The 57,671-nt window shown below is 42.7% G+C and carries 51 protein-coding genes, 4 tRNA genes and 1 pseudogene (1 of these 56 running past the window's edge); 28 read left to right on the top strand and 28 right to left on the bottom strand.

All coding sequences use genetic code 11. From position 1 onward, the window contains the following. Together dacB and K5Q92_RS11965 are read right to left on the bottom strand one after the other, a co-directional pair. A protein-coding gene (gene dacB, locus K5Q92_RS11970) for a D-alanyl-D-alanine carboxypeptidase/D-alanyl-D-alanine-endopeptidase (protein ID WP_259649557.1) crosses the window boundary here: on the bottom strand, window positions 1-1,263 show its 5' portion. 177 nt of this gene lie to the left of the window's left edge; the window shows 1,263 of its 1,440 coding nt (coding positions 1-1,263); it begins with the start codon at window positions 1,261-1,263; its stop codon lies off the left edge, out of view. A gap of 38 nt (window positions 1,264-1,301) precedes the next feature. Then, window positions 1,302-1,478 carry a hypothetical protein gene (locus tag K5Q92_RS11965; RefSeq protein WP_220769225.1) on the bottom strand — a complete coding sequence of 59 codons (177 nt, stop codon included), beginning with the start codon at window positions 1,476-1,478 and terminating at the stop codon, window positions 1,302-1,304. A 255-nt stretch (window positions 1,479-1,733) separates the two neighbouring features. Here K5Q92_RS11965 and K5Q92_RS11960 point away from each other — a divergent pair, with 255 nt between their 5' ends. From K5Q92_RS11960 to K5Q92_RS11945, 4 genes are all read left to right on the top strand, one after another. Beyond that, entirely contained in the window at window positions 1,734-2,066 is a 333-nt protein-coding gene (locus tag K5Q92_RS11960) for a DUF1904 family protein (protein ID WP_220769224.1), read from the top strand. Window positions 2,067-2,076: 10 nt separating this feature from the next. Continuing rightward, on the top strand, window positions 2,077-3,390 hold the full coding sequence (gene pssA / locus K5Q92_RS11955) for a CDP-diacylglycerol--serine O-phosphatidyltransferase (protein WP_259649556.1): 1,314 nt from the start codon (window positions 2,077-2,079) through the stop codon (window positions 3,388-3,390). Between the two features lie 95 nt (window positions 3,391-3,485). Beyond that, window positions 3,486-4,247 carry a tRNA-uridine aminocarboxypropyltransferase gene (locus tag K5Q92_RS11950; protein WP_220769223.1) on the top strand — a complete coding sequence of 254 codons (762 nt, stop codon included), beginning with the start codon at window positions 3,486-3,488 and terminating at the stop codon, window positions 4,245-4,247. A 78-nt stretch (window positions 4,248-4,325) separates the two neighbouring features. Then, the gene (locus K5Q92_RS11945; protein WP_220769222.1) at window positions 4,326-4,667 is read left to right on the top strand and encodes a hypothetical protein; all 342 of its coding nucleotides are present in this window, start codon (window positions 4,326-4,328) and stop codon (window positions 4,665-4,667) included. Window positions 4,668-4,810: 143 nt separating this feature from the next. Here the strand turns inward: K5Q92_RS11945 and K5Q92_RS11940 are convergent, their stop codons facing one another. The 3 genes from K5Q92_RS11940 to K5Q92_RS11930 form a co-directional block, all read right to left on the bottom strand. Further along, window positions 4,811-5,407, bottom strand: coding sequence for a response regulator transcription factor (locus tag K5Q92_RS11940; protein ID WP_220769221.1), 597 nt, complete (start codon window positions 5,405-5,407; stop codon window positions 4,811-4,813). A 1-nt stretch (window position 5,408) separates the two neighbouring features. Further along, complete coding sequence (locus K5Q92_RS11935; protein WP_220769237.1) at window positions 5,409-7,190, bottom strand: PhnD/SsuA/transferrin family substrate-binding protein; 1,782 nt, start codon at window positions 7,188-7,190, stop codon at window positions 5,409-5,411. 212 nt (window positions 7,191-7,402) lie between these two features. Further along, complete coding sequence (locus K5Q92_RS11930; RefSeq protein ID WP_220769220.1) at window positions 7,403-8,626, bottom strand: FAD:protein FMN transferase; 1,224 nt, start codon at window positions 8,624-8,626, stop codon at window positions 7,403-7,405. A 193-nt stretch (window positions 8,627-8,819) separates the two neighbouring features. Between K5Q92_RS11930 and K5Q92_RS11925 the strand changes: the two genes are divergently transcribed. From K5Q92_RS11925 to K5Q92_RS11915, 3 genes are all read left to right on the top strand, one after another. Further along, window positions 8,820-10,163 (top strand): FMN-binding protein, encoded by a 1,344-nt coding sequence (locus K5Q92_RS11925; protein ID WP_220769219.1) that lies wholly within the window; start codon window positions 8,820-8,822, stop codon window positions 10,161-10,163. An 83-nt stretch (window positions 10,164-10,246) separates the two neighbouring features. After that, window positions 10,247-11,287, top strand: coding sequence for a porin (locus K5Q92_RS11920; protein WP_220769218.1), 1,041 nt, complete (start codon window positions 10,247-10,249; stop codon window positions 11,285-11,287). Window positions 11,288-11,683: 396 nt separating this feature from the next. Further along, entirely contained in the window at window positions 11,684-12,424 is a 741-nt protein-coding gene (locus K5Q92_RS11915) for an RluA family pseudouridine synthase (RefSeq protein WP_220769217.1), read from the top strand. Here K5Q92_RS11915 and K5Q92_RS11910 read toward each other — a convergent pair. Beyond that, complete coding sequence (locus K5Q92_RS11910) at window positions 12,421-13,533, bottom strand: site-specific integrase (protein WP_220769216.1); 1,113 nt, start codon at window positions 13,531-13,533, stop codon at window positions 12,421-12,423. The genes K5Q92_RS11915 and K5Q92_RS11910 overlap by 4 nt on opposite strands. Before the next feature lie 945 nt (window positions 13,534-14,478). On the opposite strand from K5Q92_RS11910, the gene K5Q92_RS11905 reads away from it, so the two are divergent. Continuing rightward, entirely contained in the window at window positions 14,479-14,985 is a 507-nt protein-coding gene (locus K5Q92_RS11905) for a hypothetical protein (RefSeq protein ID WP_220769215.1), read from the top strand. A gap of 136 nt (window positions 14,986-15,121) precedes the next feature. Here the strand turns inward: K5Q92_RS11905 and K5Q92_RS11900 are convergent, their stop codons facing one another. Then, a complete protein-coding gene (locus K5Q92_RS11900; RefSeq protein ID WP_220769214.1) occupies window positions 15,122-16,144 on the bottom strand; it encodes an oxidoreductase family protein in 1,023 nt (340 codons plus the stop codon). 147 nt (window positions 16,145-16,291) lie between these two features. Between K5Q92_RS11900 and K5Q92_RS11895 the strand changes: the two genes are divergently transcribed. The 8 genes and pseudogenes from K5Q92_RS11895 (at window position 16,292) to K5Q92_RS11865 (ending at window position 22,266) form a co-directional block, all read left to right on the top strand. Further along, window positions 16,292-16,681 (top strand): glycine zipper family protein, encoded by a 390-nt coding sequence (locus K5Q92_RS11895; RefSeq protein ID WP_220769213.1) that lies wholly within the window; start codon window positions 16,292-16,294, stop codon window positions 16,679-16,681. A 255-nt stretch (window positions 16,682-16,936) separates the two neighbouring features. After that, window positions 16,937-17,629 carry an SDR family oxidoreductase gene (locus K5Q92_RS11890; protein WP_220769212.1) on the top strand — a complete coding sequence of 231 codons (693 nt, stop codon included), beginning with the start codon at window positions 16,937-16,939 and terminating at the stop codon, window positions 17,627-17,629. 357 nt (window positions 17,630-17,986) lie between these two features. Then, window positions 17,987-18,394 (top strand): annotated as a pseudogene (locus tag K5Q92_RS24245) (ATP-dependent zinc protease); the annotation flags it as partial. Between the two features lie 84 nt (window positions 18,395-18,478). After that, window positions 18,479-19,363 (top strand): 30S ribosomal protein S6--L-glutamate ligase, encoded by an 885-nt coding sequence (gene rimK / locus K5Q92_RS24240; RefSeq protein ID WP_239891854.1) that lies wholly within the window; start codon window positions 18,479-18,481, stop codon window positions 19,361-19,363. 143 nt (window positions 19,364-19,506) lie between these two features. Further along, window positions 19,507-20,073 (top strand): GNAT family N-acetyltransferase, encoded by a 567-nt coding sequence (locus K5Q92_RS11880; protein ID WP_259649555.1) that lies wholly within the window; start codon window positions 19,507-19,509, stop codon window positions 20,071-20,073. A gap of 11 nt (window positions 20,074-20,084) precedes the next feature. Next, window positions 20,085-21,434, top strand: coding sequence for an FAD-binding oxidoreductase (locus K5Q92_RS11875; protein WP_220769210.1), 1,350 nt, complete (start codon window positions 20,085-20,087; stop codon window positions 21,432-21,434). A gap of 68 nt (window positions 21,435-21,502) precedes the next feature. Then, a complete protein-coding gene (locus K5Q92_RS11870; RefSeq protein WP_220769209.1) occupies window positions 21,503-21,778 on the top strand; it encodes a hypothetical protein in 276 nt (91 codons plus the stop codon). A gap of 164 nt (window positions 21,779-21,942) precedes the next feature. Continuing rightward, window positions 21,943-22,266, top strand: coding sequence for a hypothetical protein (locus tag K5Q92_RS11865; RefSeq protein WP_220769208.1), 324 nt, complete (start codon window positions 21,943-21,945; stop codon window positions 22,264-22,266). Between the two features lie 134 nt (window positions 22,267-22,400). On the opposite strand, the gene gap is transcribed toward K5Q92_RS11865, so the two are convergent. Beyond that, window positions 22,401-23,411, bottom strand: a complete 1,011-nt coding sequence (gene gap, locus K5Q92_RS11860; protein ID WP_220769207.1) for a type I glyceraldehyde-3-phosphate dehydrogenase — start codon at window positions 23,409-23,411, stop codon at window positions 22,401-22,403. Between the two features lie 220 nt (window positions 23,412-23,631). After that, on the bottom strand, window positions 23,632-24,483 hold the full coding sequence (locus K5Q92_RS11855) for a DUF2989 domain-containing protein (RefSeq protein WP_259649554.1): 852 nt from the start codon (window positions 24,481-24,483) through the stop codon (window positions 23,632-23,634). Window positions 24,484-24,688: 205 nt separating this feature from the next. On the opposite strand from K5Q92_RS11855, the gene K5Q92_RS11850 reads away from it, so the two are divergent. From K5Q92_RS11850 to K5Q92_RS11835, 4 genes are all read left to right on the top strand, one after another. Beyond that, window positions 24,689-26,125, top strand: a complete 1,437-nt coding sequence (locus K5Q92_RS11850; RefSeq protein ID WP_202722197.1) for a glyceraldehyde-3-phosphate dehydrogenase — start codon at window positions 24,689-24,691, stop codon at window positions 26,123-26,125. A gap of 362 nt (window positions 26,126-26,487) precedes the next feature. Further along, window positions 26,488-26,563, top strand: a tRNA-Gly gene (locus tag K5Q92_RS11845). A 13-nt stretch (window positions 26,564-26,576) separates the two neighbouring features. Beyond that, window positions 26,577-26,650: transfer RNA gene (locus K5Q92_RS11840), tRNA-Cys, on the top strand. Window positions 26,651-26,734: 84 nt separating this feature from the next. Continuing rightward, window positions 26,735-26,820: transfer RNA gene (locus K5Q92_RS11835), tRNA-Leu, on the top strand. Between the two features lie 764 nt (window positions 26,821-27,584). Here the strand turns inward: K5Q92_RS11835 and K5Q92_RS11830 are convergent. From K5Q92_RS11830 to punR, 6 genes are all read right to left on the bottom strand, one after another. Beyond that, on the bottom strand, window positions 27,585-27,914 hold the full coding sequence (locus tag K5Q92_RS11830) for a TusE/DsrC/DsvC family sulfur relay protein (RefSeq protein ID WP_220769206.1): 330 nt from the start codon (window positions 27,912-27,914) through the stop codon (window positions 27,585-27,587). A gap of 1 nt (window position 27,915) precedes the next feature. Continuing rightward, on the bottom strand, window positions 27,916-28,197 hold the full coding sequence (gene tusB / locus K5Q92_RS11825) for a sulfurtransferase complex subunit TusB (RefSeq protein WP_220769205.1): 282 nt from the start codon (window positions 28,195-28,197) through the stop codon (window positions 27,916-27,918). After that, on the bottom strand, window positions 28,197-28,553 hold the full coding sequence (gene tusC / locus K5Q92_RS11820; RefSeq protein ID WP_220769204.1) for a sulfurtransferase complex subunit TusC: 357 nt from the start codon (window positions 28,551-28,553) through the stop codon (window positions 28,197-28,199). Before tusC ends, tusB begins: the two co-directional genes overlap by 1 nt. 8 nt (window positions 28,554-28,561) lie before the next feature. After that, a complete protein-coding gene (gene tusD, locus K5Q92_RS11815; RefSeq protein ID WP_220769203.1) occupies window positions 28,562-28,951 on the bottom strand; it encodes a sulfurtransferase complex subunit TusD in 390 nt (129 codons plus the stop codon). A 57-nt stretch (window positions 28,952-29,008) separates the two neighbouring features. After that, window positions 29,009-29,662, bottom strand: a complete 654-nt coding sequence (locus K5Q92_RS11810; protein WP_220769234.1) for a Bax inhibitor-1/YccA family protein — start codon at window positions 29,660-29,662, stop codon at window positions 29,009-29,011. Between the two features lie 181 nt (window positions 29,663-29,843). Further along, a complete protein-coding gene (punR, locus tag K5Q92_RS11805) occupies window positions 29,844-30,746 on the bottom strand; it encodes a DNA-binding transcriptional activator PunR (RefSeq protein ID WP_220769202.1) in 903 nt (300 codons plus the stop codon). Window positions 30,747-30,864: 118 nt separating this feature from the next. Between punR and punC the strand changes: the two genes are divergently transcribed. Then, on the top strand, window positions 30,865-32,109 hold the full coding sequence (punC, locus tag K5Q92_RS11800; RefSeq protein WP_220769201.1) for a purine nucleoside transporter PunC: 1,245 nt from the start codon (window positions 30,865-30,867) through the stop codon (window positions 32,107-32,109). Window positions 32,110-32,198: 89 nt separating this feature from the next. Then, window positions 32,199-32,289: transfer RNA gene (locus K5Q92_RS11795), tRNA-Ser, on the top strand. A 114-nt stretch (window positions 32,290-32,403) separates the two neighbouring features. Here K5Q92_RS11795 and K5Q92_RS11790 read toward each other — a convergent pair. Then, window positions 32,404-33,288, bottom strand: coding sequence for a LysR family transcriptional regulator (locus tag K5Q92_RS11790; protein WP_259649552.1), 885 nt, complete (start codon window positions 33,286-33,288; stop codon window positions 32,404-32,406). Window positions 33,289-33,455: 167 nt separating this feature from the next. Between K5Q92_RS11790 and K5Q92_RS11785 the strand changes: the two genes are divergently transcribed. Beyond that, a complete protein-coding gene (locus tag K5Q92_RS11785; RefSeq protein ID WP_220769200.1) occupies window positions 33,456-34,355 on the top strand; it encodes an SDR family oxidoreductase in 900 nt (299 codons plus the stop codon). 260 nt (window positions 34,356-34,615) lie between these two features. Here K5Q92_RS11785 and K5Q92_RS11780 read toward each other — a convergent pair whose 3' ends face one another. Continuing rightward, a complete protein-coding gene (locus K5Q92_RS11780) occupies window positions 34,616-35,572 on the bottom strand; it encodes a LysR family transcriptional regulator (protein ID WP_220769199.1) in 957 nt (318 codons plus the stop codon). Between the two features lie 189 nt (window positions 35,573-35,761). Here K5Q92_RS11780 and K5Q92_RS11775 point away from each other — a divergent pair, with 189 nt between their 5' ends. Together K5Q92_RS11775 and K5Q92_RS11770 are read left to right on the top strand one after the other, a co-directional pair. Then, on the top strand, window positions 35,762-36,574 hold the full coding sequence (locus tag K5Q92_RS11775; protein ID WP_220769198.1) for an enoyl-CoA hydratase/isomerase family protein: 813 nt from the start codon (window positions 35,762-35,764) through the stop codon (window positions 36,572-36,574). Window positions 36,575-36,676: 102 nt separating this feature from the next. Then, window positions 36,677-37,558 carry a radical SAM protein gene (locus K5Q92_RS11770; RefSeq protein WP_220769197.1) on the top strand — a complete coding sequence of 294 codons (882 nt, stop codon included), beginning with the start codon at window positions 36,677-36,679 and terminating at the stop codon, window positions 37,556-37,558. 148 nt (window positions 37,559-37,706) lie between these two features. Here the strand turns inward: K5Q92_RS11770 and K5Q92_RS11765 are convergent, their stop codons facing one another. The 3 genes from K5Q92_RS11765 to K5Q92_RS11755 all read right to left on the bottom strand — a co-directional run bounded on the left by K5Q92_RS11765 (window position 37,707) and on the right by K5Q92_RS11755 (window position 42,908). Next, window positions 37,707-40,892 carry an efflux RND transporter permease subunit gene (locus K5Q92_RS11765; RefSeq protein ID WP_220769196.1) on the bottom strand — a complete coding sequence of 1,062 codons (3,186 nt, stop codon included), beginning with the start codon at window positions 40,890-40,892 and terminating at the stop codon, window positions 37,707-37,709. A 3-nt stretch (window positions 40,893-40,895) separates the two neighbouring features. Further along, window positions 40,896-42,086 carry an efflux RND transporter periplasmic adaptor subunit gene (locus K5Q92_RS11760; protein WP_220769195.1) on the bottom strand — a complete coding sequence of 397 codons (1,191 nt, stop codon included), beginning with the start codon at window positions 42,084-42,086 and terminating at the stop codon, window positions 40,896-40,898. Window positions 42,087-42,572: 486 nt separating this feature from the next. Beyond that, on the bottom strand, window positions 42,573-42,908 hold the full coding sequence (locus K5Q92_RS11755) for a PBPRA1643 family SWIM/SEC-C metal-binding motif protein (protein WP_220769194.1): 336 nt from the start codon (window positions 42,906-42,908) through the stop codon (window positions 42,573-42,575). Window positions 42,909-43,264: 356 nt separating this feature from the next. On the opposite strand from K5Q92_RS11755, the gene K5Q92_RS11750 reads away from it, so the two are divergent. Then, entirely contained in the window at window positions 43,265-44,185 is a 921-nt protein-coding gene (locus K5Q92_RS11750; protein ID WP_220769193.1) for a manganese-dependent inorganic pyrophosphatase, read from the top strand. 84 nt (window positions 44,186-44,269) lie between these two features. Here K5Q92_RS11750 and K5Q92_RS11745 read toward each other — a convergent pair whose 3' ends face one another. The 3 genes from K5Q92_RS11745 to K5Q92_RS11735 all read right to left on the bottom strand — a co-directional run bounded on the left by K5Q92_RS11745 (window position 44,270) and on the right by K5Q92_RS11735 (window position 50,119). After that, window positions 44,270-46,669, bottom strand: coding sequence for a Lon protease family protein (locus K5Q92_RS11745; protein ID WP_220769192.1), 2,400 nt, complete (start codon window positions 46,667-46,669; stop codon window positions 44,270-44,272). Between the two features lie 258 nt (window positions 46,670-46,927). Then, window positions 46,928-49,312, bottom strand: a complete 2,385-nt coding sequence (locus tag K5Q92_RS11740) for a peptidase U32 family protein (protein ID WP_220769191.1) — start codon at window positions 49,310-49,312, stop codon at window positions 46,928-46,930. A gap of 342 nt (window positions 49,313-49,654) precedes the next feature. After that, a complete protein-coding gene (locus K5Q92_RS11735; RefSeq protein ID WP_220769190.1) occupies window positions 49,655-50,119 on the bottom strand; it encodes a rhodanese-like domain-containing protein in 465 nt (154 codons plus the stop codon). 689 nt (window positions 50,120-50,808) lie between these two features. Between K5Q92_RS11735 and K5Q92_RS11730 the strand changes: the two genes are divergently transcribed. Then, window positions 50,809-51,837, top strand: coding sequence for a Preprotein translocase subunit SecY (locus K5Q92_RS11730; RefSeq protein WP_220769189.1), 1,029 nt, complete (start codon window positions 50,809-50,811; stop codon window positions 51,835-51,837). 158 nt (window positions 51,838-51,995) lie between these two features. After that, entirely contained in the window at window positions 51,996-52,634 is a 639-nt protein-coding gene (locus tag K5Q92_RS11725) for a protein-disulfide isomerase (protein WP_220769188.1), read from the top strand. Window positions 52,635-52,955: 321 nt separating this feature from the next. On the opposite strand, the gene cmoM is transcribed toward K5Q92_RS11725, so the two are convergent. The 5 genes from cmoM to K5Q92_RS11700 form a co-directional block, all read right to left on the bottom strand. After that, window positions 52,956-53,732 (bottom strand): tRNA uridine 5-oxyacetic acid(34) methyltransferase CmoM, encoded by a 777-nt coding sequence (gene cmoM, locus K5Q92_RS11720; RefSeq protein ID WP_259649551.1) that lies wholly within the window; start codon window positions 53,730-53,732, stop codon window positions 52,956-52,958. Window positions 53,733-53,914: 182 nt separating this feature from the next. After that, window positions 53,915-55,210, bottom strand: a complete 1,296-nt coding sequence (locus K5Q92_RS11715; RefSeq protein ID WP_220769187.1) for a cytosine deaminase — start codon at window positions 55,208-55,210, stop codon at window positions 53,915-53,917. A gap of 10 nt (window positions 55,211-55,220) precedes the next feature. Beyond that, a complete protein-coding gene (codB, locus tag K5Q92_RS11710; RefSeq protein WP_220769186.1) occupies window positions 55,221-56,486 on the bottom strand; it encodes a cytosine permease in 1,266 nt (421 codons plus the stop codon). A gap of 600 nt (window positions 56,487-57,086) precedes the next feature. Continuing rightward, window positions 57,087-57,380: an HU family DNA-binding protein gene (locus tag K5Q92_RS11705; RefSeq protein WP_220769185.1), complete on the bottom strand. Its 294-nt coding sequence runs from the start codon at window positions 57,378-57,380 to the stop codon at window positions 57,087-57,089. 2 nt (window positions 57,381-57,382) lie between these two features. Continuing rightward, window positions 57,383-57,671, bottom strand: a 289-nt coding sequence (locus K5Q92_RS11700) for an HU family DNA-binding protein (RefSeq protein ID WP_220769184.1), incomplete at its 5' end; no start/stop codon positions are given.

Here is a 57,671-nt window from a genome sequence, read left to right as displayed (position 1 = left end):
AGCGAGTACCGCGCCTTTAAGGGGAGGCGTAGTATAACCACTGCGATATTCTAAGGTACCGCTTTGGCCAGCAACAGGGAGTTGTTCGACTAAGAAGTTTAGCTCTTTATGTTGCTTGATAAGTAACAGCACTTGGGTTAATTGCTCGGCACTCAATAAGTTGTAACGCGACAGACCTGAACCATCGACGATATTTGCGCTTTCAAGCTCAACGCCAAGTTCCATTAAAATCTGCTTCATCGCAGCGCTGCCATTGATAAATGAACCTGGTACACCATAAATTTGTTGGCCTAGGCGCTTTAACAGGCTATCTGCAATTAAGTTATCAGATTTTAGTAACATAGTGTCAGTTAGATCTGAAAGCGGCTTAGACTTATGCTCAGCAAGCAGTAGTGTATTTGGGGGGCGCTTACTGGTTAATAGCACCTTACCTTTAATAGTTATCCCTAAATTTGCCAGCATATTGGTTACGCTGTTCTGGGCATAAAGGGCTGGATCAGAAATGGCGATTGCAAGCTTTAATGGTTTCTGTCCGGCGTGACACCCCGATAGTAAAAACTGGTTATTAGATTGGCGTTGTAGGCTTAATTCACAAAAAGGGATATCACCTGTCTTGTCGAATACGGCGGTATTGGTAATAACGACTGGTTCAAATTGGCTGAACGAGAGTTTGGACTTGTTGTTGGCTAGGGTCGGTGAAAGCTTAGCTTTAACGCAGTTTTGATTAAGAATATAGCGAGAAACTGGTGCGGCATAACAGATCCCTAAATCATCCCAGACCCAGCCAGGCGCTTGAAGTGTCTCTTGCTGATCGCCAACCAAGTAAACGTTACCATCGATATGCTCAAGACCTTGCTTTTGCAACTGCTTAAATAGTTGCCTAAGATCGCTCACCGTCAGCGTGGGATCTCCATCGAATCGAACAAATAGATCGCCCTCAATTCGCCTGTTTTGAATACCGACAAATGCATCGATTTGAGTGCTGAACTTAAAGTCTCTTCCTAGAGCTGTTGTCGCTGCTACGGCCGTCAATAGTTTCATTGTGCTGGCAGGGACGAATAATCGCTCAGCATCTTTACGGTATTCGTTATCAGTGGCCGACCTTGTTTGCCCCTCGCTCCCTAGCGCTCTAACCACAATGGCTGTCTGGGAAGTCTTAGGCTCGATGACTTTGACTATGTTGGCTAAGTAGTCATTAGACTGAGCCGAAGCCGAAAAGACCAGTAAACCAAGCGAGAGAGTGGTAATCAAACGTTTATGCAAAAGTGTGTCCTTATATCCTTGTGATAGTTAACGCCATATTAGTCTTTACCATTAGGCTCATCTTTTTCCATCAAGCGATATAGCCTTAATGTCACAAATAACACCAAGCCAAAAAACAGTGGTAACACCAGCATGCCTAACTGAGCTTTAAAGTGAAAAATACTCCACGCGCCTAGGAGCACAACCAATAGGGTAACTAGCGTCTTAATATTCATCAATATCATCCAAAACGTAAAAAATCCGCCTTATTTTACCAAAACTAGACCTCTTTTTCAGTGACAATAGCGACAAACAAAGGCGCCATTGTGTGGAAAATGAGTGATTGATTATCTTGGTATGAGTGATTAAATATTTGGCTAACAGGGCAAGAAGCCAGCTAAAACTGGCTCTAGAGACCGTTATTAACAGAAAAGCCTTGCTCAAAGTGACTTAAATCGGTAATTTCTATGCCCTTATCTAGGAGGATCTTTATGCCACATATAAGAGTTAGCGGGTTACCAGAAACGGCAGTTGCCACACTGAGTAACAGTTTACTTGAGGCATTAGCCGATATCTGTCAGGCAAAACCAGAGTCTTTCATCCTCGATTGGGTAAACAGCAATAGCTATCGTGATGGTGAACAGATCAAAGATATTGCTCAGGTCGAGGTGTTATGGTTTCCAAAAGATCCTGAAACACACCATCGTGCACAGCAGGCTATACGTGAAGCCTTATTAAAGGTTTATCCGGGGCTACAACATGTCATTGTCATGTTTAGGGAGCTTGAGCCCAGCACTTATTACAAAGATGGTCAGCACTATTAAGGAGAGAGCCTTGCTGAGTAAGCTAGGTGGCATACCGCTACAACCAGATTCGCTTTCTTGGCTATTAACGCCGAAAGCGTTAAAAGCTGAATTGTTATCTCGAATTGCAAGCGCAACGCATTCTATTTATATAGCAGCACTCTATTTAGAAGATGATGAAGCAGGTAGAGAGATTCTAGCTGCATTAATAGAGGCTAAAAACCAGAATCCACAGCTCGATGTTAAAGTCCTTGTGGATTTTCACCGTGCTCGTCGTGGTCTTATCGGCCATAAAGGCGACAGTGGTAATTACTTCATGTATCGCAAGGTTATCGAGGCTGCAGAGCATCCCATCGATATCTTAGGCGTGCCAGTTAAGTCCCGCGAATTTATGGGAGTGTTACACCTTAAGGGCTTCGTTATCGATGATAGCGTGATCTTTAGTGGTGCGAGCTTAAACAACATTTATTTGCACCAAGATGATAAGTATCGTTTCGACCGTTACCATGTGATTGAGTCAGCGGAGCTTGCTCAAAGCATGCGCGAAATGATCCAGCAGTATCTTGTGAATGACGTTGCCGTTACTTCGTTAACACAACCGAAAGAAACTGAACGTCTGCCGGCCAAAATTGAGATCACCGGCCTTAAACATCGTTTATCTAAGGCTGAGTATAAGTTTCAAGAGACTCGGATCGGTAATCGTGTCACTCCCTTAATGGGGCTTGGGCGTAAAAAGAATAAGTTAAACAAGGTGATCGTTGCTATGGTAGAGGAGTCACAAGACTCACTCTTTATCTGCACTCCCTATTTTAACCCGCCCTATATCTTGGTTCGAGCGTTAACTAAGCATCTTCGTAAGGGCAAGAAGATAGATATCGTTGTTGGCGATAAAACGTCAAACGACTTTTATATTCCACCAGAGGAAGAGTTTTCGACCATTGGCGCGCTCCCATACATGTATGAGCAATCGTTAAGAAAATTTGCTAAGCGTCAGCAGTGGGCGATTGAAAATGGTCAGTTAAATATTCACCTATGGAAAGATGGTCGCAATAGTTTCCATTTGAAGGGGATCAGTGCCGACAGTAATCGCCATTTGATCACAGGTAGTAACTTGAACCCTAGAGCCTGGGCACTGGATCTAGAAAACGGGTTATTGCTTCAAGATGAAAGCGAATGTTGGAAAGAGCAGTTTGAGCACGAGCAGGCGCATATTCTCGAGCACACCGAACGCTTGTATCATTATAGTCAGATCGAGACCTTACAAAACTATCCTGCGCCGGTGCGTAAGCTTATGAAGCGTATTAAGCGCTTGAAAGCAGACTTTCTGTTAAGACGTATACTTTAAGTCTGTCGATTGACTAACGATTAAAAGCCTACCGATGAGTAGGCTTTTTCTTTAACTGGCCTAGCCAGCGTAAATATTATTAGGTTTTAGCCAAAATGACTTTGCCAAAGCACGCGGTTCACCGCTTGTATGAATATAGAAAAGCCATCTCCTCACGCCCCTTCACGGCAAGAGGTAAGAATGTGATCCGCTGTCAATCTTGTTTATTGGCAGAAAAATTCTGTACCTGTCGTTATCGTAAGCCAAACGAGAGTAACTTGGCGTTTATGTTGATCATGTATGACGATGAGGTATTAAAGCCAAGTAATAGCGGCCGCCTAATTGCTGATGTCGTGCCTGATACCCACGCCTTTATCTGGTCTCGCAGTGAGCCTAATCGTAAAATGCTGGAGATCATCAAGGATCCACGTTATCAGCCCTATGTGATTTTTCCGTCTGAATATGCCGTTGAGGGCCAAGCTGTCGTAGAGCGAATCGAACCATCGATGATTACAGAGGGCAAGACGCCTCTGCTTATCATACTCGATGGCAGTTGGCGTGAAGCGATTAAAATGTTTAAGAAGAGTGAATACCTGCATGGGTTTCCGCTGTTTTCTTTCTCGCCAGAGTCGACAGCTTCCTATGCCTTAAGAAAAGGTGCACGAGATTTTCAACTCGGAACGGCCGAGGTGGCGGCATTAGCTTTAGCTGCAGCTGGAGAGGTGAAAAACGCCGAGGTGTTAGAGACCTGGTTTGCACTTTTTGTCGAGTCTTCCTTACATGGTCGTAGCCGTAATAATCGCGAAGAGTCGGCGTTGCAGCGATTAAAGCAAGAGTACTTCGATGCCTGTCTAAAGGCTTCAGATAGCCCGAGTTAATCTAATAAATCAAAGCGTTGAATCTGCTGTTATTTGCGTTATGCTTAATATTCGTATTCGAATGGATAGGGGTAACGCATGGGAACAGCAAAGGTTTTACTTTATTTAGGTAAGCCTCATCGCTTTGTTTTTGCCTCTATAATTGGCTTGGTTTGCTTGTCTAATATGATCATACAACAAGCTAATACGAGCCAAGATGAGATAGACTCTGGCATCGCCGAGGCAAGTTTAGTCAAGGCAAGTTTTGCCGAGATCAGTTTACCAAGCGCCCAATTAGGCTCTGTGGTTGATGTTTTAACCAGCTCACTTCTACTGGCAAAAAGCCGTTATCACGCTGGGCTCGTATGCCAAGAGAAAGGCTGGGAGTTCTGTGCGCGTTGGGCACAATCGAGACGCAGCCCCCGAAGCCGGATTGCCTAGCTATCTTTTGCCCCCTTATTTGCAAACGCGTACTTAGTCATCTGCACTAGAAGCTGGCCGTAGTTTAAATGTTCGTTGTGAGTAAATTGCAGTTATTGGAGGCTTGCACCTCCATAAGAGCTGTCTCTATAACAGGCTGTTTATCAGGTACTTTTACCCATTAAAAACGCCAGTTCTGCAACGTTATTCACCTGCATCTTTTGCATCACTTTTTGACGGTGTAACTCCAATGTTCGTTGGGCAATGTTAAGTTCGGCTGCAATCACTTTATTCAGTTTGCCTTCCAAGACCTTTTCCATCACCTCGTACTCTCTTGGGGTGAGTGTTTTGAGCTTTTCACTTAACGCTTCGCGCTCGACTTTACGCTGCATATTGAGCTTTGTCTGTATTTCTGCCTGTTCAAGAAGGGCTACTAGCTTGTCTCCGTCTACTGGCTTCTCAAGAAAGTCTAAGGCGCCTTTCTGTATCGCTTGTACGGCCATAGCAATGTTTCCGTGGCCGCTTAACATGATGATGGCAATAGGGCTGTTGGTTTTAGTCAGGTGGTTGAGTAAGGCGCTGCCATCCATGCCAGGCATCTGCACATCCAAAATCGCAATACCTTCACTTTGGAGTTCGGCTTGATTTAAAAAACTATCTGCTGACAAAAAGCCCTGTGGCTGATAGCCAAGACCATTTAGCATCCAGGTTAACGAGTCTAAAACCGCTTGGTCGTCGTCAACTAGATATAGATTACTCAATTTATGTCTCCTTTATCGGTAAGGTTATGGTGATTGTTAAGCCCGTTTTGCTTGGATCACTATCGCGATTATTTCTCGCTACGATCTCACCATTATGCTCTTCAATGATCCGCTTACAGATAATCATTCCAAGACCTAAGCCATGTTCTTTCGATGTTTCAAACGGGAAGAATAACCGCTCCAACGCCGTTTCACTTAAGCCAGTACCATTATCTGTAAATACAATAGAAGCCTGCTGTGCTTGCTTTGAGAGCGTTATAGATAGGCTAGGAACAGGGCTATTATCCATAGCATCAATTGCGTTACGAATGATATTAACAAACACCTGCTGAAGAAGACTCGGATCTGCAGTTAGCTTAACCGTTTCGCTGGTAAAGACCGGCGTGAGTTGCATACGAGCAAACTCAGCCCCCATTAGGGACAATGTTTCTTCTAACACCTGATTTAAACTACATTCGCTCATGACGCTAGGCTGTTGGCAGAAGTTTCTAAAGCGTTTAATGGTTGATTGCGCTCGGTCAACTTGTTGAATTGCTTTATTCATAGCATCTTTTAGGTCGCTCTGTTCATCGGACAGGCGATATATACACCCTTGAGTTAGATAACGGATCCCGGCTAAAGGTTGGTTTAGCTCGTGGGCGATCCCTGATGCCATCTCACCAGTTAATAATACTCGCTGTGCCTTATAAAACTGCTTTGTCTGTTCCAGCAACGCTTTTTGTGTTTGCGTGTGCTCAAGGACTTCCGCTTGCAGAGCACGTGTGCGTAGTACCACTAGGCGTTTTACTCTGAGGTGGTGGATATAACCCAGCAATAAGACGATGGCTATGGCAACGCCCCAAGGTAGCGCAGTTCGAAAAATAGAAGTCCAGTTAGTAACAAACGGCCATCGCCGTAACTGTTTTAGTAACTTAAATACATGGCTGTCGTTAACCGTTGCTGACCACGAGTCATAGCGCCCGATAATTGCAGCCTGTTCTGAAGGTTTGATGCTTAAGAGAGAACGGATAACATCGGTGGCGACTCGGTGGTCAGTTTTACCAAGCTTGGAGAATGAGTAATAGGGGTAGAGCTGGCTAGATGTTTCACAGTGGAATGACTCACTTGGCTTAGTTAACACGACTTTTAAAATATTTGGGGCGATATCGCCATTATTAATCGCATTCTCAAGTACACAAGTTGGCAGTATTGCGATGTCGGCATCGCCATTAACAACTAGTGATAGCAACTTTTGTTGGGGGAAGCCAACAAATGAGATCGTTTTAAAATCATTAAAGGGGTTTAAATTGTTATGAGCCATCTCGCCGGCAAAAATTTGAAAACCACCGAACGCTTGCTTATCGGTGGAAACGGCTCTGAGTGCTTTTAAATCATTGAAACTATTAACCTGTTGTTCTTGGCGAGTGATTAAAGCCGAACCTACCGCTTGGGTTGGTTGGTTGTTCCCCTTGGGTACTAGTGTCAGCAGGCTGGTGGTACCAAAATCTTTCTTATAACTCACACCTGTTAATGCATTGGTAATTAAAAAGTCCAACTTACCCTGAGCTACCTTAGAGTCCAGTTCACTTGGCGTTAAGGCTATGAGCTCAAAGGGTCTATTGAGATCGGCAGAAACTTTATCGATCGTTGGTTGCCAACGTTTAGCGACGTTGTCGGGATGGGTAAAGGCAAGTACTCCCACTCGAATGGTTTCAAGTTGTTGTGCATAGCTATAACAAGCTATAAAGCAAGAGAGTAAAAGGCAACTAATGGCGGTTAACGGGCGGAGTTTGGCTATCATCATCGAGTACAAGAAAGAAACACCTTGATATTATGACTCCATTATAGATAAAAGTAGTGGTAAACACAGGTGCTCAGTGAAGCATGTCACATAATTTTTAGACCTGCGGAAAACCACTACATCAAAAGTAATTAATGTTCGTTTATAATGATTGAGCAGTAGCTATATATTATCTCTAGCCTTAAACTAAATAGTTAATAAATAATTGGAAGGTTTTAATTAAAGGCTTTTCTATACTTGTTAAAGTCATTGCTCTCTACTTTGTCTCCTTGCTCATTTAAAAACCAAATAGCTTCTACATCGTCATGACTATTTGTATACTTTATTGCGTTATCTAAAGGCATAAGGAAAAGGGCCGTTGAGATAATATCTGCGTAGAGTTGGTTATTATTCATAACTATCGTTGTCGATATACCTTTATCTTTTGGATACAGGGTTTTGGGATTAATTATATGGTGATACTCTTTTCCATTAACGCGGTAATACCTTAGGTAGTTACCACTCGATACCACAGTAATATCTTTGCCCGTTATTACTTCATGGTATTGGTCTTCAAAAGTCTCACATCGGCTAAGCGAATTTTGATATTTTTTACAGATAGGGTCTTCAACGGCCGTCACAAATGTTCGCCCTTGTGGATGAATGCCATAATGACGAATATTTCCACCTGCATTGATCATAAAGTTTTGCATGCCATCTTTTTTTAACTGCAGGTAAACTTTCTCAGCCATCCAGCCCTTGGCTATCCCACCGAGATCTATGCTCATACCTTCCTGCATCTGTATCGTGTTTTTCTCAGTGTCGAGTTTTATATTTTTTATATTAATTAGCGGTTTAGCGGATTCCAGCTCTGCTGCGCTTGGAATTTCGCATCTGTCTTGGAGCTTACGCTCACCAACACATTGTGCTCTGTAATCACGCCAAAGTTGTATTACAGGCGACAGCGCGATATTAAAATAGCCATCGCTTTTGTCATGCCAATCTATGCTCTTTTTGATTAGTTGGGTCAATTTAGGGTCGATATCGTGCTGCTTCTCTGGCGCATTATTAATGCTTTTGATATTTGTCACATGGGGGTAAGTACTGTAGTTTGACGCAAGGTAATGGTACTCTTGTATAACATTTAGTGCGTTACAAAGTGCTAATTTTAAATTGACATTGTCTGTATCATAAACATCTATACTAATAGATGTACCAAAGTATTTAAGGGTGGTTAAATTTGTTACCCCATTGCTCGTGGTAATAATGGCATTCCCTTCACATTGGTATGGGTTACCTTTTGTATCAACATTGATTATTTTAAAATCAGGTGCTGGTGGTAGGTTTGTTAAAAGTTCTGATGCTGCTCTCTGTGAGTTGTTATTTACTAAGCTTATCGTTTCTGCGCTCGTGGTGTTAGTCGCCGCCAGTAAAAGTAATATTGGTAAAATAGGTTTCATAATAATGTTCAGTTGTCGCGTTATTTTTAAATAAATATCATAACTAGCTTGAGTAGTAATAATTTACCCTAGTTTGTGTTAACTGCGTCAAATAATTTAAATCTCCATTAAGGCATTGCGGTTTTCCGCAATTGTTAAGAATTTAAAACCTTTTATTCTGGCTTCAATGAAAAAAAACGTGAAGGCAGACATTATGAAACGCTCAAAAATATTCAATAAAACGCTAGTTAGTAGCGCAGTACTATTTGCGACAATGACCTTAGCTGGTTGTTCAACCACAGTAGAGCAGGGTAAATATGCAGACGGCATTCATGACGTCTCAGCTAAAGGTAAGAAGGGACTCATTACGCTAACGGTAGAGGTTAAAAATGGTCATATTGTTGATATTAAGACCAAATCTCATAATGAAACCGAATCTCTGTATCTAAACGCCGAGCGTTTACTTTCAAAGATCGTTGCAAATAATGGTCACGAAGGTATTGACGCCGTATCGGGTGCAACTTTCTCATCTAACGGTATTTTAGAAGCGGTTAACAGCGTTCCTCGTCGTGACGGAAGTCAGCCTGCCTATGTTGCTGTTGGCTCAAAAGAGGAATCCGGCGATGAAGATTTCAAGCTTAAGTGGTCAATTCAACCTCAGCTAGGTTTGCTTAAGGGAGATTACTACTACGAGGAGGCACGATTCCGTCAGGGCCATATGGGAAGTGTCGCCATTGTAACCGATAGCAATAATGCCGAAGACGTGATTTTTGCAGAGTTTAACGAAAGCGGTCGCCCAAACTACTATACCCGTCTATATCAAGACGTGCCTAAGCGCATGTCTGAATACAACTTTTCAATGGGCAAGAAGAAAGGCACAGCTTGGGTACAGTCATCCTTGACCATGGAAAAGCTTATGGTTGAGCAAGACAAGTTGACGTTTGACTTAAATCCGGATTATGACCCATCTCTACGCAATAAACTAAAAGAACCGAATCGATTGAAGTATGCCGGTATCGACGTAGTCGCTGGTGCCTCTAATAGTATTCAGCAATCTATGGTTCCGTTAACAGCCAAAATCCATGCTCAGATCAATGGTGATGGTACGAAACAAAGATTTTATCAGAACGCTGAAAAGCTCGTTGATGCAAAAGGTAATTGGACTGGTATCACTGCCATGCTGCGACTCGTTGTGGATACCGAGACCAAGCAAATAGTAAAAGCCCATTATGATGAGATCTTTGCCGATGAGAAGGCTCAGATTAAAGATGCATCCTTAAAGAAATTCTATCGTCAATCTAAGTATGAATCTATCAACTATGTTGAGCCAGCACGAATTGGTTTCAATGTGATGATAGATGGCTTGAATGCCCATCTACAACAGGGTGGCTCGCTATTTATCATCGATGATCTGCCTGCCACTGGTGATACCGGAAGCTATGCGGCAACTGGTTTCACTAAGCGTTCAAACTCTTGGGATAACTACTTGAAGCAAGCAGAAATCTTGTATCAAGAGATGCGTCAAGACGGAATGATCAACGAACACAAGAAAAAGTAATCCTGCTCTAGCGGACGACTCCCTATCGCCATAGAGCGCCTGAGTCGTCTGCCTTTCAAATTATTAAAGTACTAAGAGAGAAGATGATGAAAACAGTTAAACTAACTTTGCTCGCTGCCGCCGTATTAGCTTCACCAAGTGTTATGGCTGATGCCTATAAATTCTATGGACGAATTGACTATTCAGTTACTCACTCAGATAGCGGTAGTGCTACCCATAGCGGTAAAAGTGGCACTATTTTAGAAAATAACTGGAGTCGTTTAGGTGTTAAAGGTAATGCGGCGCTTAATGAAGATTTCACCGTATTCTATCAAATCGAAGTGGGTGTTAATGGTGCGACAGAAGGTAAGAACAATAATCCTTTTTCTGCTCGTCCTACCTTCTTAGGTATTAAGCACTCTACTGCAGGTCAACTTGCAGCGGGCCGTATCGACCCAGTGTTTAAGATGGCTAAGGGTACATCTGATGCGATGGATATGTACTCTATGAAACACGATCGTTTATTTGCTGGTGATAAGCGTTGGGGCGACTCTTTAGAATATAAAACCATTAAATGGAACAAGCTACAATTTGGCGCGAGTTACATTTTAGAAGATAACTACTACGGTGAAGACGATGCGCGCCGTGATAACGGAAACTACCAGGTTGCATTAACTTATGGTGATAAGTTATTCAAAACGGGTGATCTGTATCTAGCAGCAGCATACACCGATGGTGTTGAAGATATCAAAGGTATGCGCCTTGTTGCTCAATACAAATATAACAACTTAATGCTTGGTTCTATGTACCAAAGCTCAGAAATTGTTAATCCAAACTTAGACAACTGGCAGCAACGTGATGGTGATGGTTTTATCGTGAGCGCTAAGTATCAGATCGATAAGCTAACACTAAAGGCTCAATACGGTCAGGATGATTCAGGTACAGGTAAAATTGCTGGCCGAGTTTATGACAAATTAGGCGCAGCTGCTACAGAGGTTCCCGAGGTTTCACAGTGGGCAATTGGCGCTGAATATCGCCTGTCAAAAGCGACTCGTATACATACAGAGTTAGGTCAATTTGATGTAAAACAATACTCAGATTTTGACGATACAATTGCGAGTGTTGGCTTCAGAATCGACTTCTAGTCAGCGTTTCAACCTCTATTTTCATTTCTCGTTTTATGATTTGCCCCCTAGGAGCGTATAAGGATATACGCTCTGCCTAATTAAGCATCATCTGTTAATCTATTCATACACTTGTGCTTATTCTATTCACTATTTTGACTTGATATGCAGATTGGTGAAAAATATCTCGGGGTTATATTTTTAAATATGCATTATTATGCAGAATGATGCATGTGTGGGTTGTCGCCAAAATTTGGTAAACCTATAACAATTTAAATGCTATTGATATAAATGAATGGTTAAAATTTAACGATTTTCGCGGTTATATCATCTCATCACACTCCTTAATCTATTCGTTGTTTAATGCAAACTCCTGTATCATAGGCCGTCATTTATCTCTTTAGAGCATTTAGCGCATTGCAAGTTTCCCCATCATCGGCAGACGATTTCATCGCGCCTCCCTGTCTTGAAGAGATCACCATACTGTTTCAAGATGAGCACCTTTTGCTGATCAATAAGCCTTCAGGTCTACTTTCTCTATCGGGTAAAAATCCTGCAAATCTTGATTCTGTTCATTACCGACTTGTTAAGGATTTCCCCGGTTGTACCTTAGTTCATCGCTTAGATTTGGGGACTTCTGGCATCATGGTGATAGCGAGAAACAAACAAATTAATGCGCTCTTGTGTAAGCAATTTAGTGAACGTACGGTGTTAAAAACCTATACTGCATTATTATTTGGCGAGCTTAATAAAGATAACGGAGTGATCGATGCGCCGATTGCGAAAGATAAGCCCAACTTTCCGTTGATGAAGATCTGTGAAAAAGAGGGCAAAGCTGCCCGTTCTTTGTACCGTGTTTTAGCCTTAGAATCTTATTCTAGCCTTGATAAAAATGCAGAGATTAATAGCTCGAATGAGAAAGCGATTGACCATTTGCTACCAGTTACTAGAGTCGAGTTCATTCCAGAAACAGGCCGAACCCATCAACTACGGATCCACAGTGACTACTTTGGTCATCCGATTATTGGCTGTGATCTTTATGGCTCCGAGATCTCTTATCGACTCGCACCAAGGTTGATGCTACATGCGACTCGGCTTGAATTTGACCATCCCATCACTGGAGAGCGAGTCTTTGCAAATAGCCTTTGTCCCTTTTAATCCTTAGGTTTTAAGTAATGCCTCAATGATCTCGGATCTGTATGGCCTGTTCTTGCCATGATATAGAGATGGTCTTTATCATTTTCATGGAGCTGGGTGACACATCCACTTCGTAAACTGTGCGCGCCATAGAATCGGGAGTTGAGTCCTGCCTTGTCACAGTATTTTTTTATCATTTGATAAATATCATCACCCTTTAAGAAACCTTTGCCCATTTTAGATTGAGTGATCTGGTAATCTCGAACCGAATTACCATCTCGACTCAGGGAACGAAAGAGGTGACCCTGTTTTATCTTAGTGGCATCTAGCCATTGTTGAACTGCTTCATAGGCAGAAAAAAGTTCATGTTTAGGAAGATCTTTCCATTCTCTTTGCCCTTGTTGATTACTTTTAGAATAGGGCACACGTATTTTTAGCTTCTCTCTTAAGAAACTAATATGTTCGACTCTTATCTCTGCCAATTCTGAACGTCGAAAACCACCTTGTAACCCAAGCTGTAAAATGGCTTTGTCTCGTAATCGAGTTAACTCCTGTGGTTGTTGCTCGACCACTGCCAGTAACATTTCCAACTCATCATAGGTGATCGGTTGCTGATCATAGTCGGAGATCTGACGGTATTGATTACGCATCAGACCACGCATCACCCTGATCACATGGGGGTGTTCAGTTGGTGAATGATATCCTGCTTGTATATGGAAAAAGCGAATTGCTGCTAAACGGGTATTAATGGTTTGTTTAGATAGCTGGTGGCCACTTTTCTCCTGATAGATTTCTTTTTGATGACCGATAAAAGAAATAACGCTCCTCGGATCTGCGGGCAGGGCACTTAGATTATGATGTTCGCAATAATTGTTGAAAATAGCAAAACTGGAACGATAGACTCGGCGCGTGTTGTTTGAGATCTCATATTGAGTCTCGCTAGCGGCACTCTTGTAGTCATCCAGGATTGAAACTGGAAGTTGCTGTTCTTGGAAAAACTTTTCGTTGGGGTTATTCGGATCGCGTTGTCCATTATGACCATTTGATAAGCCGGCGCTAAATTGACCTAAAGCCGACTCTTGTTCATTAAAAGCACCTACTGGCTTAGGAAATTGTTGTTCCGAATTCATTGATCCTCACTAGCCTTTAATCTACAAAAGTGACGTTAAATCCATCATTTAACGGCGAATATTCTACTGAAAAACCATTATCTCTACCAGTGATAATCGCCATTATCACTGGTAGATATAGTATTTGCTAGTATTGGTGATTTTGCGAACACTATTTAAGCGTAGAGCTGGGTTGGTGCTTAAATAATAAGCAAATTAAGTGCTTTGGATATTGGCGCTATTTTTAAAATAAACAGTACATAGATTGGTGGTGGCTACGTTTATTAAAGTATGGTTTAACCATATTAATGAGCGATTAAGACGGGGATCTGCAGCCGATGATTAAAAGTAACTATGATTAAAACAGACGAAGGATAAAAAGATACGAAGGATTAAAAGGGCGACACAGGTATAAGCTGACTCGATCATGTTATCGACTGTATATGTGTATTCGCTTAATTAGCAGGATGGTATAACTTTTCTGTTCTCTAAGTTATTCATGTTTAACTTTCTAGGCGAGAACTATTCAGTGGTTCAAGCTAAAAGTTAAATGGCGTATGAGCATAACTAAAACGATGATGCTTTTTACAGTCGAGTTGTAAAATTTCTGCAGCATCTTTTTGCTGAGTGATAGGTACAGCTATCACTCAGGGAAAACTGAAATATGCTGGCTAAACGAAATTATCAGTTAGTGTGTCACTATAGATTTGAAAATAAGACAACTGATAGCGGTGGAGGATACCAGCCACTTCTTACTTGTAATTGAATGCATTAATAAAATGGTGTCACCATTTTATTAATGCAAATTAGAGACGTAGCTCATTTCAAGAAAAAATCACATAAAACTAAAGAGTTAGATACTGCATTAGTAAGCAAACTTGGTTATTATATGGTTGTACCATACTTTAGTCATTCAGCTTGTCGGCAGTAAAGTCTGGTGAAATAAATTATTGAGAGTAGAGTAAAATGCAAAAGAAAATTGACAGTGCAGGGGAGAGTTGGCAGTACCATCAGCAAAAACCTACGGCAGGTCGGAAATTAAAATTGTTAGAAGCAGATGAATTGCTAGTAGCTCTGCCTCTAATCTATCGTCTTATCTCTTTGGCGGAAGTTGAAAAGAGAAAAGATTGGTTTTACGAATTCGAAGAAACAGTTGAACGTGACCAGCTCTACATCATGTTGACCGAAAGTTTGTCTTCGCTAAATAAGATCCGCAAACAGTCGACAGGTGTTGAAGAAGCCTTGATACAAACCAATTTACTGCTTAACCGCTATTTTAGTGATTATGGTTGGAGAATGGTACGAAAGGAGTTGTCACAAATAAAGAAACGTAAAAAGAAATCTCATATTGAGATTGGCAATGATCTTGTCATAAAACTAAAACAGTTCATGGCGGTAAATCAAATTGATACTTTTGACCAAGCCATAGATCACCTATTGAGTGAATATCCAAAAGAAAATGATGAGTATTGACTTGCAAAATTAAGCTTCGGTTAGTCTCGCTTAGCTAGGAATATTGAAATAAATAGGCGTTCGCTATTATCCCGAATTACAAAATCATACCCTTGCAATAAAATCTTGTAGCCTTGGTGACATTCTTTAATAAAACTCAAATGGATGCTAGGGCTCGATTTGTGATCATCTGGCTAAATTGATTTCTCTTTTTGTGGTCAGGAGCCCAACCCACAAGAAAGCGTTCGAAGTCAGCCCAGGCTAAATCCACCAACTCTTGCCACTCTATAACCACTAAATTAGCGTCTAACATAGGCTGGTATAAGCCTAAAGCATGGGTTAAACAGTCAAAATAATCATTCACTAATAACGTAAAATTATTCTTGCACTCTGTTTCCGATAAACAACTGCCTATCAGATAGATTAAGTCTTTAACACCGGTGCCACTACCTACATACTGAAAATCAACAGCGGCGACATCGGAATAATTAGGAGTGAAACAGAAATTAGCAACCTTTGCATCACCGTGAATAATGGTTTTATATTTGCATTTATTCAATGCTTTATCGATTTTAGAAGCACTCTCTTTCAGCTTTGAACTCGGCATCGCCTGCCATTCTTCAAGGCGAGTCGCAAGATGCCAGTAACTGCCGATTGTCCAAAGTCCATCATGTTTGTGGTCTGTTGAAGAGTTAATAAATTTTGCATGAAAATGCGCTAACCAACGAATGCACAATTTTGTTTGCTGGACTGTTAGGTTTGTCGCTCGAATAGGAAAGCCCTGATCATCGAGGTCTGACATTAAGATGAGTTGGCATGGGTTACCGTTCTCAATAAAACGATGCTCGCCAATAAAGGTCGGGACGCGGCACTGAGCATCGCATTGTTCGGCGAAGGTTTTATAAAAGTTAACTTCAACTTTATAAGAGTCGACTTTTCGTTGATGGGACACCGAAGTTGACCAACCTCTGGGATGGCAAACCTGTCTGGGAGGAGAGACGTGTTTAACAATAAATTGTCTAATACCAAACTTTTGAATTAACTCAGGTGAGGTAAAGCGGTATCTAGCAATTTCGCCATATCCAGACCAAAGTGATTGAATAATTTCGATTTTTTTGAAATCAGTCGACTTAAAAAATTCGGCTAAAACATTTTCAATTGAGTTATTCATAAGATCCATTAATGCGCCTAAGTGAAATCTTGTTCAAGAGCCAGACAGGTAGAACGCTGTACTATAATTGATAAGAAGCGGAAATCAAAACAGACTAATGCAGTTGATTCTGTTATCGATTTTTCGAAGAAATTGTTGATAAAGAGGAAACATTGAATGAGGCGTAATCTAATAACCCTAGGCTTGTTGTTACTACCGTTGAGTGCGATGGCAAATATCGTTGTAGATAAAACGGGTGTCGATGAGAAAGACTATGTGTACGATCTGCATCAATGTACCGAAATGGCGACTCAAGTTGAGCAGAAAAAAACAGAAGGAAGTGCTATCGGTACTGCAGCTAAAGGCGCGGCGATAGGGTCTGCTGGTAAGGCAATAGCAGGTGGTTCTGGCACTGATGGCGCAAAAAAAGGAGCGGCAATTGGACTCGGTGTCGGAGTATTATCTAACAGTCGAGACAGACGAAACAATAAAGATGCCCACGCAGCAGAGCAGCAAACGGTAATTAAGAACTGTATGACAAATCGTGGTTATGTTGTGCTTAACTAAGGTTTGTTTGTGTTAGGCTGGACTCTTAAGATTTTTAAAGTGAGTTAAAGTTACCTTCATATTGCTTGGTCGTTGACATGGCAATAAATCAAAACAAATTAGCTAGGCCTGAATCGCTAAACGAGTATTTGTACATTGATTTAATTGGATTATTTGATTTTTCTGATTAACGTGCATATCTAAAGGCTTGGCTACTGATTCACTCACTAATGAATTAATAACACGAAATAATGGACTAAAACGGGAGTTAAATCAGTGAAACATGTTGTGATTACCGGGGCTAATCGAGGAATAGGCCTAACCTTTGTTGAGCACTATTTAGCTGATGGGTGGCGGGTAAGTGCATGCTGTAGGGATCCGAGTAATGCCCCTGAGCTTTGCCAAATGATGTCCCGTTTTAATCAACTTCAAGTTATTGATCTCGAAGTAACTTCCGCTGACTCTATCGCAACATTGAATCAAAAATTAGGTACTGATCCCATCGACCTATTGATACATAACGCCGGGTATTATGGCCCAAAGGGAGTGCGATTTGGTGATACTGATGTTAAGCAATGGCGTACAGTACTTGAAGTCAACACCATAGCTCCCCTTGTACTTACAGAAGCCTTGTATGAGAACCTGAAACGCTCCTCCGGCGCGGCATTAGTGTTTATTTCGTCTAAAGTCGGTAGCATGTCTGATAACAGTAGTGGCGGGGGATACTATTATCGCTCCTCTAAAGCCGCACTGAATTCTATAGTTAAGTCACTTTCGATCGATCTTCGACCAGATGGTATAAGGTGCGTGGCTCTGCATCCCGGGTGGGTGAAGACAGACATGGGCGGACCTAATGCACTTATTGATACCGATGCCTCTGTAAGAGGGATGATGGCGGTAATAAAGGAATTAACATTTGAGCAAAGTGGTCGCTTCTATGATTATCAGGGCAGCAGTATTGATTGGTAGAGCTTGTGTTAATACTGTCACATTGAAGGTTGACTAACCATTCGTAGCGACTTGCAGTTATTGGTTGAACGTTACACTGATTTAATAGCTAAAAGTTAGCATTATATGTGGTCATAAATTAAAATTAACCGAGCTAAACTACTAAGAAAGTCGTATTTTTGATAGCCTATACGATTAATTCGTTTTCAGGTGACTTTAGCCGTTTATACGGCTAACAAACCACGATAGATGTCTCAATTTTCAGGATTTTAGAAAAAATTCTATCCGAATGCAGTAAATAACTAAAATTTAGTTTGCATCTGCTGAAAAAAGGAGTACTTTCGCGCTCCTTAATTTAACTTAACTGGAAGAATTGTAATGAGCGACAATAAGTTTATTATCGGAAGTGAAGAGTGGTGTGCATTCCCCGCTCTTGGTGTTCCTGCAATTAAGGCTAGAGTTGACTCTGGCGCCAGAACGTCATCAATCCATGCTGTAAATATCCGTCCTTTTAAAAGAGAAGGCGAGCCATGGGTTTCTTTTGAACTTCACCCGATACAAAACAGTCGCAAGATCATCCTAAGATGTGAAAGTAAAGTTGTTGACCGTCGTAACATCAAGAGTTCTAACGGCGAAATAGAAAAGCGTTACGTTATTGCATCAGTCATCCAGCTGGGTGGTCACGCTTGGGAAGTTGAGCTTACTCTAACGAATCGTGACAGCATGGGTTACCGTATGCTGTTAGGCCGTGAAGCGATGAGCAACAAAACACTAGTCGATCCATCTGCATCATTTTGCTTAGGTGAGCAAAACGAAGCTGAAGTTGAACAGCTTTACGGTGTTAAAACGGCTAAGAAAAGCGGTTTAAAGATAGGTTTGCTAGCAAGTAACCCTGACTTATACAGCAACCAGCGTATCATTGAAGCAGGCGAGCAACGCGGCCATGAAATGGTGTTCTTGAACATCAAGCAGTGCTATTTAAAACTCGATGCATCAGAGCCAGAAGTGCATTACCGTGGTGGCCGTATCTTGAATGATCTTGATGCAGTAATTCCTCGCATCAGACCGAGTATGACTTTCTATGGCTGTGCTTTAACACGTCACTTTGAAAGCTTGAATATTATGGCGTTGAATACTTCTGAAGCGATAACTCGCTCAAGAGACAAGTTATTCTCGTTACAGTTACTGCAAAAGAACAACCTAGATATTCCAACGAGTGGTTTTGCTAACTCACCTGTTGATACTAAAGATCTTATCGATATGGTGGGCGGTGCACCGCTTATCGTTAAGTTACTTGAGGGTACTCAAGGTAAGGGTGTTGTATTAGCAGAAACAACTAAAGCGGCTGAAAGTGTGATTAACGCATTTAAATCGCTACACGTTAACTTGCTCGTGCAGGAATTCATTAAAGAAGCTCAAGGTAAAGATTTACGTTGCTTCGTCATTGACGGTAAGGTTGTTGCTTCTATAGAGCGTACAGCAGCTCCTGGTGAGTTTAGAGCTAACATTCACCAAGGCGGCAGCGCATCGATTGTTTCTGTAAGCGCAGCAGAGAAGCAGCTGGCACTGAAAGCAGCGAAGACCATGGGCCTACGCGTTGCTGGTGTTGATATTATTCGTTCTAGTAGAGGACCTCTGTTACTAGAGATCAACTCCTCGCCAGGACTTGAAGGTATCGAGTCAGCAACAGGTATTGACATCGCTGGTGCGATGATTGAATCAATCGAAAAGAAATTAGGATGGAAGCCGGAGTAACTGGCTAAGCTCCTAGTTTCACTAGAAAGCGTTATGTCTAAGACATAACGCTTTTTTTTGCTTGATGATAATTGACGCGATTGACATCTCCAGAGAGGGCGTGTTGTAAAAAACATGTTAATGTGTCATGAGTGTTAACTTTTATGATAAAAATACCCATGATTATTCCTCTCGCCACAAAACACTTCGATGCCGTTATAGCGCTTGGAAACCAAGTACATGGAGATGGCTACCTAGACGAAAAGTCCTTAGCTCATATCGTCAATCTCGGACATAAAAACGGCATTAACAGCTGTTTCGTTGCAATTGATAAACAGCACTTACTTGGTTTTAGACTCTGCTACGCCCCTGGTCAGTGGACCGTAGATAAATGGTGTTCGCCAAATAGATGGGGCATAGAAGCAGAGAGAGTGGGGTATTTTAAGTGTAATACGGTCGCTGAAGAGGCCAGAGGCAAAGGATTAGGCGGCAGATTACTTCAGGCGTCCATTTCTGCATTAACGCAGCAGGGAGCGTCTGCTGGTGTCAGTCACCTTTGGCAGCAAAGCCCTAATAATGCAGCCGTTAAATACTTCACAAAAGCGGGTGGTAAATTGATAAAAGAGCACCCTAACAGGTGGAGTGATACCGACGAACATCCAGACTATGTGTGTATCTTGTGTGGCTCTAATTGTCATTGCGTGGCATGTGAAATGTTGCTGAAGTTTTAGGAGGGGGAAAGATGACCAATCAACAAAGTGACAGTTTTGACCCTTTAATTGCTACTTCACCTAAATCACTTTCACCGTGCAGTTCGTACTGGTCTGATACCATCGCACTCGATACGCCAAAACAACCTCTTAGAGCGCAAACTCAAGCTGATATAGCCATCATAGGAGGAGGCTATACTGGCCTCCTGACCGCATACTATCTCGCTAAAAATCATCATGTAGATGTCTGTCTCCTCGAAGCCAATAGAATAGGGTTTGGCGCCAGCGCTAGAAATGCCGGTTTTGTATTAAGTGGCTCAGGGCGTTTAGGCTACAGTAAAATGGCGCAACGTTGGGATTTAGGTGTAGCTAAGGGTATTCATAATGAATTTTCCCAAGCGGTTGAACGGGTAGAAAGCTTAATAGCTGAGCATCAGATTGATTGTGAACCCCAGGACAAGGGGTATCTTAAGATTGCCCATAACCGCAATGCCTTTAAACAACTAAGCGATACGGCTCACTTCATCGATAAGTATTTTGGAGAGAAACCACAACTTATCAGCCAAGCACGGCTTAAATCCGAGTATATGGCTCATCATCAAGCCTATGGAGCCCTAAGAGTTGAACAAGGATTTGGCGTTAACCCCCTAAAATTACTGCTTGGTTACAAACAGATGGTTGAAAAACTAAAGGTTCCTCTTTATGAGCAAAGCTGCGTTGAATCCTGGATTGCGGAGAATGGCGTTCATAGGCTAATTACATCAAATGGCGAGCTAAGGACGAAGAAGGTAGTAAGCTTGGGAAATGGTTATACACCTAAGCGTTTTAATCCTGTACTGGATAAACGTTTTTTGCCTATCTTAAGCAATATCATTGTTACCGAGCCTTTAACGCCAGATGAGCTTGCTGCATCAGGTATTCATACTCGAGAAGTGGTAATGGATACCCGTATATTGAAATATTATTATCGTTTATTGCCCGATAATCGGCTGCTTTTCGGCGGTAGAGGGGCTATTTTCGGGCGGGATGCACAAAACCCTGTGTATCAAGAGAGGCTTAAGTATGCTTTAAGCCAATGTTTTCCTGCATTAAAAAATAAGAAGTTGGCCTATAACTGGACTGGTTGGATTGCTGCTACCCTAGATGATATTCCCCATGTATTTGAACGGAACGGAGTTGGCTACAGCATTGGCTACTGTGGAGCCGGAGTGTCTTTTAGTGCTCAGGCGGCCTATCGCCTAGCAGAGAAAATTGTAGGTAAGCCCGCACCTAACTTGCCTTTATATCATCAGGCTGCACCACGATTTCCCGGAGCCAGCTTAAGGCGATTAGGGCAGTGGGGGTATTACCATTACGGCTGGTTAAAAGATCGCTATTTCTAGGCAATTTTTTTACACAACTGGCGGTGTGTGCTACTTTTATAGCTTAGTTTTTTGCTATGGAGGAAGTTGTGAAGTCCACAGTAGACAAGATGTTGGTTAAGCACGATAAGCTCGTTCACTCTGAAGGTGTAAAGGTTTGCTCGCACACACAAAGGGTTAAAGATGATTGGGTACAACACACAGTAATGATTGATGACTGTGATACACCTTTTACCTTCCGCCGCACCAAAAAATACAAAAGCCTCAACGGCGCAAGAGTAAATATGACGTATTACCCTGACACGCAGGGGCTAGCCGGATTTGAAATGGATATCTTTAAGGTTGTACGCATTAAGCGAAGCTAAAAACCCTCGTTAAGTTAGTCCGTTTTTAATTAAAATCACTGTTAAGCTGTCTCGCTCACGGGCTCAATTGAGTTGCCTATTAAGTATGAGTACAGTTCTAGGTTGCTATTATCTACCTCTCAAAACCTATGCTATTTAGCCTAGGTTAACCTTAAGAGGTGGATATGCAACATACTTTACAGCAACAGTATTGTGGTTTGGCAGCCCCCAAAATAGCAGGCGAGAAAGTCTCTATTTTGAATCATAGTGTGCAAACAGCAATAAAGATCACCCAGCGAACATTGTTGAACCGCTATAACAACGAAAACCAGATCTCCACCTTAACGCTTCTAACTCTTAAGTCTGAGTCTCTAGAGTTGCATCGAGCCATATTAACCTCAGATCTGGACAGTACTGAGAAAAGCATTTTGCTCGGGTATATTGATCAAAATCTAGAAAATATTGATGAAGCGATTAACACACCCTTTATGAGCAGGTTACTAGGTTAATCCTACTAACGTCTGTTTAAGAGGGATGTCGAGCTGTTCTTGACCGAAGAGCGAATTACCAGACTTGGTAGGTGAGTTTTCATCAGCCCATAAAAAAACCCAGCTTAGCTGGGTTTTTTATTACTGCAAATGAGTTACTTCGCGTTCATTAGTGCAACTGCATTGTCTAGCATGCGGTTACTGAAGCCCCATTCGTTGTCATACCAAGCCATTACTTTAACTAGACGACCGTTAACACGAGTTTGTGTAGCATCGAAGTTAGAAGAGTATGGGTTGTGGTTAAAGTCGATAGATACCAACGGTTCGTGGTTAACTGCTAATACTTCGCTTAATGGTGCAACAGAGGCAGCTTTTTCGATGATAGCGTTGATCTCTTCAACACTTGTGTCGCGTGCAGCTACGAAAGACAAGTCAACCAATGAAACGTTAACTGTAGGAACGCGAACCGCTAATCCATCAAACTTGCCAGCAAGTTCAGGAACCACAAGGCCAACGGCAGCAGCAGCACCAGTCTTAGTTGGGATCATAGACATCGCTGCTGCACGAGCACGGCGAAGGTCAGTGTGATAAACATCAGACAAACGTTGGTCGTTAGTATAAGCGTGGATGGTCGTCATTAGACCTGATTCGATGCCAATCTCATCATTTAACGGCTTAGCAAACGGTGCTAAACAGTTCGTAGTACAAGAAGCATTTGAAATAACTGTCATGTCACCAGTAATTTCGTCGTTGTTTACGCCGTAAACGACAGTCGCATCGACATTCTTACCAGGTGCAGAAATAATCACCTTTTTAGCGCCAGCATCTAGGTGAGGCTGAACTGATTCTTTAGAAGTGAAAATGCCGGTACATTCAAATACCACATCTACATCTAACTCTTTCCAAGGAAGTTTTGAAGGATCACGCTCTTGGAAGGTAAGGATCTTATCTTCGTTCACAAAAATAGCGTCATCTGCGTGTTCTACTTTTGCGTTAAAGCGACCATGTACTGAGTCGTATTTAGTTAAATGAGCGTTGATTGAAGCATCACCCAAATCGTTTAGTGCAACAATCTTGATAGGGTAGTTCTTTTCGCTTTCATATAGTGCGCGTAGAACATTGCGGCCGATACGGCCATAGCCGTTAATTGCAACTCGGATAGTCATCTCATATCCCTCTGGTAAAAGAAAAAATAGAATCTGGTAGTAAAATTACCAAACTGGCAGCCATCGTCAAGTAATATCGGTGATAAACGGCCAATTATTGCTAATGTTTAGGTAATTTTTTTACACGTGTCGCGAATTCGAATATAAATTGTGTCAATCGACAAAATAACTGTAAGTTGGCAAAAATATTGCCAAATTAGCAGTGTTTAACAATTAAAGCTTACTGTGGCTTGATTAGGTCTTCGTCAAGCAATACTTTTAGCTTACTTTGCTGATACTTTCCACTTATAAGCTGATCTGCAAGATTTGCGGCATCTCGATCTAACTTTCGCTGAAGTGCCTTTTCTCCCTTTATGATTGCAAGCATCTGCTCGCTCGAAAAGTTTGCCTTAGTTATTTCGATATTGGTCATAGATAGCCAATATTCAATTTCATTTCTGCCTTCTTGACGATAAAGCGTGGCTAATGCGAGTAGCCAGTCAGGTTGGAACTCTTCTGCTGTGCTTCCCTTTAATACCTGAGCATAGAGGCGCTTGGATTTCTCAGGGTTAACTTTTACAAAATAAGAGGCTAACTGAGCCTGTAGATCTACATCGACTATTGTATTGTCTTGTTCTGCAGCAAAAAGCACTGCTCCTGCGTCAGTGTCGTTAAAACGTGACCAGTGATAGTAGGCGAGGTGGGGGTCAGTGCTTCCTTTAGTGGTTTCCTGTAACTCGGCTAATGTCTGCGAGCTTAAGCCAAATGCACGAGCACGGTCGTTAGTACGTTCCGGATGTAAAATGTGCTGAACACCGGCGGCTAGCTCAACACATTTGTTGTAATTTTCTAAGTACACTAGCTGTTGATAAATCTCTTTACCAGACGGTTCCGGTATATTTTTTAGCTTGAACCTATTACGGATCAGGTCTCCTCGCTCAAATCGACACCAACTATCTTTATGTAGATCGGCACAAAGTTCAGGATTTTTGTTACAAATGATCTGAGTATTTGTCGGCTGTTCGCAGCCAATTAGGCCAAAAACAAGCGGAATCCCAAGAAATGATGTAATCATTACAAGTTTTCGGTTCAAATCAGGCTCCAGATAGCTTTTTATCTAATAAAATTACAATGTTATGAAAAATATCTTGCTAGCTTGAGAGCATACTTTTCATTACAATAGCGCCGACCAAACGGGGAAAAGAACCCCTATATAACGATAGATTATTGGTCTTTTCTTTTTGTTACTCAAACATTTCTGATGAAAAAGTCAGAAAAGTGAGATAAAGGATCTGTTAATGAGCGCTGATAAACACCTACAAAGTTGGCAAGAACGTTTCGAAATGGCTGAGGCTATGCAGCCATTACTTGGTAAGTTATACCGTAACCAAGGTGTAGAAGTCGTCGTCTATGGCAAACCTCTACTAAATGCCTCTACAATCGAAATCATCAAATCGCACCGACTAGTGCGTCGCCATGTTGGTGAAAAACTGAGACTACGTGAAAGCTTTCCATTTGTTGAAGCCCTAAGCAAGTTAGCGGTAAAGCAGTGTAAAGTGGACATCGGTAAACTCGCGGTTAATTACTGGCGCGAATATCAAGATGCAAGTCAGATCGAAGCTTACATGAGCCGCGAACTGGCAGATGCAATCACCCATCAAGATGACCAAGAAGCAAGAGATGTGGTTCTTTATGGTTTTGGCCGTATCGGTCGTCTACTCGCTCGTTTGCTTATTGAAAGAACGGGTGTAAGTAATAAGCTTAGACTACGTGCTATCGTACTTCGTGGCGGCCGTACTGGTGATTTGGAAAAGCGTGCAAGCCTACTGCGTCGTGACTCTGTTCATGGTCCATTTAATGGCTCCGTTGAAGTCGATGAAGAGAACAATGCAATCATCGCTAACGGTACCTACATTCAGGTGATCTACGCAAACTCTCCGGATGAAGTGGATTACACTAAGTTTGGTATCTCAAATGCGCTTGTTGTCGATAACACAGGTATTTGGAAAGATGAAGCGGGTCTTGGTTTACACCTTAAGTCTCCAGGCGCAAGCAAGGTACTTCTTACCGCTCCAGCTAAAGGCGCTATCAAAAACGTTGTTTATGGTGTGAACGAGCAAGATATTCTTGACGAAGACACTATCGTATCAGCGGCTAGCTGTACTACAAACGCGATTACACCTGTACTTAAGGCTGTTAACGATAAATATGGTATTGAAAATGGTCACGTGGAAACCATTCACTCATATACCAACGATCAAAACCTTATCGATAACTACCATAAAGCAGACCGTCGTGGCCGTAGTGCACCATTAAACATGGTTATTACTGAAACTGGCGCTGCCAAAGCAGTATCTAAGGCTTTACCTGTATTAGAGGGTAAGCTAACGGGCAACGCGATCCGCGTTCCTACACCAAACGTTTCTATGGCGATTATTAGCCTTAACCTTAACGGTGAAACAAACAAGCACGACTTAAACGAATATCTAAAAGATATGGCGTTACAGTCAGAGCTGCAAAACCAGATCGATTACACTGATTCTACAGAAATCGTGTCTAGTGACTTAGTCGGTTCACGTTACGCAGGTGTTGTTGATTCTCAAGCAACTATCGCTGAAGGTAATCGAGCGATACTTTATGTATGGTATGACAATGAGTTTGGCTATAGCTGCCAGGTTGTTGGTGTTATGCAGAAAATGCTTGGCCTTAACTACCAGTCATTACCCCACGGCTAATTCTTTACTGAATTAGTTCGTCTATAAAACGCCTCTAGTCATAGAGGCGTTTTTGTTTTTAGGCCACCCAATAAAAAGGGGAGGCCGTAATAACTAGTTTGCATAGCCACGGCGACTGAATGAGTCCCTTCGTCCCTTAACGGTTATTCCCAATAACCACTTTGTAAACCGTTTTGAAACCCAAAAAAAGGCTGCAAAACAATCAGGATGCATGAAATTTGTTATTTCTGATGGTTTTAACGTCAAACAGTCACTAATTTGTTTTTTGTCGATTGACTCTCATCGGTAAATCGGTAGAATGCCATTCCGTAGTCAAGGGGAAGCGAACTAAGCAACAACTTGATTGCAGTTTAAATTGAAATGCGACATTAGCTCAGTTGGTAGAGCGATACCTTGCCAAGGTATAGGTCATCGGTTCGAACCCGATATGTCGCTCCAATTTAAATAATGTGGCGCGATGGCAGAATGGCTATGCTGCGGATTGCAAATCCGTCGATCTCGGTTCGACTCCGGGTCGCGCCTCCACAATTTAAGAGTTTGGTGAGCTTGTTCAAGTATGAGTAAGCAGTATTAATACCGATAATACGTATCGCCAGAGTCAAAGAGTTTGCCCGTGTGGTGGAATCGGTAGACACAAGGGATTTAAAATCCCTCGCTGAATAAGCGTGCCAGTTCAAGTCTGGCCACGGGTACCAAATAACTCTCTCGTAGAGTTGCAGAGAAGCCTCGACAGTGTCGGGGCTTTTTTGTATTTGCTGTTTATGAAGAAAGCACAAGGGATTTGCTTTTTATAAGAGATGCCTCACTAAATAACCGTGCCAGTTCAAGTCTGGCCACGGGTACCATCTTCTTATGAAGAGTGATTAAACCAGCCTAGAGCTGGTTTTTTTACGTCTAAAATTTGAGTTTAGATATTGATAAGTAGATTTTATTGAAATTAAATCCCTCGCACTCTTCACAAAGTAAGGCGTGCCAGTTCAAGTCTGGCCACGGGTACCAAATAACTCTCCCGTAGAGTTGCAGAGAAGCCTCGACAATGTCGGGGCTTTTTTGTATTTGTCATTTACGAAGAAAGCACAAGGGATTGCTTTTTATAAGAGATGCCTCGCACTCTTCACAAAGTAAGGCGCACCAGTTCAAGTTTGGCCACGGGTACCATCATCAAAGCCTCTGCATTAACGTGCGGAGGCTTTTTTGTATTTGTTTGTGCGACGGTTAGCCGATGTAAAGGCCGAGGTAAATGGAGTGAAACTCGTGAAACCGCCCGTATAAGGCCTGAATCCTTCTATCCTCATCCAAGTATTACGAAAGTGAAACGGTAAATTAAGAGTTTGTTAGGGGACAGCTAGAGATGTTCGTAGACTCTCTAACTAATACAGGTACTTCAATGTCATTGTTGAGAGACTAAAAAGCCCTAACGTGTAGGGCTTTTCTTTTATACGCTTAATGCATCTTAACTTTAAATACATTTAGCAGGTTTAGGCAGACCCGCTATCTTAGTTGCCTGCTTGGCTGGACCGACAGGGAAGAGGGTATAGAGATACTTTGAGTTACCCTTATCTTCACCAAGCTTTTGACCTATCGCCTTAACTAGCACGCGGATTGCTGGGCTTGTCTTAAATTCTAGGTAGAAGTCGCGCACGAAGTTAATCACTTCCCAGTGCGCTTCTGTCAATTCTATTTGTTCTTCCTTTGCGATAACTGGCGCTAGCTCAGGTGTCCAATCCGCGACTGATTTCAAATAGCCTTGATGATCGGTTTCTATCTGTTTTCCGTTAAATTCTATCATGTTACCAACTAATTACTTTTTCATGCTCAAGGCTTAACTCAACAAACTCGTTATAGCTAACTTGCTTAACGTCCTTTAAATAATCTTGTAGACCACGAGCGTTAACGTCTTCTTGTAAGACTACGACGTTCAGATCTGCCAATTTTGCCCGCCACTCAGCCTTGAGTAAACAGTTAATCCCATTGCCAGACAATAAAATACTGTCGTTGTTCGCTATGTAACGCAGACAAGTGCTAAGCGCGTCACTCTGTTCCACCGAGTTCTGTATGTGATGTAATATCATTAGAAAACCAGCACCTCATCAACTTCTGCAAGATGTTTTGAAATATCAGCTGGCAAGGCCGTTGTTACATCAATCCGTAAATCTTCTCGCTCAAGTCCAAGCGCTTGCATCGATTCTTGGCATGCCAGTACGGTTTCAATATCATAAAGCGACAAAGCGCCTAAGGCAGCGATGTAATCTTTGCTACCAATTGATTCAGGATCTTGGTTCTTTAGTAGAGTCAGTATACCCTCATCGCAAAAGATTAGGCTCACTTCCTGTTCAAAGCTGGCACTTAGTAATGATAGGTCAAGCCCTTCACGGCCATGGGCAGTGCCATGGGGAGCCTGTCTAAAGATGATACATAGTTTCTTCACTTACGCTCCTAAAAGCTAACGAGCCTGTCGGCAGTTTCAATTCCAGTCACTAGCTCGCCTAATCCGCCCATAATAAACGGTGGTTGCATATTCCAATGGCTATGCTGGTTCTCTTTTGCTTCAGACTCCGATAAGACCCCACGGCGCAGAGCGGCGGAAACACAGTTAATCAAGGCGACACCGTGAAGCTGATGCAACTCAATCCATGCTTGTTTTAGATCAAACTCATCGCTGGCTGGAGAGTTGAGATGGCTGGTGTTAAGCACACCGTCCTGATAAAAGAACACCTTTTCAATGGCGTGACCGTTTTCAATTGCGGCTTTAGCGAAGCGGTAGGCGCTATAACTCGACGCATTGCCATAGGCTGCAGAGTTAACCTGAATAATGAATTTGCTCATGGTAAAAAAAATGGCCCTGTAATAGGGCCATTTTAACTCAATTAAAATTAATTGGTATTAGTCATCACCACCAACACCCATTAAATGTAGTAGGGCGATGAATAGATTTAAGAAATCTAAGTATAAAGAGATGGTCGCACGAATGTAATTGGTTTCGCCGCCGTTAACGATTTTACTTGTATCGTAAAGAATAAAGCCAGTCATCAGCAGTGCGATACCCGCGTTAAGCGCCATAAACACCATGCCGTTACCTAGGAATAGGTTTACTAACAAGCCAACCACCATAATCACAAGACCTGCGATAAGGAAGCCGCGCATAAACGAGAAATCTTTCTTAGTCGTTACCGCATACCCTGAAAGCGTCACGAAGATTAACGAGGTTAAACCTAGTGCCTGCATGATTAGCTGTGGGCCGTTCGCCATGCCAGCGTAATGGTTTAGGATGTAACCTAGTGACGCACCTTGCATACCAGTAAATGCAAATACCCAAAAAATACCAGCGCTAGAGTCCGCTTTTCTAAGAGTCACGAATAACAGCACTAAGCTGCCGAGAGATAGACCTAGAGACATCATAGGGCTAATTGCTAATGCCATCGCCAAACCTGCGCACACTGCAGAAAACGCAAGGGTCATAGAAAGCAGCATATAAGTGTTCTTTAGCAGTTTGTTTACTTCAACTGAAGTACTGCTATACGCGGTTTGTTGTGTCATATCTTTCATATCTTTCTCCGAAGACAAATTTTCAAGCTATTTTGTTTGAACACGAGTTATACAAGGAGTTCCCTCAAGGTGAAAAAGAGTGACTTCCCTATGTTAAGTAGTTGAATCATACAGCAGCTAACCTAAGGTATAAAGCGCCTGACGTATAAAATAAGGCCGAACTTAACCTTAGTTAATCTAACCAATCCTTATGTAACTTTTCAGTATCGCCTAAATAATCCAGCACCCAGGCCATTGCAGGTGACTTATTGGTCGCATTCCAAGCCAAACAACAAGGGCTGGTTTTATTTGGCCGCTCAAGCTGTTTCTCTATTAGCGCACCAGTTTTGATAAATGGGAATGCAAAGTGGGCTGGCATGTAGCCAATACCCAGCCCCTCTCTAAAACAGTTGATGGCTCTTATCCAGTCGGGAACCACCAAACGTCTTTGGTTTTCTAGTAGCCAGGTCATTCGTTTAGGGATCTCTCGAGAGGTATCCTCTAGACAGATAGAGGGGTACTGTCTCAACTCATCATCCGTCAGCGGCCTATCAATATCTGCGAGAGGGTGGTTTTTACCGACGAGGAAACACCACTCTATTTCCCCCATATCTCTAAAATGATAATCACCGCCCACAGGTATCGCCGTGGTTGCACCAATCGCGATATCGCTTCGTCCGGTGGCTATCGACTCCCAGACACCATTAAAGACTTCAATTCGGATAATCAGCTCGACATTATCGAAGGTGCGGTAAAAATCAGCAATCAGATTACTGATCTTATCGGCCCTAACGATATTATCTAACGCGATTGAAAGAGTCGGTTGCCAACCATTAGCGACTCGAATGGTATCAGCTCGCATTGCGTCTATATCGGTAAGTAAACTTCTAGACTGCTTAACGAAATGTTCTCCAGCGGGCGTTAAGCTGACACTGCGGTGGTGCCTTACAAACAGCACCACTCCTAGCTCTTCTTCAATCTGCTTGACCGCATAACTCACTGCGGAAGGGACTTTGTGTAACTTGTTTGCCGCAGCGGTAAAACTACCAACGCGGGCTACCATATCAATGAGTTGAAGGGACTGTTCTGAAAGCATAGGTCACATCCTGCTGTGATTTTTTTTGAAGGCTAATGTGAAAAATAAACGTTTCACAGGCTTATAGCAAGTGTTTACACTGCGCGGCTTTAATAAATCACTATTTGAATTTCTATCTATGAAACCTCTTATGAATGTTAAATACTTTATATTTTTGGCCTATCTTGCGCTACTAAGCATGTTAGGCTTTATTGCTACTGACATGTATTTGCCTGCATTCAAAGCAATTGAAGACACTATGGGAGCATCGCCTTCACAGGTTGCTATGTCTTTAACCTTTTTCTTAGCGGGATTGGCATTGGGCCAGCTCCTTTATGGGCCTCTAGTAGAACGCTTTGGTAAACGTAATTCACTCATCCTAGGATTAGTACTATTTTCGTTAGCGAGCTTTTCACTGTCTGTTAGTGATTCGATTCTAGTATTCAATATTTCTCGCTTTATGCAAGCATTAGGTGCCTGTTCTGCTGGTGTTATTTGGCAAGCGATTGTAATTGAAAAATATGATGCTTCTAAGGCACAGAGTGTGTTTTCTAATATCATGCCATTAGTGGCATTATCACCAGCACTCGCTCCAATTCTTGGTGCATTTATTCTTGAGAGCATGGGCTGGCAGAGCATTTTCATTACATTAACCGGTATGGCAGCTGTAATGATCCTATTGACAGTCTGGTTTGTGCCCGCAGAAACCAAAGCAATAAGCCATGACAAGAAAGAGATCAGCTACTTCAATATCCTCAAGAATACGAAATACTTAGGTAACGTTGTTATTTTTGGTGCTTGTTCAGGTGCGTTCTTCTCGTACCTAACACTATGGCCGGTTGTGATGGAGCAACATGGTTTTGATGCTACAGCGATTGGACTAAGCTTTATTCCGCAAACAATCACATTTATTTTGGGTGGGTATGCGAGTAAAACTCTTATTCGTAAAGTTGGGGCAGAGAAAACCTTAAAGGTATTACTATCTGTATTTGGCACCTGTGCTATGTCAATTGCAGTAGTGACAATCTTGCTAAAAGGTTTATCAATTTTTCCTCTATTGGCAATATTTTCAGTACTTGCGGCGTGTAGCGGTGGTATTTACCCAATCGTGGTAAACGCAGCACTACAAGAGTTCTCTGACAACGCTGCTAAAGCGGCAGGTTTACAGAACTTTTTACAGATCAGCTTATCTTTTGGTGCATCAAGCCTAGTCGCTATCTGGGCGACAAGCGGTGAAGTGGCAATTGGTTGGGGGATCATGATCTGCTCGTTCATCGTCTTTATCGGCTACAAGCTGCGTAACTACAAGAACTGGAATGAGGTAAGCGAAGAGGTCGTTATGCCAGACCCAGCGCGTATTGCTATCCATCAGGATGATAAATAGTCAAACTGAGACGTTCTTGAGCAAAGTGTTATTTTCCTGAAATTATTACTTTACAAGAACAATCGAGCGCTATATTATTCGCGGCGTTCGGAGAGATGGCAGAGTGGTCGAATGCACCGGTCTTGAAAACCGGCATGGGTTTGTAGCCCATCTAGGGTTCAAATCCCTATCTCTCCGCCATATTTAGAGAGGCCCCAGCAGAAATGCTGGGGCCTTTTCGCATTTAGGAAGTTCTACTTTGAACCCTAGGGTTCCTATTGTTTAGATCCGCTATCTCTTATTCCCAACCGACGGCTAATAAAACGCGTTTGCTTTTTGTTTCAAGAACTCAATCAAGGTGCGAACTCGCAGTGGCATCAACGCTTTTTCTTGGTAAACAGCGTAAATAGGGATCTCTAAATCATGTACGTCTGGTAACAAACGCACTAAATCACCACGGGCCAGTTCTTCCTTCATCATAAAGCTTGGCATAATTGCAAAACCTAGGTGATTGAGGACGAACGCTTTTACTGTCGCCGCTGTTCGAACACGCACTTTAGGGCTGTGGGCTATACGAGTCACATTACCCTGACTGTCGGTCATCATCAGTTGTTTGTCACCATGGACGATATGATGGGTGATCCAGTCCAACTGTAAAAGATCTTCAGGTTTAGATACAGTCCCAACCTTACTGAGATAGGTCGGTGTGGCGCAAATCATGTCTCGGAAGCAACCTAACTTGACTGCATATAAACTTGAGTCTTCAAGTGCCGAAGAGGCGCGCAAGGCGATATCGCAGCGTGATTCGATGAGATTACTGTAACTGTCACTTTCAATAATGTCGAGTTTGATTTCAGGATAAAGATGCAAGAACTCACTTAAGATCTCTACCAAAGCGGATGTAGGCGTAGATAGCCGAATTGTGCCACTTGGGATTTGATTAGCGTCTTGGGTTTCTGCATTTGCTTCTGAGGCGATATCACCAATTAGCTTGCACTTTTCGTAATAGCGCAATCCGGCATCGGTGAGAGAAAGCGAGCGAGTCGTGCGATGGAGGAGGCGGGTATTCAATGACAGCTCGAGCTTAGACACAATTTGTGAAACTCGCGCTTTGCCGATACCTAGATCATCAGCAGCCTGAGTGAAGGATTGTCGTTCTGCCACTTTAGCAAAGACCATCATGTCATCGAGTGAAATCATACTTTCTATTGTTTAGCTTAATTTAACAATCAGTTTAATAAAAGGCTAATTATCTATCAATAACCAAACGATATAGTGTCTTCATCAACAGCCGGAAAGCTAACACATCAAAGCAAACCCGCACTTAATCAAGTAAAGCTGCTTTAAAAATGAATGGAGAAACAAACATGACAGAACGAAAAATTTTAGTAACAGGTGGATCTGGCAAATTAAGTGCAGAAGTCATAAAAACGTTACTCGAAGACTTCAATATACAACCTAAGCAACTCATTGTTACAACGCGCAAAGCGGACAAGCTTTTAGCACTATCAGCAAAAGGCGTAGATGTACGTGAAGCAGACTTTACTAGCCCTGAATCGCTAGAGAAAGCGTTTAAAGGCGCAGATAGTTTACTATTGGTCAGCATTGATGCTTCAGGGCCACGCACTCAAGCTCATTTAAATGCTGTAAAAGCAGCAGAAAAAGTTGGCGTTAGCCATATTGTTTATACCTCAATGCCCTCGGCAGAAAACTCTCCTGTAATCTTTGCGCACGAACATGATGCAACCGAGAAGGCGATTAAACAAAGTACAATTGCAAACGCAACCATCTTGCGCAACAACTGGTACTTTGAAAATGTATCAGAGTACTTTGCTAGTATCCTACAATCAGGCCAATGGCTAACTTCCGCAGCAGAAGGGCGCTCAGCCCAGCTATCACGCAGAGACTTGGCCTATGCAGGGGCATCGGCGCTTATAAAGCCTATAGAAGGTAAAGTCACGTTGCCGATGAATGGCGTTCAATCGATGACACATGCTGCAATGGCAAAAGTTATCGACAAAGTATTGGGTACTTCAATTAACATGGTGCATTTATCAGACGAAGATTACCAAGCCCAGTTAGAGTCTTTTGAATTGCCGACACCAATCGTAGACTTGTGTGTGACTATGGATAAACATAACCGCGGTAATTTCTCAGACGGTACGAGTGAAGCATTTGAAAAACTGACAGGCAAGCAACCACAAAGTTTTGAAGCTTGGTTGAACGAGAACGAAGTTAATTTAAAGAAAGTAATGCAATCAATTTAAGCTTTAGTTTTTAAACCCTTTTTTCTCAATAAACCTTAGTGACTAATGTAAAGTGAAACTAGTAACTCTAACGCCCTATATTATAGGACGTTAAGGAGAGCCAATTAATCGTGTAGTTGTGGGATCGCAGCACCTTAGCGCAATAGCAATAAAGTGCTGCTATCAATAAGTGAGTTAAATCTGATTTCAACTTGCTATTAACGCACATAAACAAAGATGGCATTCTCGGTTATTCAAAGACCCCTCTATAAGAATGCGTTCTACTTTCTGTTGCTAGGAAGATCCATCTTGTCGAAATTGGGAATATTGCGTTCCCATACGGGGATATCTTCACCAATAACCGATTTTAGTACATCGATAAACAGTTTCGTCTTGATGGGGGCATCGCGATGGGGATATACCGCATAGAAGGTACCAAAGTCCTCAAGTGCTAAATGAGTCATGATTGGCACGAGCTTGCCTTCAAGGATCTCTTTTTGGATCATTTGAGCGGTCACTACCGCTAGCGTATTACCTGCAACAACACTCTTTACTACCATCTCTACATCATTAACTTTATAAGCGGCATTAAGTTGAAAACTCTGTTGGTTTTGGTTTTCATCTAGATAGCTAAACTTATCAATGAGCAGTCCAGGCGTAGAGTATATTGTTGCGGGAGCTGCTTGTAGTTTTTCTATTGAGTCAATCTCACCGTGTCTTGCAATAAATTCCGGGGAGGCAACGATAAGCAAGCGGCTTCTCGCGATTTTACGACAGATTAATGTCGAGTTCTTTGGCTTTCCTATGCGAAAACCAATATCAAAACCCTCTTTAACAATATCAACAACTTTATCCTCAAGTCTTAGCTCACACTCAATCTGTGGATACTTGGCTTGAAAAATTGATATTGCATCTTGAACATATTGTCGACCAAACATCATCGAACTACTTATTTTTAGCAGCCCTCTTGGCTCTGAGTGGTAATTTTGCGCGAGACGTTGAGTATTACCCAGCAGTTGCCTTAAGGATTTTGCCTGAGTGACCATCTCATTACCTGCAGCAGTTAATGACAGCGAACGAGTTGTTCTATTAAGTAATCTAACCCCTAATTCCGCCTCTAACCGGCCAATTTGTTTTGAGACCACAGAACGATCGAGGTTTCTCTGTTCAGCTACATTCGTAAATGAGCCTAACTCCACGACTTCCAGAAATAACAATAATCGACTAGAAAAATCCATTGCTCCTCAATGCCTCTCACCAATTAAATCTAACCAACGCAAATTGGTGCAAATAAAGCACCATTCATGTGTAGATAATAGTATTTTTCTTCACCGAAGCAAGGCCTATAGTTAGTTCATTGAAACAAAGCAGGCTCATGTAGTGAAAGCATTTATATGAGCCAATCGCCTAAGCAAGAGGAAACGAATATGAAAGCACTATCAATTACAAGTCAGCTAGGGATCACCACTGTTGCGATAAACAACCCGCCAGTTAACGTAATAACAAGCAACTTAATCAACGAGATTAATGAGTACGTGCTCAGCTTAAAAGACGATCGTGATACTAAAGTTGTGGTGTTTAAATCCATGCATGAATCTTTCTTTTTAGCTCACCTAGATCTTAATGTAATTAATGGTACCCAAGGTGGACAATCTGCTTCCATTGAGTTCAACCACATGATCGCCAACATTAAAGCGATGAAACAAGTATCTGTTGCCGTGGTTGATGGTGTCGCTCGTGGAGGAGGAAACGAATTTGTAATGGCTTGTGATTTAGCTTACGCCACTGAAAATGCAGCATTTGCACAGCCTGAGATCCATGTGAACATACCAACGGGTGGGCAGGGAGCGGTGCAGTTCGCACGTAGAATGGGTAAAAACAAGGCACTACAAGCGCTATTACTGGGTAATGATTTTACTGCACAGCAGGCTGAAAGCTTAAATATCATCACTCAATTCGTACCAAAAGCAGAGATGGACCAATTTTTAACTTTGACTCTTGGAGTGATGAGCCAATTAGAAGTGCGCGATATCGTGATGTATAAGGAAATTATCAGCACATCGATTAAAGATGAAGAGGCGGGAGCAGAGTTAGAGTTGCGCTATTTCTTAGAACGAGCAAAAGAGCAAAAGACAGAAACTATCATCGCAGCATTTCTTAAGCACGGCGGTCAAACCGAACGCGAAGCTAAAGATATTCAGGGTATTTTTGTAGATACCGCTGCAGAGCTAACGCAATAAGACCTGCCTCAATGAGCTTTGTCTCAATAGGTTAAGATTTGAACCCAAGTTCAATGGCCGCTTCTAAGGTGGCCTTTGATAGCGTATTTGCAAGGATAATTGATGAGATACGAAGGTAATATTTATCGGCCACCACCTGAGGCCGATGCCTACATTTTGCAATGTACTATTGGTTGTTCTTACAACAAGTGTAGTTACTGCGCTATGTATAAAGATGTTCGTTATAGGGTACGAACCATCGACGAGCTGAAAGAAGACATTCGACTGGCACAAGCCACTTTTGGTAATAAAGTTGAAAAGGTATTCCTAAGTGATGGGGATGCGATTTCATTACCAACCGAAAGCTTGCTAACGATCTTATCGGAGCTTTATCTGGCTTTTCCGAACTTAAATCATGTAAGCACCTATGCTGGTCCACAAAGTACGTTAGATAAGAGCCTAGATGAGTTTAGACAGCTTAAGGAAGCAGGGCTGACCATGACCTACCTTGGGGTTGAGTCTGGCTCCGATGAGGTGTTAAAAGCTATCCGTAAAGGAGTGAGTTCAGCTCAAATGCTAGCTGCTGGTCAGAATATTGTACAGTCCGGCATTAAACTGGTTGCCATGGTGATGATTGGACTTGGAGGAAGTGGTGAACAGTCAAAACAACATGCGATACAAACAGCCGAGTTAATCAATAAGATGAACCCGTACCTTTTGGGATTATTGACCACAGTTGCCATCGAGGGCACGCCTCTCTATAGGCAGGTTGAGAAAGGGGATTTTACACTACTGGATCCATACGAGGTACTTGAAGAGGTAAAGAATTTGCTGCAAACGCTCAATCGAGAGGAGTTATTGATAGACAGTACTCATGGCTCAAATTTATTACCGATGAAAGGAAGCTTACAAGCGATTAGGTCAGGAGTGTTCGATAAGATTGACCATACATTGCTTAATCGTGATAGTAACATCATAGGCAAAGCTTATCTCGGCCGTTTCTAATACCGAACAGTATAATGTGAGTTAGTAACCCTTTTAGCTTTCAGTAACTAAAAAGCCCCTAGTCAAACTACTTTGTCTAGGGGCTTTTTGATTTAACTTCTTTGAATTAACTTAGTTATTCAAAGAAGTTTTTCACATTAGATTGTTACTAGTTAACCGCGTGTTCAGTTGAAAGCACAGGTTCTGTAGGCTCCTGTACACGAGACTTACTGCCAATCACACGTTTGATATCCTCAATCGTCACATATAAGCAGGGGATCAGTACCAAGGTGACAATTGTCGCGAATAACACACCAAAGGCTAAAGATACCGCCATTGGAATCACCATTTTCGCCTGCATACTGGTTTCCGTCATGATGGGGACTAAGCCAATGAAAGTCGTTAAGGACGTCAATAAGATGGCTCTAAAGCGTCGACAACCCGCCTCGAGTACCGATTGCTTCATCGCAATACCAGACTCCCTAGACTTATTAATATAATCAACCATCACCAGTGAGTCATTAACCACGACACCTGCGGCAGCAATAATACCGAACACAGAGAGGGCACTTAGGTCGAGTCCCAATAGCATATGACCAAGTACTGAGCCAATCACGCCAAATGGGATCACCGACATAATCATTATCGGTTGCGAATAGGACTTGAGTGGTACGGCCAACAGACTATAGATCACAAGCATAGAGATTAAGAAATCTCGTAATTGAGTATCCGCACTATCAAGCTGCTCTTGAATATTGCCAGACACTTCGCTCTGAACTCTAGGATATTTCTTTAATAGCTCAGGCAGGAAGTTATCACGAATATCCTTAGCAATCTTAAACGGCTCCGCCTGATCTGCGTCAACTGAGCCCCAAACATTGATGGTTCGATTACCATTTTCACGACGAATGCTGTTAACGCCATCGGTGACAACTATCGAAGCCACTTCAGATAACGGGATTTCAGCGCCCAGTGGCGTCTTAATCATCACGTCAGACACTTGAGCGATAGAGTTTCGCTGCTCCTCAGGGTAGCGCAACATCACCTTGATCTCTTCACCATTACGTAAAATACGCTGGGCTTCGAGGCCATAAAAGCTATTACCCACCTGACGTGCAATATCCGCTAGAGATAAACCGAGACTATGAGCCAAAGGCTTAAGCTCAAACTGGATCTCTTTGGCGCTTGACTGGCGGCTATCGTTAACATCGCCAACGCCCTTAAGGGTATTGAGCTTAGCTTTTAACTCTTTTGCAGCGGCGACTAACTGCTCGTCATCCTTACCTTCGAGTCTGAAGCTAATATCACCGTCATCCCGTCCACCACCAAACAGGTTATCTTGGATGGTGAAAGACTTCATGCCTGGGATAAGCGGCATATTCTGGCGCCAAAGCTCAGCTACAGCAAAGGTATCGATAGGACGTAGTTCTGGGTCGACAAGTTTAGTCATGACTTGTGCCGATGTACGGCCACGTAACTCAACTTGCATATCAGAGATCATCTTCTGACCATATTGCGCTTCTAGCTCAGTATCGACACGCTTCAGTGCTTCTTCGATAGACAAGGCAGCCGACAAGGTAGCTTTTTCCGAGGCATCGATATTCATTTCGAATGAGATCCGCGGGAAGTCATGGGGGATTTTAGGCTGGCCGATAAAGCGAACTAAGCCACCTGAATAAAGACCCGCACAAACTAAGATCAAACTGATAAAGATCATGATCACCGTATAACGATACTTAACAGCCACCGCAAGCGTGGGGCGGTAATAGCGACTGATCAAGATCTTCAAGCCAGAGTCGACTTTGCCTTGTAAAAAGTTAACCCCATTGCGTAGCCAGTCTAGTGGATTCTTTGAGCCTGGTTTAACGATGGTTTTTTGTTTCATGCGCGCTAAATGCGCTGGCAAGATAAGCTTAGATTCAACCAAGGAGAAGATAAGACATAAGATCACCACATATCCGATAGCCTGTCCGAAAGCTGACGACGGGCCGTCATCGAGGGTTATGGGCAAAAAGGCGGCGATAGTGGTTAATACACCGAAAGTTGCAGGCATCGCTACGCGTTTAACACCGCGGATCACGTTATCTAGACTTTGACCTTTCTCCTCACACTCAGCATGAGCGCTTTCTCCCATAACAATGGCGTCATCCACCACGATACCCAGTACTAAGATAAAGGCAAAGAGGCTAATGACATTGATGGTGACATCTATCATGCCCATCGGCATAAAGAGTAGGGTACCAAGGAAACAAACAGGTAGCCCCATCATGACCCAAAACGCGAGCCTTACGCGCAAGAAAAGTGCGAGTAAGATAAATACCAGTACGGCGCCACTTTTCATGCTGTCGAGCATCAAGTTTAAGCGCCCTTCAAGGTAATAGGTCATATCGACCCAAGGCTCAAGCTTTACGCCCTCGGGCAATACTTTTTGCTTATCGGCGATATAAGCCTTCACCACATCAGCGACATCGGTGAGACTCTGATCATTTGCCGCACCAATAAAGAAAGTGACCGAATTCTTACCATTAAACTTCGAGTACTGAATGCCTTCTTCGAAGCCATCCACAACAGTAGCCACATCACCCAGTAATAGGGTGGTACCATCCTCCAATGTGATTAGCGGCAGGCTCTCAAATTCATAGCCGACATAGGCCTGATTCTGCACTCGTAGGTTGATATAGCCATTTTCAGCACGAATTTGGCCCGCAGACATATTTCTGGAATAACCGCGTACCGCTTCAGCAACGTCATTAAAACTTAATCCAAATTCACGTAATCTGTCTTTACTAACTTCGATGGCGATTTCATAGCCGAGGCCGCCATAAAAATCGGTGATATTGACAAGAGGTAACTGCAATAGCTCATCATGGATCTTCTCACCAAGATCTTTTAGCTGCCTTTGGGATAGATCGCCATATAGGCTCATATACATCACTTCTTGGCGAAGCTTTATTCGCTCAACCTTAGGTCGCTCCATGCCATCGGGAAAGCTGGAGATAGAGTCAATCTCAGACTTGACCTCTTCCAATACAACCTGCGGATCGTAAGAGTCCTCGACTCGAAAGTAACCAGAAGACGCATTACGGTTGGAGTAGGTGATGACGCGCTTAAGACCTTGAACGCTTTCTAGCGCTTCCTCAATCTTAATGGTGATCCCTTCCTCCACCTCTTGTGGCGCAGCGCCGGGATAAACCGCATTAAATTCGAGCCAGTTGATCTCTACCGCTGGGAAAAACTGCTTACGAATCGTATTAGCCGTAAGTAAGCCGCCAATCAGGATAATGATCATCAGCAGATTTGCCGCCACGCTGTTACGAGCAAACCAAGCGATTATGCCTTTATTGGTATCTATCATGAATTAATCCTTATCTTCCATGGCAATTTGCGTAGGTTGATCAGGACTCTCTTCATCTCGTAATAACTTATCCTCTGGCAGGGCTAACTGCATGCCTTCGATAGGATAATCTAGGGCTGAAGTGATCACATTCATACCAGCTTCAAGCCCGTCGGAGACGATAACCTTAGACCCAATCTGTCGAAGGATAGTGATATTCTTGTATCTTAATTTACCTTCATTATCTAACACGGCCACTTGGTTGTTGATCACAAGATGACGAGGGATCTCAGTAACTTGTCCGGCGTGGCTACCATCAATAGAAGCGGTCACATAGGTGCCATAACGCAGTTCATTGTTTTTTGACTTAAGACCGTAGGGATCTTTTACTTCGGCAACGAGATAGGTCATGCGACTACGGCTATCGATAACGCCTTCACTGCGTACGACTTTCGCTGTCCACTCTTGAGTCTTACCGGCAAAGTCACCGGTTAATATCACTTCCGCACCTTGGCCTTTATCATCTAAAAATTGCAGTTCTTTATCTGCGATAGGTAGACGGATCTCAGCTTCAGCTGTACTCAACACTTTACCTAGTGGAGTACCCATGCTGACATAAGAGCCTAAGCCAATGTTACGAGCTTCAATCAAAGCATCATAAGGTGCCTTAATAATGGTACGTTCAAGATTACGGTTGGCTCGTTTAAGTCCTGCCTCAGAAGAGTTAAGCTTAGCTATCTCTTGGGCGAGCTGAGGTTTACGAAGACTCAACTCAGTCGGTACACCGTTTTCGATGCGCTTCCATTCTTCTTCGGCAACCTTGCCATAGGCTTTTTCTTGTACCAGAGTCGCTCTTGCCGATGCCATGGTTGCTTTGGCATCGATGAGCGCTGCTTCGTAATCGCTTGGATCTATTTTGGCGAGCACATCGCCTTTCTTTACAAAGCCACCACGAACGAACTTATCTGATAAATAGACAATTTCGCCATTTAACTGTGATACCAGCTCAGTTTCATATTTTGCATTAACAACGCCATATGAGCTGACTGCAAAACTCATGGGGTTGATCTCAACCGCTTGAACCGAGACAAGCGGTGTAGTGTCGAGCTGTTCCTTTTCCTCTGGGGGCTTTTTTAAAGCCGACATGCCAATAAACCCTGCCACACCGACAGCGATAACAACCATTGGTAGAATGATCTGTTTTTTCGTAGCCACAAACACGTCCTCTTGTTTAAGCAAACCGACACTTAATAACAGTCATCAATGCTGTTGAAAGTGAAATACTGTGAAAGCTAAGCGCGGTCTATAATTTTGAATGTATGTTAATAGATGTGGAGAGATGTAACAGCTCAATTATGTAAACTTGTGTAACCAAATTTGACATACAAGGTGTATGGAGCAGATTGGATTTAAAAAATAGCGATAAGGCTTTGGCTAATGGATTGATTAACCGATAAAAATCAAGACTTCATTGTTAGGTTAGGGCGTTGGCAATTGGCGGTGAACAGAAAACAGACAAAAGACTCTAGCAGATAAAAATGTAACAAAAGCTGAAAGCGTAATCGCTGTCGACATTAGAGTAAACAAGAAAAGATAACATCTAGCACTCAACCTCAGCGCTAAAGGGCTGGTACTACTGGGATCAAAAATATAAAAAAAGCAGTCCCCAAAGGACTGCTTTATCTTTTTCACGCTATGATTTTAGCCACAACACTTCTTGTATTTCTTGCCGCTACCGCAAACACAAGGATCATTACGGTTTGGCGTCTTTTCAAAACGGGTCGTTTGAGGTTTATTAAGAAGACCAATCAAATCAATGATATTCTCTTCCTGACTTGGGTCGACCGTGATTTCGCCCACCAGCTGGTTATCGATAAGCAGCTGCTTTACTTCAACTTCGCGTTGTTCATTTTGAACCATAAGCTTTAGTGGGCTCTCTTCAGTTCCCACTTTAACTGCACGCTTGGTGTTGTAACCATAGCTTTCGTGCTTAGGCTTTGGGGTTTTACGCCCTTTAAAAAAGAATTTGTCTGACATCGCTATGGCGCTCAATCTAAATAATGAAAATTTACGCAAGCTTATACTACAAAAATGCCCGCAGTGATATCTAAGACTGCGTTTCGATAGCATTTAGGGCTAAATTTAACTATGTTTGGCCGTTAAAGAATTTTTCTTTGAAGTCTAGCTGGAGCCTAGGTACTAGAACTCACCTTAACTTAGCCTGTCTAATTAGTATGAGAGGCGGATAGTCCGGTCAGTTTAAGGCTTTGCTAGCGCGTATCCGTTGTAACTTTAACCATTTCAGTCAAGAGTTTGCTGTCTGAGACCTTTTGCTATTTCCGCATCGCGAAAAACTTTGTTAAAATCGGCGCAAATTAAAGGAGAGCTTTTATATGCCAGTTTATGTTGTGGGCCACAAGATCCCAGACTCAGATTCCATTTGTGGTGCTATTGCACTTGCACACCTAAAGAACCAGATCGGTGAAGCATCTGTTGCAACTCGTTTAGGTGACATTTCACCAGAGACCGCCTTCATTCTAGATAAGTTTGGTTTCGAAGCGCCGGAGCTAAAGCTTAGCTATGCAGGCGAAGAAGTTTATATCGTTGACCACTCAGAACTGACACAGGCTCCAGACGATATCGCCGAAGCGACTATCGTAGGTATCGTTGATCATCACAAACTAGGTGATCTTACGACTTCTACACCGTTAGAGTGCTGGATCCGTCCAGTAGGTTGTAGTAACACAGTTATCAAGATGATGTACGACTTCTATAATGTTGAGATCCCAAAAGAGATCGCTGGCATCATGTTATGTGCAATTCTTAGTGACACGGTTATCTTCAAGTCGCCAACATGCACCACGGCAGACATCAAGTGTGTTGAAGCATTAGCTGAAATCGCTGGTATCGAAGATTATAAAGCACTAGGCATGGATATGTTTAAAGTGAAGTCTGCGGTAGAAGGCACACCAGCTCGCGATCTTGTTATGCGTGACTTTAAAGATTTCAACATGAACGGTAACTTAGTGGGCATTGGTCAGCTAGAAGTGATCGATCTATCTGTATTCGATGACATTAAAGCCGAACTTGAAGCCGATATCGCCGCATTAAAGGCTGAAGGTAACCGTCACAGCGTGCTATTACTGCTAACTGACATCATGAAAGAAGGTTCAGAGATGCTTATCGTCAGTGACGATTTAGCGAAAATTGAATCTGCTTACAACTGCAAGTCAGAGAGCAACAAAGTATGGTTAGATGGCGTACTAAGCCGTAAGAAGCAAGTTGTACCACCACTACAGGACGTGTTCGCTTAATCCCGTAGTTACGAGTGTATTGAAGAAAGGCCGAACATTGAGTTCGGCCTTTTTGTTTTCAATATCTGCGGGTTAGTATTGGTATTACTTAGTGTGATTATCTTTAGCGTGTAGTTTACGTAATTCGTTCAGTCTTACTTGTGCCAAACCTAAGATACTATTTTTCGGGTATTCTCCCTTTGCGTTTAGGGCTCCCACTTTAGCGCCCGTCAGTAACTCAATCGCCTGGTTCACGTGAGAAATGGCCCAAATATTAAACTTACCTTTCTCGACTGCTTCGACGATATCACGACGTAACATCAAATTATGAACATTAGACTGAGGAATGATCACCCCTTGGCTATCTCTACGTCCCTTAATTTTACATACATCAAAGAAGCCTTCGATTTTTTCGTTAACGCCGCCAATAGGCTGCGCCTCACCAAACTGATTCATCGAGCCTGTGATGGCGATATCCTGTCGTATTCCCTTACCAGAAAATGAAGACAGCATAGCGCACAACTCAGCCATGGTGGCACTGTCACCATCGACTCCACCGTAGGATTGCTCAAAGGTCAGGTGGGTCGATAGAGGAATTTTATCCGTCTTACCTAAAATAGAGGCGATATAAGCGGTTAAAATCATCACACCTTTAGAGTGTATGCTGCCGCTAAGTTCGACATTACGTTCGATATCGAATACTCGACCTTCACCGAAGCTTGTCGTTGCGGTGATCCTGCTGGGTGCACCGAACTGGTAGTCGGTAGTAGACATCACCGACAAAGCATTCACTTGGCCAACGGTTTCGCCCTGAGTATCGATTAGGGTGGTGCCATTGGTAAAGCTCTGCATAAAGTCATCTTTTGCTCGGCAGATTCGTTTCTCTTTATTTATCAGTGCTTGCTCAACATGGCTTACTCGGATCATGTTGGCGTTGGCAGCCCGGGCACAATAATTTGCCTCTCGCAATAAATTGGCGATATCGACAGAGTGTAGCGATAGCATGTTCTGATCATCAGCCTGTCTAGAGCTGAACTCGATAACCCGTGCTATGGCTTTTTTATCACAATGTAGGATTTGATTACTGTGTACGATGCTAGAGATAAATTGGGCGTAATGCGCCTCGGAGATGTCCGTACGGGGCATTTTGTCTTCAAAATCAGCTGTAACACGAAACAGTTCGGTAAATTCGGCATCATATTGCTGCAATAGCTTGTAGGTGGCAAAGTCTCCAAACAGGATAATTTTCACATCCAACGGTATGGCCTCGGGATCCAAGGAAATGGTGCCCGATAGAGTCACCTCTCGCTCCAGAGAGGTTAAACTAAGCATACGTGATCTCAGTGCTCGTTTTAGTCCGTCCCAAACATAAGGGTGCTCAAGCACCTTGACAGCATCTATCATCAGTACGCCGCCATTAGCCTTATGTAAACTCCCCGAACGAATAAGAGAGAAGTCGGTGAAAACCGTACCTTTATAGGTAGCATTTTCCACATAACCAAAGATTGTGTGGTAATTGGGAGTTTCCTCAACAATGATCGGTTGCATCTGAGACTCTTGCGAGACCAAGACATTAATCTGATAGCGCCTTGGCAGCTTCTTGCTCATGGAGGCATAGGCGAGGGCGGCTTGCTCCTCACTCTCCTCTAGGAAGATATCTAGATTGTCGAGAATATCTTTGTGCATCGCCTTAATATAGGCTTTTACACTACTGAGCTCATTATATTGCTCTTTTAAACTCTCTAGAGCATGTGTCAGTACCTCTTCAGCAACTTGTTCATCATGTTTTTGTTGCTTTTCAGAGTACTCTTCCTCCCATACCGTTATTTGACGAATGATCCCCCGTAGTTGGGCTTCAAGCGCCGAAATCGCCGTCTGCATGTTGGCTTGTTCAGTAGCTGAAAGAGCAAGGTAACTCTCTTCGGTATGGGGCTCTTCACCATTTAAGGCTACAAGCTCATAATTACCCTGAGGTGAAATAGACAAACCAACACCATGGCGTTTTGCTTCTTCAGTTAAGGCGCGCAGCGCGTCTTCTTGTTTCGATGCCAGTTGGTTTTTAAGCTTGTCTGCGCGGCTGTAATACATCTCGTTGTCAAACGCTAAAGGTAGAGCCTTAAGCAATTTTGACATGAGTTTTTCCATGTCTTTTTTAAATTTAAGACCCATACCAGCAGGTAGTTTCAGGACTTTGGGGCTACGCGTATCATCGAAGTTGACCACATAACACCAATCATAAAGGGTGCGGCCGTTTGAGCTCGGGGCTTGCCGGTTAAGGTGGCGTAGCACCATGGTACGTTTACCAAGGCCATTACGGCCGAGCGCATAAATGTTATAGCCTTTCTCTTTCATCGATAAGGCAAACTCTACCGCTTGTTGCGCACGGGCTTGGCCGACAATCTCTTCTAAAGGCTCTAGGTGTTTGGTCGACTTGCAGTCTGAAGAAAGCTTCTTTAGCGATGATGCACGGTAAAGCTTGGTACTGCTGAGAGGTTTTATTGGCATAATGCGTCCTCTTTATGACGGTCAATAATTCCACTCTATACAGTTAGATAGCATATATCTGCAATTATTTACCAATAGGTTAGATATTAGCCTATTAGGAGGTTCGGTTGGTTGTTTATTGCACAGCCAGGGCTTTTTCTAGCGTAGAATCTTGATATTTCAATAGCGAAATGCTGTTAACTGGTTGATGAAGTGGGGTTTTACCATTTACTCCCGTTAAAGAGTAAATGGAGTCGCTGATTGCATGGCTAAATAGTCTTACAGGCCTTTTTGATATTGCTCGTTAGTGGTATTGCAAAAAAGTACTTGTAAATTTGTCTGTGCTTCTAATGAGCGAGTTGACGGCTTATCTGAAGGCGTAGCACTTATCTTTAGCGATTGCAGATTAGTTAGGAGATCACTAAACAGGCTGACAGTGTCAAACTGGCTAGTTTGTAATTGAGTCTTAGTTGCTACTAACCGCAGATCCAGCAACACAGAGTCAAAATAACCTGCTAGATCGGTCAAAATCTGTGGGTTAAAGAAGTGTTCGCTGCCGTATAACACATTGTGTTCACGGCGCTTCTTGTCAATAACAAAGTCAACGCCTTTCACGTTGGTCAAGCTGCTACTCTTTTTACAAACGGTCAGGCACTCCTTATCCATAACGGTCTTATCACAACCACTAGCTTGTAAGAACAGACACTGACGACTGCTCATCAACATAACGGGATGGTAGATACTGTAGTGAAGGCTAAAATTATCCGGTGCCTTGATAGCCTTGATCTGTTTCTTGTTTAACTCGTTTGACACAAAAGCGCCTATACAGCCCTGTTGCTGCAAACTATGCATGCTAATGGAGTTTGTCGTGTTAAGGTGGGGACCCGCAACCCAGCCTATGCCAAGTTGGTATGCGGCCATGCCGACACCAGAGTTATTTGTGACTATGGTGTTTGGCTTGATCTCTGCGAGTAATTGTTTCGCAGCTATATAGTCTGGCTCCATAACCACGGCGCCAAACCAGGGGGTCAATTCAGGCTCCTGAGTAAACAAAAGAGCAAGTTTTTCCTTTTCAGCTTCGATGGCGTCTGGGATCAGGTAATAAACAGAGATCTTTTTATCCGCCAACTGCTGTTTAATCTGACGATAGAGTGCCAAATCCCGACGATTAGCGATAAGCACAGATAAACCGGTTTGTTTAGGCGATTGTTGGAGATTATCTGCTTTTGAAGACAGGGATACCAACTGCTGACGTACCTGTTTTATCGTAATTGGTTCGACATGCTCTCGGCCGTTGTTTAACCAACAAACAATTTGCCGTTTCATCTCGGTGATCTCTTTAAAGGGAACAAACAAGTCTCCCCCAAGAGCGTCATAGTTAATCGCCCCTAAATCGAACTCTAGATTACCTATACTGGCAAAGCGCTTGGATAACTCCACTTGATCTAAGCCATATTTGTCTGAAGGAAGCAGTAAAGAGTCAGACTGCACCGAAAAGTGTTTTCGATTAGGGTTTGGTGCACTGTGCTGATAGATCAGCTCTACTTCAATAGTCAAAGGCTGATTCTCTTGACCGGCGAAACGTAAACCTACGACAGGTTTATCTAAAGACAGCTTTTCGATTTTTCCTGCAAGGGTTTCGATGATTTCGGTTTTTTCATCATAGAGTGCTTTTTTAATGTTGGGCAAGCTTTGTGTGTTTGCGTCGCCAGTTAGCTTCAAACTCTCAATCTTGGTAAAGTGTTGCACCGCGTTGTCACGTGGATTGTCGATATACATATTTTTACCAACAGCGCCATGCAAATAGCCGTTTGAAAAATCTCGATTAAAGACCGTGTATAGCGGATTTTTATCGTGACTCATGGTTTGCTTTTGCTCTAAGCGAGAGATCTGTTGGCGCCAAGTATCGATGACGCGATAGACATAATGAGATTTTTTAATGCGTCCCTCTACCTTTAATGAATCCGCGCCAGCATCATACAGAGCACCTAAATCCGAGTATGCCGAATTATCTTTGAGGTTAAGTGGATATTGTGCGCCTACATCAGTGGTCTGATATTGATCGCGACAGGGCTGACTACAACGCCCACGGTTACCCGAATTCCCACCATGAGCCGAGCTAAAATAGCAGAGGCCAGAAAACCCGATGCAATTAGACCCGTGAACGAATACCTCGGTGAGCATATCAAGGCTGTGGGCCTTGTCTGACATCAGCTTAATTTCTGACAGGTTTAGCTCTCTAGACAGATTGGCTCTTGAAGCGCCAAGCTTTGACAGAAATTCAAGTTGACCGCTGTTGTGAGTCGTCACTTGCGTTGATGCGTGAATATCCAGAGTAGGGTAGTGCTGTTTTAACAAATAAAATAGCCCAAGATCTTGAACTATGACGCCATCTATAGAAGTATTCACCAACTGATTCAACAGCTTAAGCAGTGCAGGCAGTTCCTGCTCTAACACTATGATATTGAGCGTTAGAAACAATTGGCACTCGTGTTGGTGAGCGACACGCAGTAGTCCCATTAAATCTTCAAAACTTAAATTCTCAGCGCGAGTTCGAGCGTTAAAACTATTTAAGCCGCAGTAAACCGCATCCGCCCCCGCAACAATGGCCGCTTTAATAGACTCAATGTCACCGCCTGGCGCGAGTAGTTCAAGTTTTCTCATGGTATTCCTATTGATGGTGAATTCCTAAAGAATTCGGGGACTGCTAGAGTATGGCGCAGTTTGGATAGAGCAGGGAATTGTAAGACGTGCTAACGCCGAGATCTAGGAGGGATAAGCCTATTTTACTAATTTATGATATTGATCCTGCGCACACCTAAGCGTAAACACTCGCGCTCGTATTAAAAAGAGGCTGAACTGCCTTAACATATGTCACACGCAATTGAGAAAGGACTATCAACTTGTGGTCGGTAACGCTAGCGGTCAAGAATCGGTAATAGGGCAAGGCACCAGCAAAATACATGCTTGTTGATCTTGCCCAAAACAACAGGTTGTTGTGTATGGCTATTTAGCGATGTTTGGGCCTACATAGCTAGACAGTTTGCTATAACCACCTTTTAATACTTTGACATTATCAAAGCCCAATTGGCGCAGAGCCGTACCAGCCGCCATGGCGCGTGCGCCAGATTTACAGACAATTACCACAGGCTTGTCTGTAGGGATTTTATTTAGGTTTTCAGCGGTAAACAGCTCATCTAAGCTGATGTTAAGCTGGTCTTTCATTGCAAGACCAAATACTTGACGCTCTTCTGGGGTACGGATATCAATGGCTGTGACGCTAGCATTATTCTGTAGTTGCTTAACAAACCCTTCTGCGCTAATTAGTCCGATATCTTTGCCTACTGTTTTACCTTTTGCGTGGCTAAATTGTTCGTTAAAGCCCTGTGCTAACTTTGCATCATATGCGATCGCCTGAGAGCTAAGTCCTAATAAGGCACATAATAACGTCATGTTTACCACTTTGTTCATACATCTATTCTCCAGTCTTAAGGTGAGGATTGACTCTTCACTTTGGGTTATTTTTATTTTATTCAATATAAAACAGGGCAAAGTCAGGTGCAGGGGACTGACTTTGCCCTGAATAAACAGGATTATAGAAAGCAAGAAGGGGGGAATTTGTTGCACGGCATCACATTTGAGGCTCCGATAAGATTTCAACAAAACTAAAAGTGGTTATAGCTTTCAATATTTAGCTCTCAATGAAGTTGAACGAATATTTTTAACTATATTAATCAGTACGATAAGCCTATATCGTCCGAAAACCTCTTTTTCACACCTGCCTTGGTGTAAAGAAATCAATTCATATCGTTTTATTTATAAAGCGTTCATTTAGTGCACATTTTTTAAGAAACTTGCCAAATCGACTTATACTTATGCTTAGGGATGGCGTAGCTCGTAATAGGTTGTGATGTTTTAGTGCCGTGACAAGTTAGCTCCCCAGTAACTCTTTGCCTCATACAGCACCATTTAAAATGCCATATGCAAACATGCAAACATGCAATTAGCATAAATGTAATATCCGAGCGAATAATGCGCATAAGATCCTAATCTTTAAGTTATTTGAAGATAAATAGGCTGATTTAGAGTAAGCTAAATATTCAAATTCTCAAGTTATACATACTCAGAGTTATCTTCCTATTCTCATTTAGAAGTCCACTATGCTTTACAATCAAAATCACGCTATTCGTTTTCCAAAGGGCAAGTTTGCCATGTGGAGTGTTTACAGCTTCACCGGCGCATCGATCCTCGCTTCCATTATATTTTCACTACTACTGTTCCTCTCTATCGATGACGACCCGGTTATGCAGTTCCTCTTTGGTGGACTAGCGGTTATTTTTGAGCTTGGAAAATTCTTCGCTTGGTATGAAGTCGGTGAGCGTTACGCTAGAAAAAACTTTATGGGCATGCTGTCAGCATTAGGATTTTATGCCGTGCTTGCCGCTATCTCTATCGGGGGATCTATCGGCGGGATCAACAGCGCGACTAATAAGGCTCAGGAACATGTTCAGGTTCAGCAGAGTAAAGTGAATGCGTTTAACATGCAGATTGAGGCTATTGATAAGCAGATAGCCCTGAATAACATAGCAGCCGAAAAATACATACAGATGGAACGTATCGCCACCGGTGTGACTCGCATTCAGAAAGAGAACAATAAACTGCGAGAACAACAGCAGCAGCTTGCCCTGCAGCGTGATAGCATTCCCGTTGTAAGCCAAGGTTCTATTGTTGGTTTGATTGAAAGTCTTGCGTTATCACTTAACATCAAAGCCGAAACAGCCCAACTTGGTTTAGTCGTCTTCCTATCTATACTACTGGACTTCTTTGCCGCCTTCTTTGTGGGACTGATTGGCGAAGAGAACCGCTTTAGACAGAGGTTCAATCAAATCCATCCTATTACACTTGAAGGCTATTCGCCCCTTGATGCAAAGGACTCGGACTTCTTGCCACACTTCGAACCGAAACAGTTGCCGGAGGCTGAACCTAAGTCCACCTATGATCAAGTTTTAGACGCACTCGGTAGCAATCGAGTCAATTGCAGCAAACGCGCTGTCAGCAATTATCTCAATATTACCACTGAAGAAGTGGACGAGATCTTTAGCCGTATGTTTAGTGAAGGGGTCGTCACCAAAAAGCCAAACAATCACTTTCAGTGGCAAGGCGTTAAAACCGTAGAAGAAGCCGTCTAGCGCCAATACAACGAATATCAAAGAGGGAGCCTAATTCAGAGGCTCCCTTTTTTATCATAAAAGTGCCAACAAGCTTGTGTATAGTGAATTGGTGTTTGAAAATTTTCGACAAAGAACTTAGGATCGCGCTACAGATTATTCTAACAAGATCTTAGTTAATGACTTCTAAGCAGACTCACACGCAAAACGAACCTCTAACACTTTATTTCATTTATGACTCTCATTGCCCTTGGAGTTACGCAACCACACCCGTAGTTGCAGAGCTGATGGATGCTTTCGATTACTCTGACGTTCATTTGCTACACTGTGCACATTTCAACGGTTCTGATGCACCAAAGAAAGCACACATTGACCAAGTTAGCGCATTAACTAAGGTGCCATTTAGTGATGCTTACTTGAAGGGGTTAAACAAAAAAGTGTCTTCGATTAAGACTGCTAACTTCATGTCTTGGGTGCAATCAAAACAGGCCAATAAAGAGTTTGAATTACTAAAAGCACTGCAGCAACAACATTTTGTTGAAGCGAATCCATTAGATTCAAGAGCTGATTTTGACAAGATAATCAATCAATACAAATTATCTCCTTCAAATAAGGTCTTTAAAGATGCTATTAGTCATGAGGCGGAGAGTGTATTAGCAGGTATCGCCGAAATTGGCGAAGCGATCGGTACCAATGCCTTCCCTGTACTTGTGATGACATCAGGCGATCAGGCGATCTTTATTGACCACTCAAAATTCCTATCTGAACCTGCTGCGGTAGTCGAGAGTGTAAAACAAGAGCTAGCCGCGCTAAGTTAATAAGAAGCGAGATTAACTTAGCAAAGCGTTAAGCGATAGTGAGTAGCCTGTCTATGGTGGCTATTCACTATTTATAGCAGATACGGATCAACACGATATAAAATACAACCAATGCAATCCATTTCACCGTTAATGCTGTATCAAACAACATAAAGCCCCCTTATGTGACGAGCTCACTAGGTTGTGAAAAATTCTAGCCGTTCCTTTTATATTGCTGACTATAAATGCCAGCGAAGTGGCTCATATCACAAGCTTTATGTTAACAGACCCCCATTAAACCTATCTTAATTACTTAGCCTAAACTCAACAGCTCATGCTCACTTAAATTGATTTTTGTGCATAGACATGGATGTACCGTCCTAAAGATAAGAACGGCTCCTGCCTACAGAGCTTTTGTTCCATGGCAACAATTTGCTCGAAGCTAAAATCGCCCATGTCATGATCCTGCATATAGTCGTGAAAAGTGCGCACACCTGTCTTACCCAAGATATTAAAACCCGCATGCTCAAGGCACTGATAAACCAGCTCAGGCTTAATGCCTTGCTGGGGTTGCAACTTAAAACGCTTTCTATGGGGCATGCCTTTCTCAATATGATTAAGGTTGCCACAGATAAGATTTTTAAACAGCAATCCGTTGTAGTTGTAGAACATGACCGAGATGATGCCCCCGGGCTTTACCTGCTCACACAAACCTTTTAGCGCTTGTAGCGGTTCGGCCAACCACTCCATAACGGCGTGAAACAACACTAAGTCGACTTTGGTCGGCAGGTGCTCTGCAACGTCTTGCACAGGGCAGTGAATGAAGCGGTAGTGCTCAATTAAGTGATTCTTGATGATATCCTGCTTTGCCAGCGCAAGCATTTCACTGGAGAGATCACAAAGACTGACTCGATGACCTTTGCTGGCAATCTTTTGCGATAGCTGAGCTAGGCCACCACCTGCGTCTAATACATTCAGCTCTTTGTCTTGTGAAAGAGTAAAAAGGATCTGCTCGATATCTTGCCAGACGACTGTCTGCCTGATCTCGCCTTTAGCGGTGCCATAGATGCTGGCAGCAAACTTATGGGCCAAATCATCAAAATTTCTATCTTCTATCACTTGGGGTATACATTTTACGGCTAAAAAAGGAGGGGGATTTTGTCATAAGCAGACGAACAAAAATAGCTTTTCGATCGCAAAGTTAAACAACAACGAATATTGCCAATTTGAAGTAAGATCGAAGGCAAAAAAAAGCCGAGTAAGTGTCAAACACATACTCGGCTAATTCATCTTGCTAAATCTTAACGACGGAAGGTTACATCTTCAGCTTCTGCTAGGTGGATCTGTGTTCTTGCCACCTGAGTTTCAGCCAAAATCTTACCTTGGCGTACAGAGTAACGCACTGGCACTTGGCGACGCAGCGCATCGAAGCCATTATCGGCAGGCAGGACTAACAGGTTGCCCGGTTTACCCAGCTCAATGCCATACTTATCTTGGATGTTCAGTGTGCGCGCCGACTTACTGGTGATCAACTCAAGCGAATTATTGATTTGATCGTAACCCATGATTTGGCAAACATGTAAGCCCATGTGCAACACCTGTAGCATGTTGGCCGTACCTAATGGATACCAAGGATCGAAAATATCGTCATGGCCAAAACAGACGTTGATATTGGCAGCGAGCATCTCTTTAACGCGGGTGATACCACGACGTTTTGGATAATCATCAAAACGACCTTGCAGATGAATATTCACCAACGGATTCGCCACGAAATTAATGCCAGACATTCCAAGTAAACGGAACAAGCGAGAAGCATATGCACCATTGTATGAATGCATTGCCGTAGTGTGGCTGGCGGTTACGCGCTCACCCATATTGTACTTGTGGGCAAGAGCTGCAACCGTTTCAACAAAACGCGACTGCTCATCATCGATTTCATCACAGTGAACATCGATTAAACGATCATACTTGCGTGCTAGTTCAAACACATAGTGTAGCGACTCTACGCCATATTCTCGGGTAAACTCAAAGTGTGGGATAGCACCAATAACGTCGGCGCCAAGCTTCACCGCTTCTTCTAGAAGCTCTTTACCGTTCGGGTAAGATAGAATACCTTCTTGAGGGAAGGCAACAATCTGAATATCAACCCATTGTTTCATCTCTTCTTTAACTTCTAGCATCGCTTTAAGCGCGATAAGAGTCGGGTCAGACACATCTACGTGAGTACGAACATGTTGAATACCGTTAGCAATCTGCCACTTTAGTGTTTGCTTAGCGCGAGACTTAACATCTTCGATAGAGAGCATAGACTTACGCTCAGCCCAACGCTCGATACCCTCAAATAACGTTCCTGAGATGTTCCAGCTTGGCTCACCAGCCGTCTGCGTGGTATCTAGGTGAACATGGGGCTCACAAAAAGGAGCAACCGCCATGCCGCCTTCGCCATCTAGCACTTTTAAAGAATCAGCAGATGGAAGCGTAATGCTTTCACTCATTGGTGCAATGGCACTGAACTGACCATCTTCAATCAGGAGTTGATGAAGGCCTTCTTTGCCGTTAAGCGTGACATTTTTAATCAACATACTTGCTGATGACATGGTGTTTTCCTTATGCATTATTTGCATTTTGACAATCTGATTTAACTAAATTCTGTTTATTAAAGCGCTTTAAAGCTTCATCTAATAATAGGTAGCTGATTGCGCCAGCGAGTACTGCGTTAACGGGGACTATGCCTGGTAAAAGGTGACCTGCAAGCACGCCTATCATCACACCGCTAATTGCCGCCCAATTGACCGTAGTAAACTTGGCGTTGGCGAAGTCTTTGTATTTTTCACGATTTCTAAGGTAATCGGCAATGATAATGCCACCAATGGGTGGGATTGCCGCTGACAGGAAGGTCAGCCAACCGACAAAGTTATTATATAGCCAAAGTGCGCACAGGGTACCGATGACACCATTGAAAAGTGATAGATACTTACTCGGAAGTCCTGTGATATTTGAAAAACCTAAGCCAGAGGCATAAAGGGCATTATCGTTAGTGGTCCAGATATTCAGACCTAAGATGATAATGGCAGGGATCAATAGTCCTTGGGCAATCATCACTTCAGATATGTCCGCCTGACCCGTTGCTGCAGCACCTGCCGCGCCGAAGATAAACATCAAAGAGTTACCAACGAAAAACGCAAACATCGTGATAAACACGGCATTAACCGGCTTCTTACCAAAACGCACGAAATCTGCGGTGAGAGTACCAGCAGAGATAAAAGAGCCCACGACTAAGGCTAGTGCTGTCGAAAACTCAATCGGTGTTTCTGGCGTTAACGCCTTTAACCCATCCATGCCACCTACAGTATCAACCGCTTGAAGTACTGAATAACCACCGAATAGTGCGATTGCAGGCACGGCTATGGCCGATAGGATCATAATCGCGCCGATCCCGAAGTAAACGGTAATGGTCATCAACAGACCAGAAATAATGATAAGCAGGTTTGTATCTATTCCTGTTGCCTTTTGTACTGGAATAGCGAACATCGCCACACCAACACCAAACCAACCAACTTGAGTGCCACCGAGTAGGAGCGACGGTAGCCAAGAACCTTTTAAACCGAATGAGTAACGAGCGAGGAGATGAGTAGAGAGGCCTGATTGAGCGCCGATGTAACCAAGAAATGAAGTGTAAATACCGAGAATTAAATTACCAATTAAAACTGCGAGAACAAAATCATTAAAGGAAAGACCAGTACCGAGTGTCCCTCCTGTCCACATACTCGCTGAAAAAAAGGTCAAACCCAGCATCACCATTGTTAGGGAGAATACGCCTTTACGAGCCGATTTAGGAACCGGGCTCAAACTGTAATTATTATCGCTTGCCATTTATTGTCCTTGGATTAAATAAAGAAAATACACGGCTTACCAGGTGAGCGAGCAATCAACACAAAAGGGTGCTTACGTACTGCATTTCAGGCAAACGGCGCGTATTTTAGTGACAATGAATACAGAGTCAAGCAATTAACCCCAGCTGATTACAAATCAATACAACTGTGCTTTTTATGTAGGTGACAATGGCATTATAAGTTGCACTAGCTTTGCAAGTTTAACCTTGCGGCTTAACTAAATACCCCCATTAACCCTAAACTATGACCAACTCTTGAAGAGGATTCACTAGTATCAAGTATTGCTTTTGTACTTTTTGCTGAGCAAGCAAATGTTTATACCGACGAGTATTAAAGCTGCGTTAATCCAGTAAATGCTGTAATGGCACTTACTTGTACTGTTCAACAAATTTTTCAGCATCAGATGTTTTCTTAAAAAACATCTTTAACCGACTTTCCCCATGATTCATGACAGTAGGGCAATCAGAACTATTAATCATCCACAGCCACCTTTTAACCTGCCTTTTAGTTGGCGTTTGATTTAAGCCAAAAAAATTGTTGTCGATTGCCATAATCCAGCCCTAATTTGTGTGTAATTTCATTATTTATCATCGATATACTCAATAGTGCTTTTTACAGGAGTAAAACGAGCTACGTACTTCGCTTTTGTGATCATCTTTTCTCCCGTTTGTGGGTTACGGCTTTCATAGGGCAAGACTTTGGTGTATTTGACCGAGCCGAAGCGTCTAATCAATATTCGATTTTGAGCGGAAATATTTTCGATAAAAAAATCACGGGTAGCTTTTACAATGAGTACTGCATCATCTGGTGCAATATTAAATTGTAATGCAAGTCGTTTTGCTAGCTCAGCAATAGACACTTTGTTGTTTAACATAACTAAATTTCCTTTTTTCTGAGTTTTCTAACAAAGGAAAACACTATGCGCTTTCTTGCTCGAACTTCATGCAAGTCTCCGGTTTTAGGATTGCGTCCAACTCTTGCTGTTTTCTCTACCTGCTTTAATTGCCCCAAATTAGTTAAGTGAACAGGTCGGCCAGACATAGCGAGAAAAAGCATGTCTTCTAACAAGTGGTCAGTCATTTTGTCTACTTGATCATGAGTATAGCCTTCGAGTTGATTGCAAATATATTCAACTAAATCTTGTCGATTTTTATTAACCATGGTT

Origin of the sequence: Shewanella sp. MBTL60-007 (assembly GCF_019654915.1) — a bacterium.
Taxonomy (GTDB): Bacteria; Pseudomonadota; Gammaproteobacteria; order Enterobacterales; family Shewanellaceae; genus Shewanella.
Note: the sequence above shows the minus strand (reverse complement) of the source record. Positions and strands in the feature narration are given on the sequence as shown.

Bases quoted from the DNA above. Each gene is read 5' to 3' on its own strand.
- K5Q92_RS11965 (WP_220769225.1), bottom strand. From the start codon at position 1,478: ATGAATATTAAGACGCTAGTTACCCTATTGGTTGTGCTCCTAGGCGCG.
- K5Q92_RS11960 (WP_220769224.1), top strand. From the start codon at position 1,734: ATGCCACATATAAGAGTTAGCGGGTTACCAGAAACGGCAGTTGCCACA.
- K5Q92_RS11950 (WP_220769223.1), top strand. From the start codon at position 3,486: ATGACTTTGCCAAAGCACGCGGTTCACCGCTTGTATGAATATAGAAAA.
- K5Q92_RS11945 (WP_220769222.1), top strand. From the start codon at position 4,326: ATGGGAACAGCAAAGGTTTTACTTTATTTAGGTAAGCCTCATCGCTTT.
- K5Q92_RS11935 (WP_220769237.1), bottom strand. From the start codon at position 7,190: ATGATGATAGCCAAACTCCGCCCGTTAACCGCCATTAGTTGCCTTTTA.
- K5Q92_RS11930 (WP_220769220.1), bottom strand. From the start codon at position 8,626: ATGAAACCTATTTTACCAATATTACTTTTACTGGCGGCGACTAACACC.
- K5Q92_RS11925 (WP_220769219.1), top strand. From the start codon at position 8,820: ATGAAACGCTCAAAAATATTCAATAAAACGCTAGTTAGTAGCGCAGTA.
- K5Q92_RS11920 (WP_220769218.1), top strand. From the start codon at position 10,247: ATGATGAAAACAGTTAAACTAACTTTGCTCGCTGCCGCCGTATTAGCT.
- K5Q92_RS11910 (WP_220769216.1), bottom strand. From the start codon at position 13,533: ATGAATTCGGAACAACAATTTCCTAAGCCAGTAGGTGCTTTTAATGAA.
- K5Q92_RS11905 (WP_220769215.1), top strand. From the start codon at position 14,479: ATGCAAAAGAAAATTGACAGTGCAGGGGAGAGTTGGCAGTACCATCAG.
- K5Q92_RS11900 (WP_220769214.1), bottom strand. From the start codon at position 16,144: ATGGATCTTATGAATAACTCAATTGAAAATGTTTTAGCCGAATTTTTT.
- K5Q92_RS11895 (WP_220769213.1), top strand. From the start codon at position 16,292: ATGAGGCGTAATCTAATAACCCTAGGCTTGTTGTTACTACCGTTGAGT.
- K5Q92_RS11880 (WP_259649555.1), top strand. From the start codon at position 19,507: ATGATAAAAATACCCATGATTATTCCTCTCGCCACAAAACACTTCGAT.
- K5Q92_RS11875 (WP_220769210.1), top strand. From the start codon at position 20,085: ATGACCAATCAACAAAGTGACAGTTTTGACCCTTTAATTGCTACTTCA.
- K5Q92_RS11865 (WP_220769208.1), top strand. From the start codon at position 21,943: ATGCAACATACTTTACAGCAACAGTATTGTGGTTTGGCAGCCCCCAAA.
- gap (WP_220769207.1), bottom strand. From the start codon at position 23,411: ATGACTATCCGAGTTGCAATTAACGGCTATGGCCGTATCGGCCGCAAT.
- K5Q92_RS11850 (WP_202722197.1), top strand. From the start codon at position 24,689: ATGAGCGCTGATAAACACCTACAAAGTTGGCAAGAACGTTTCGAAATG.
- K5Q92_RS11830 (WP_220769206.1), bottom strand. From the start codon at position 27,914: ATGATAGAATTTAACGGAAAACAGATAGAAACCGATCATCAAGGCTAT.
- tusB (WP_220769205.1), bottom strand. From the start codon at position 28,197: ATGATATTACATCACATACAGAACTCGGTGGAACAGAGTGACGCGCTT.
- tusD (WP_220769203.1), bottom strand. From the start codon at position 28,951: ATGAGCAAATTCATTATTCAGGTTAACTCTGCAGCCTATGGCAATGCG.
- K5Q92_RS11810 (WP_220769234.1), bottom strand. From the start codon at position 29,662: ATGACACAACAAACCGCGTATAGCAGTACTTCAGTTGAAGTAAACAAA.
- punR (WP_220769202.1), bottom strand. From the start codon at position 30,746: ATGCTTTCAGAACAGTCCCTTCAACTCATTGATATGGTAGCCCGCGTT.
- punC (WP_220769201.1), top strand. From the start codon at position 30,865: ATGAAACCTCTTATGAATGTTAAATACTTTATATTTTTGGCCTATCTT.
- K5Q92_RS11790 (WP_259649552.1), bottom strand. From the start codon at position 33,288: ATGATTTCACTCGATGACATGATGGTCTTTGCTAAAGTGGCAGAACGA.
- K5Q92_RS11785 (WP_220769200.1), top strand. From the start codon at position 33,456: ATGACAGAACGAAAAATTTTAGTAACAGGTGGATCTGGCAAATTAAGT.
- K5Q92_RS11780 (WP_220769199.1), bottom strand. From the start codon at position 35,572: ATGGATTTTTCTAGTCGATTATTGTTATTTCTGGAAGTCGTGGAGTTA.
- K5Q92_RS11775 (WP_220769198.1), top strand. From the start codon at position 35,762: ATGAAAGCACTATCAATTACAAGTCAGCTAGGGATCACCACTGTTGCG.
- K5Q92_RS11770 (WP_220769197.1), top strand. From the start codon at position 36,677: ATGAGATACGAAGGTAATATTTATCGGCCACCACCTGAGGCCGATGCC.
- K5Q92_RS11765 (WP_220769196.1), bottom strand. From the start codon at position 40,892: ATGATAGATACCAATAAAGGCATAATCGCTTGGTTTGCTCGTAACAGC.
- K5Q92_RS11755 (WP_220769194.1), bottom strand. From the start codon at position 42,908: ATGTCAGACAAATTCTTTTTTAAAGGGCGTAAAACCCCAAAGCCTAAG.
- K5Q92_RS11750 (WP_220769193.1), top strand. From the start codon at position 43,265: ATGCCAGTTTATGTTGTGGGCCACAAGATCCCAGACTCAGATTCCATT.
- K5Q92_RS11745 (WP_220769192.1), bottom strand. From the start codon at position 46,669: ATGCCAATAAAACCTCTCAGCAGTACCAAGCTTTACCGTGCATCATCG.
- K5Q92_RS11740 (WP_220769191.1), bottom strand. From the start codon at position 49,312: ATGAGAAAACTTGAACTACTCGCGCCAGGCGGTGACATTGAGTCTATT.
- K5Q92_RS11735 (WP_220769190.1), bottom strand. From the start codon at position 50,119: ATGAACAAAGTGGTAAACATGACGTTATTATGTGCCTTATTAGGACTT.
- K5Q92_RS11730 (WP_220769189.1), top strand. From the start codon at position 50,809: ATGCTTTACAATCAAAATCACGCTATTCGTTTTCCAAAGGGCAAGTTT.
- K5Q92_RS11725 (WP_220769188.1), top strand. From the start codon at position 51,996: ATGACTTCTAAGCAGACTCACACGCAAAACGAACCTCTAACACTTTAT.
- K5Q92_RS11715 (WP_220769187.1), bottom strand. From the start codon at position 55,210: ATGTCATCAGCAAGTATGTTGATTAAAAATGTCACGCTTAACGGCAAA.
- codB (WP_220769186.1), bottom strand. From the start codon at position 56,486: ATGGCAAGCGATAATAATTACAGTTTGAGCCCGGTTCCTAAATCGGCT.
- K5Q92_RS11705 (WP_220769185.1), bottom strand. From the start codon at position 57,380: ATGTTAAACAACAAAGTGTCTATTGCTGAGCTAGCAAAACGACTTGCA.